The 57,671-nt window shown below is 35.9% G+C and carries 56 protein-coding genes and 1 pseudogene (1 of these 57 only partly in view); 37 read left to right on the plus strand and 20 right to left on the minus strand.

What is annotated here, in order from left to right:
• Window positions 1-256: 256 nt before the first annotated feature.
• The 10 genes from N3F66_01200 to folD all read left to right on the plus strand — a co-directional run bounded on the left by N3F66_01200 (window position 257) and on the right by folD (window position 7,088).
• Complete coding sequence (locus N3F66_01200; protein ID MCX8122764.1) at window positions 257-499, plus strand: hypothetical protein; 243 nt, start codon at window positions 257-259, stop codon at window positions 497-499.
• Between the two features lie 19 nt (window positions 500-518).
• Window positions 519-1,208 carry a 7-cyano-7-deazaguanine synthase QueC gene (gene queC / locus N3F66_01205; GenBank protein MCX8122765.1) on the plus strand — a complete coding sequence of 230 codons (690 nt, stop codon included), beginning with the start codon at window positions 519-521 and terminating at the stop codon, window positions 1,206-1,208.
• A complete protein-coding gene (locus N3F66_01210; protein MCX8122766.1) occupies window positions 1,198-1,923 on the plus strand; it encodes a ComF family protein in 726 nt (241 codons plus the stop codon). The genes queC and N3F66_01210 overlap by 11 nt, the downstream gene beginning before the upstream one ends.
• A gap of 177 nt (window positions 1,924-2,100) precedes the next feature.
• Window positions 2,101-2,427: an STAS domain-containing protein gene (locus N3F66_01215; GenBank protein MCX8122767.1), complete on the plus strand. Its 327-nt coding sequence runs from the start codon at window positions 2,101-2,103 to the stop codon at window positions 2,425-2,427.
• Between the two features lie 18 nt (window positions 2,428-2,445).
• Window positions 2,446-3,426 carry a polyprenyl synthetase family protein gene (locus N3F66_01220; GenBank protein MCX8122768.1) on the plus strand — a complete coding sequence of 327 codons (981 nt, stop codon included), beginning with the start codon at window positions 2,446-2,448 and terminating at the stop codon, window positions 3,424-3,426.
• Between the two features lie 59 nt (window positions 3,427-3,485).
• Entirely contained in the window at window positions 3,486-3,707 is a 222-nt protein-coding gene (locus tag N3F66_01225; protein ID MCX8122769.1) for a tetratricopeptide repeat protein, read from the plus strand.
• Window positions 3,708-3,818: 111 nt separating this feature from the next.
• Window positions 3,819-4,241, plus strand: a complete 423-nt coding sequence (locus N3F66_01230) for a polymer-forming cytoskeletal protein (protein ID MCX8122770.1) — start codon at window positions 3,819-3,821, stop codon at window positions 4,239-4,241.
• A 28-nt stretch (window positions 4,242-4,269) separates the two neighbouring features.
• Window positions 4,270-5,724: an RtcB family protein gene (locus N3F66_01235; GenBank protein MCX8122771.1), complete on the plus strand. Its 1,455-nt coding sequence runs from the start codon at window positions 4,270-4,272 to the stop codon at window positions 5,722-5,724.
• Entirely contained in the window at window positions 5,721-6,170 is a 450-nt protein-coding gene (locus N3F66_01240) for an archease (protein MCX8122772.1), read from the plus strand. Before N3F66_01235 ends, N3F66_01240 begins: the two co-directional genes overlap by 4 nt.
• Before the next feature lie 30 nt (window positions 6,171-6,200).
• Window positions 6,201-7,088, plus strand: a complete 888-nt coding sequence (gene folD, locus N3F66_01245; protein MCX8122773.1) for a bifunctional methylenetetrahydrofolate dehydrogenase/methenyltetrahydrofolate cyclohydrolase FolD — start codon at window positions 6,201-6,203, stop codon at window positions 7,086-7,088.
• A gap of 49 nt (window positions 7,089-7,137) precedes the next feature.
• Here folD and N3F66_01250 read toward each other — a convergent pair whose 3' ends face one another.
• The 7 genes from N3F66_01250 to N3F66_01280 form a co-directional block, all read right to left on the minus strand.
• Window positions 7,138-8,370, minus strand: coding sequence for a hypothetical protein (locus N3F66_01250; protein ID MCX8122774.1), 1,233 nt, complete (start codon window positions 8,368-8,370; stop codon window positions 7,138-7,140).
• A 22-nt stretch (window positions 8,371-8,392) separates the two neighbouring features.
• Window positions 8,393-9,223 (minus strand): 4Fe-4S dicluster domain-containing protein, encoded by an 831-nt coding sequence (locus N3F66_01255; GenBank protein MCX8122775.1) that lies wholly within the window; start codon window positions 9,221-9,223, stop codon window positions 8,393-8,395.
• A 13-nt stretch (window positions 9,224-9,236) separates the two neighbouring features.
• A complete protein-coding gene (locus N3F66_01260; GenBank protein ID MCX8122776.1) occupies window positions 9,237-11,204 on the minus strand; it encodes a molybdopterin-dependent oxidoreductase in 1,968 nt (655 codons plus the stop codon).
• 51 nt (window positions 11,205-11,255) lie between these two features.
• Entirely contained in the window at window positions 11,256-11,774 is a 519-nt protein-coding gene (locus N3F66_01265; GenBank protein MCX8122777.1) for a cytochrome c family protein, read from the minus strand.
• Between the two features lie 144 nt (window positions 11,775-11,918).
• Window positions 11,919-14,336, minus strand: coding sequence for a homocysteine S-methyltransferase family protein (locus N3F66_01270; GenBank protein ID MCX8122778.1), 2,418 nt, complete (start codon window positions 14,334-14,336; stop codon window positions 11,919-11,921).
• A gap of 117 nt (window positions 14,337-14,453) precedes the next feature.
• On the minus strand, window positions 14,454-15,194 hold the full coding sequence (locus N3F66_01275; protein ID MCX8122779.1) for a 1-acyl-sn-glycerol-3-phosphate acyltransferase: 741 nt from the start codon (window positions 15,192-15,194) through the stop codon (window positions 14,454-14,456).
• A 29-nt stretch (window positions 15,195-15,223) separates the two neighbouring features.
• Window positions 15,224-16,714 carry an amidase family protein gene (locus N3F66_01280; protein MCX8122780.1) on the minus strand — a complete coding sequence of 497 codons (1,491 nt, stop codon included), beginning with the start codon at window positions 16,712-16,714 and terminating at the stop codon, window positions 15,224-15,226.
• A gap of 256 nt (window positions 16,715-16,970) precedes the next feature.
• On the opposite strand from N3F66_01280, the gene def reads away from it, so the two are divergent.
• The 6 genes from def (at window position 16,971) to N3F66_01310 (ending at window position 22,914) form a co-directional block, all read left to right on the plus strand.
• A complete protein-coding gene (gene def, locus N3F66_01285) occupies window positions 16,971-17,486 on the plus strand; it encodes a peptide deformylase (GenBank protein ID MCX8122781.1) in 516 nt (171 codons plus the stop codon).
• Window positions 17,487-17,488: 2 nt separating this feature from the next.
• The gene (gene fmt / locus N3F66_01290) at window positions 17,489-18,421 is read left to right on the plus strand and encodes a methionyl-tRNA formyltransferase (GenBank protein ID MCX8122782.1); all 933 of its coding nucleotides are present in this window, start codon (window positions 17,489-17,491) and stop codon (window positions 18,419-18,421) included.
• Window positions 18,422-18,492: 71 nt separating this feature from the next.
• The gene (locus N3F66_01295) at window positions 18,493-18,774 is read left to right on the plus strand and encodes an HNH endonuclease (GenBank protein MCX8122783.1); all 282 of its coding nucleotides are present in this window, start codon (window positions 18,493-18,495) and stop codon (window positions 18,772-18,774) included.
• 104 nt (window positions 18,775-18,878) lie between these two features.
• Window positions 18,879-21,308, plus strand: coding sequence for a cyclic nucleotide-binding domain-containing protein (locus N3F66_01300; GenBank protein MCX8122784.1), 2,430 nt, complete (start codon window positions 18,879-18,881; stop codon window positions 21,306-21,308).
• A 5-nt stretch (window positions 21,309-21,313) separates the two neighbouring features.
• Window positions 21,314-22,129: a hypothetical protein gene (locus N3F66_01305; GenBank protein ID MCX8122785.1), complete on the plus strand. Its 816-nt coding sequence runs from the start codon at window positions 21,314-21,316 to the stop codon at window positions 22,127-22,129.
• Window positions 22,130-22,269: 140 nt separating this feature from the next.
• Window positions 22,270-22,914: a hypothetical protein gene (locus tag N3F66_01310; GenBank protein MCX8122786.1), complete on the plus strand. Its 645-nt coding sequence runs from the start codon at window positions 22,270-22,272 to the stop codon at window positions 22,912-22,914.
• Here N3F66_01310 and hisC read toward each other — a convergent pair.
• Entirely contained in the window at window positions 22,883-23,935 is a 1,053-nt protein-coding gene (gene hisC / locus N3F66_01315; protein ID MCX8122787.1) for a histidinol-phosphate transaminase, read from the minus strand. The genes N3F66_01310 and hisC overlap by 32 nt on opposite strands.
• 3 nt (window positions 23,936-23,938) lie before the next feature.
• Complete coding sequence (locus tag N3F66_01320; protein MCX8122788.1) at window positions 23,939-24,853, minus strand: dihydroorotate dehydrogenase; 915 nt, start codon at window positions 24,851-24,853, stop codon at window positions 23,939-23,941.
• Window positions 24,854-24,981: 128 nt separating this feature from the next.
• Between N3F66_01320 and N3F66_01325 the strand changes: the two genes are divergently transcribed.
• The 3 genes from N3F66_01325 to N3F66_01335 all read left to right on the plus strand — a co-directional run bounded on the left by N3F66_01325 (window position 24,982) and on the right by N3F66_01335 (window position 28,759).
• A complete protein-coding gene (locus N3F66_01325) occupies window positions 24,982-25,662 on the plus strand; it encodes an HAD family hydrolase (protein MCX8122789.1) in 681 nt (226 codons plus the stop codon).
• Window positions 25,663-25,703: 41 nt separating this feature from the next.
• A complete protein-coding gene (locus tag N3F66_01330; GenBank protein MCX8122790.1) occupies window positions 25,704-26,156 on the plus strand; it encodes a hypothetical protein in 453 nt (150 codons plus the stop codon).
• Window positions 26,157-26,233: 77 nt separating this feature from the next.
• Window positions 26,234-28,759: a SpoIIE family protein phosphatase gene (locus N3F66_01335; protein ID MCX8122791.1), complete on the plus strand. Its 2,526-nt coding sequence runs from the start codon at window positions 26,234-26,236 to the stop codon at window positions 28,757-28,759.
• Window positions 28,760-28,810: 51 nt separating this feature from the next.
• Here the strand turns inward: N3F66_01335 and N3F66_01340 are convergent, their stop codons facing one another.
• The 4 genes from N3F66_01340 to N3F66_01355 all read right to left on the minus strand — a co-directional run bounded on the left by N3F66_01340 (window position 28,811) and on the right by N3F66_01355 (window position 31,709).
• Complete coding sequence (locus N3F66_01340; protein MCX8122792.1) at window positions 28,811-30,058, minus strand: (Fe-S)-binding protein; 1,248 nt, start codon at window positions 30,056-30,058, stop codon at window positions 28,811-28,813.
• A gap of 2 nt (window positions 30,059-30,060) precedes the next feature.
• Window positions 30,061-30,783 carry a respiratory nitrate reductase subunit gamma gene (locus N3F66_01345; protein MCX8122793.1) on the minus strand — a complete coding sequence of 241 codons (723 nt, stop codon included), beginning with the start codon at window positions 30,781-30,783 and terminating at the stop codon, window positions 30,061-30,063.
• Window positions 30,784-30,806: 23 nt separating this feature from the next.
• Window positions 30,807-31,046: a sulfurtransferase TusA family protein gene (locus tag N3F66_01350; GenBank protein MCX8122794.1), complete on the minus strand. Its 240-nt coding sequence runs from the start codon at window positions 31,044-31,046 to the stop codon at window positions 30,807-30,809.
• Between the two features lie 105 nt (window positions 31,047-31,151).
• Window positions 31,152-31,709 (minus strand): DsrE/DsrF/DrsH-like family protein, encoded by a 558-nt coding sequence (locus N3F66_01355; protein MCX8122795.1) that lies wholly within the window; start codon window positions 31,707-31,709, stop codon window positions 31,152-31,154.
• 427 nt (window positions 31,710-32,136) lie between these two features.
• Here N3F66_01355 and N3F66_01360 point away from each other — a divergent pair, with 427 nt between their 5' ends.
• The 7 genes and pseudogenes from N3F66_01360 to N3F66_01390 all read left to right on the plus strand — a co-directional run bounded on the left by N3F66_01360 (window position 32,137) and on the right by N3F66_01390 (window position 38,072).
• On the plus strand, window positions 32,137-34,341 hold the full coding sequence (locus N3F66_01360) for a molybdopterin-dependent oxidoreductase (GenBank protein MCX8122796.1): 2,205 nt from the start codon (window positions 32,137-32,139) through the stop codon (window positions 34,339-34,341).
• Window positions 34,342-34,384: 43 nt separating this feature from the next.
• On the plus strand, window positions 34,385-34,936 hold the full coding sequence (locus N3F66_01365; GenBank protein ID MCX8122797.1) for a 4Fe-4S dicluster domain-containing protein: 552 nt from the start codon (window positions 34,385-34,387) through the stop codon (window positions 34,934-34,936).
• 37 nt (window positions 34,937-34,973) lie between these two features.
• The gene (nrfD, locus tag N3F66_01370; GenBank protein MCX8122798.1) at window positions 34,974-35,954 is read left to right on the plus strand and encodes a polysulfide reductase NrfD; all 981 of its coding nucleotides are present in this window, start codon (window positions 34,974-34,976) and stop codon (window positions 35,952-35,954) included.
• Between the two features lie 31 nt (window positions 35,955-35,985).
• Window positions 35,986-36,498 (plus strand): YeeE/YedE family protein, encoded by a 513-nt coding sequence (locus N3F66_01375; protein ID MCX8122799.1) that lies wholly within the window; start codon window positions 35,986-35,988, stop codon window positions 36,496-36,498.
• An 11-nt stretch (window positions 36,499-36,509) separates the two neighbouring features.
• On the plus strand, window positions 36,510-37,115 hold the full coding sequence (locus tag N3F66_01380) for a YeeE/YedE family protein (protein MCX8122800.1): 606 nt from the start codon (window positions 36,510-36,512) through the stop codon (window positions 37,113-37,115).
• A 168-nt stretch (window positions 37,116-37,283) separates the two neighbouring features.
• Window positions 37,284-37,754, plus strand: a pseudogene (locus N3F66_01385) (rhodanese-like domain-containing protein).
• 138 nt (window positions 37,755-37,892) lie between these two features.
• Window positions 37,893-38,072: a hypothetical protein gene (locus N3F66_01390; GenBank protein ID MCX8122801.1), complete on the plus strand. Its 180-nt coding sequence runs from the start codon at window positions 37,893-37,895 to the stop codon at window positions 38,070-38,072.
• Window positions 38,073-38,112: 40 nt separating this feature from the next.
• Here the strand turns inward: N3F66_01390 and N3F66_01395 are convergent, their stop codons facing one another.
• From N3F66_01395 to N3F66_01405, 3 genes are all read right to left on the minus strand, one after another.
• Complete coding sequence (locus tag N3F66_01395) at window positions 38,113-39,375, minus strand: pectinacetylesterase family protein (GenBank protein MCX8122802.1); 1,263 nt, start codon at window positions 39,373-39,375, stop codon at window positions 38,113-38,115.
• A gap of 209 nt (window positions 39,376-39,584) precedes the next feature.
• A complete protein-coding gene (locus tag N3F66_01400; protein MCX8122803.1) occupies window positions 39,585-39,812 on the minus strand; it encodes a DUF2892 domain-containing protein in 228 nt (75 codons plus the stop codon).
• Between the two features lie 86 nt (window positions 39,813-39,898).
• Entirely contained in the window at window positions 39,899-40,819 is a 921-nt protein-coding gene (locus N3F66_01405) for a metallophosphoesterase (protein ID MCX8122804.1), read from the minus strand.
• A 121-nt stretch (window positions 40,820-40,940) separates the two neighbouring features.
• On the opposite strand from N3F66_01405, the gene N3F66_01410 reads away from it, so the two are divergent.
• The 7 genes from N3F66_01410 (at window position 40,941) to nifS (ending at window position 47,905) form a co-directional block, all read left to right on the plus strand.
• On the plus strand, window positions 40,941-42,170 hold the full coding sequence (locus N3F66_01410; protein ID MCX8122805.1) for an HD domain-containing protein: 1,230 nt from the start codon (window positions 40,941-40,943) through the stop codon (window positions 42,168-42,170).
• 51 nt (window positions 42,171-42,221) lie between these two features.
• Window positions 42,222-42,590 (plus strand): response regulator, encoded by a 369-nt coding sequence (locus N3F66_01415; protein MCX8122806.1) that lies wholly within the window; start codon window positions 42,222-42,224, stop codon window positions 42,588-42,590.
• Between the two features lie 168 nt (window positions 42,591-42,758).
• The gene (locus N3F66_01420; protein MCX8122807.1) at window positions 42,759-43,790 is read left to right on the plus strand and encodes a glycosyl hydrolase family 18 protein; all 1,032 of its coding nucleotides are present in this window, start codon (window positions 42,759-42,761) and stop codon (window positions 43,788-43,790) included.
• Window positions 43,791-43,805: 15 nt separating this feature from the next.
• Complete coding sequence (locus N3F66_01425; GenBank protein ID MCX8122808.1) at window positions 43,806-44,348, plus strand: RNA methyltransferase; 543 nt, start codon at window positions 43,806-43,808, stop codon at window positions 44,346-44,348.
• Between the two features lie 2 nt (window positions 44,349-44,350).
• Window positions 44,351-45,514 carry a class I SAM-dependent rRNA methyltransferase gene (locus N3F66_01430; protein ID MCX8122809.1) on the plus strand — a complete coding sequence of 388 codons (1,164 nt, stop codon included), beginning with the start codon at window positions 44,351-44,353 and terminating at the stop codon, window positions 45,512-45,514.
• 337 nt (window positions 45,515-45,851) lie between these two features.
• Entirely contained in the window at window positions 45,852-46,694 is an 843-nt protein-coding gene (nifU, locus tag N3F66_01435) for a Fe-S cluster assembly protein NifU (protein ID MCX8122810.1), read from the plus strand.
• A complete protein-coding gene (gene nifS / locus N3F66_01440; protein ID MCX8122811.1) occupies window positions 46,694-47,905 on the plus strand; it encodes a cysteine desulfurase NifS in 1,212 nt (403 codons plus the stop codon). Before nifU ends, nifS begins: the two co-directional genes overlap by 1 nt.
• Window positions 47,906-47,925: 20 nt before the next feature.
• Here the strand turns inward: nifS and flgF are convergent, their stop codons facing one another.
• Window positions 47,926-48,762, minus strand: coding sequence for a flagellar basal-body rod protein FlgF (gene flgF, locus N3F66_01445; GenBank protein ID MCX8122812.1), 837 nt, complete (start codon window positions 48,760-48,762; stop codon window positions 47,926-47,928).
• Complete coding sequence (gene murA, locus N3F66_01450) at window positions 48,762-50,030, minus strand: UDP-N-acetylglucosamine 1-carboxyvinyltransferase (GenBank protein ID MCX8122813.1); 1,269 nt, start codon at window positions 50,028-50,030, stop codon at window positions 48,762-48,764. The genes flgF and murA overlap by 1 nt, the downstream gene beginning before the upstream one ends.
• A 115-nt stretch (window positions 50,031-50,145) precedes the next feature.
• Here murA and N3F66_01455 point away from each other — a divergent pair, with 115 nt between their 5' ends.
• Together N3F66_01455 and ald are read left to right on the plus strand one after the other, a co-directional pair.
• Complete coding sequence (locus tag N3F66_01455) at window positions 50,146-51,528, plus strand: DNA photolyase family protein (protein ID MCX8122814.1); 1,383 nt, start codon at window positions 50,146-50,148, stop codon at window positions 51,526-51,528.
• A gap of 343 nt (window positions 51,529-51,871) precedes the next feature.
• Window positions 51,872-52,978 (plus strand): alanine dehydrogenase, encoded by a 1,107-nt coding sequence (ald, locus tag N3F66_01460; GenBank protein ID MCX8122815.1) that lies wholly within the window; start codon window positions 51,872-51,874, stop codon window positions 52,976-52,978.
• 5 nt (window positions 52,979-52,983) lie between these two features.
• Here ald and N3F66_01465 read toward each other — a convergent pair whose 3' ends face one another.
• Complete coding sequence (locus tag N3F66_01465; GenBank protein MCX8122816.1) at window positions 52,984-53,553, minus strand: VOC family protein; 570 nt, start codon at window positions 53,551-53,553, stop codon at window positions 52,984-52,986.
• 208 nt (window positions 53,554-53,761) lie between these two features.
• On the opposite strand from N3F66_01465, the gene N3F66_01470 reads away from it, so the two are divergent.
• Together N3F66_01470 and N3F66_01475 are read left to right on the plus strand one after the other, a co-directional pair.
• The gene (locus N3F66_01470; GenBank protein MCX8122817.1) at window positions 53,762-54,253 is read left to right on the plus strand and encodes a hypothetical protein; all 492 of its coding nucleotides are present in this window, start codon (window positions 53,762-53,764) and stop codon (window positions 54,251-54,253) included.
• Window positions 54,254-54,428: 175 nt separating this feature from the next.
• A complete protein-coding gene (locus N3F66_01475) occupies window positions 54,429-56,000 on the plus strand; it encodes an AAA family ATPase (protein ID MCX8122818.1) in 1,572 nt (523 codons plus the stop codon).
• Window positions 56,001-56,789: 789 nt separating this feature from the next.
• Here N3F66_01475 and N3F66_01480 read toward each other — a convergent pair.
• Window positions 56,790-57,671, minus strand: the 3' portion of a protein-coding gene (locus tag N3F66_01480) for a transglycosylase SLT domain-containing protein (protein ID MCX8122819.1). It continues 279 nt past the right edge of the window; the window shows 882 of its 1,161 coding nt (coding positions 280-1,161); its start codon lies beyond the right edge, outside the window; it ends in the stop codon at window positions 56,790-56,792.

Here is a 57,671-nt window from a genome sequence, read left to right on the forward strand (position 1 = left end):
TGTGGTGCATATTTTATAGCACGATTATTCAATCTTTTATTATACAAACAATTATAAAAACAATTACATTTATAAGAACATAGTGCTGGTTTATATTAATTTTTAAAAAGCCTATAATCATTACTTCATAGATTTATGCGATAGTTACTGATGAATTATTTATATATTATTAAAATTTGCTGGATTTTTTATTGCTATTTTTGTAATATTGTATAAAATATATTTAATATCTTAACAAATCCTGGGAGGTATTTGCATGGGTTTAATAACCGATAAGATCAGAGAAAATGCTGAAAAATGCAAATCATGCGCATTTCTTAAAATAAGAAATGCAGAAATTGATAAAAACAGTGTTCTTTACGATGAGGCCATGTTGACATTAGAAGGTGTTTACAGGGCCAGCTGTACCATGTGCCCCTTTGAAAAGGACTTTGAAAAGGTTTATGGTATGAAACCTTATGAATATTTCCCAATGAGGGTAGCAAAAAAGGAAGCATAATAATTGTACTATAAACACAATGGCTTTAAATAGATGTGTAGTTTTGCTCAGCGGTGGATTAGATTCCGCAACTGCTGCTGCAGTTGCTAAGAGTAGAGGTTTTTCTCTGTATGCACTTACTTTTATATATGGACAGCGGCATGATATTGAGGTTGAGTATGCAAAAAAAATTGCAAACTTCCTCAATATTGTTAATCATGAAATTGTAGTTTTGCCTGATATTCTCTTTAAGTCTTCTTCATTGGTCAGAGCATCAGGAAAAGAAATTCTGAATAATCAAACTGATAGTATTCCAGCAACTTATGTCCCAGCCAGGAATATTGTCTTTCTTTCAATGGCATTGGCATATGCTGAGACTATTAATGCATCGCACATTTTTATTGGAGTGAATGCTGTTGATTATAGTGGCTATCCTGATTGCAGGCCTCAGTTTATACAAGCCTTTCAAAAAGTGGTTGAAATTGGCACTAAAAGTGGTGTCAATGGGAACCCAATAATAATTGAAACACCCCTAATTGGTTTGACTAAAGGCCAAATAATAAAGTTGGGTATTTCATTAGGAATGGATTACTCATTGACAACAAGCTGTTACAATCCAGCAGATAATGGCAGTCCGTGTGGTGTGTGTGATAGTTGCCGTATACGGCAAAAAGGATTTTTAGACGCAGGCATAAGCGACCCTGCCTCAAAAAGAAACTATGGCAAATAGTAAATTTATCACATTATTACATTATGCAATATTTGATACAGTGTTTCCTTCTTTTTGTGCATACTGTGGGAAGATGATATCTATTAACGATTCCGGTGTGTGCTATCAATGTTGTAGTAAGCTTGAAAAGATAATTCAAAATTATTCAGGAGAATATATCTTTTCATTGGAAGAATCAATACATGGGAAACGACAATGGTTCCTGGATAGTGGGGTTTGGTTATTTAAATATGAAGAGCCCATCCCCACACTGATTTATGATATGAAATTTAAGTATAATAAATCTATTGCCAATTTATTTGCACAATATTGTATTATGGCAATTAGTTTACAAAAATGGCAGTTTGATTATATAACTTATGTTCCTGTTTCTAATGATCGCTTATGGAAAAGAGGGTTTAATCAATCAGAACTTATAGCACAACATGTTAGTAAAGCTTGCAATAAAGATGTGTTACCGTTGTTTTATTTAAAAAATGAAAAAGCTGTACAGAAAAAGTTAAGTAGTAATGAGCGATTTATTAATACTTACAATAAATTTGGTATATACACTGGTTATGATGAAATAAAAAATAAATCATTGCTTATTGTTGATGATGTGTATACAACCGGAGCTACTATCAACGAATGTGCACGTCTTCTTAAACAGCAAGGTGTAAGAAATGTTTTTGCCTGCATTGTTGCCTATGCCATGTTACGTGAAATGGTTTGTTAATTGGATATTGTTGATTATAACCTGTAATAATTGTGATCTAGATATATATTTATATAATAGTTGTATTCAAAATGTTGTCACTGTACAATGTAAAAAAAATAAATATTGTAATTGTTTATGGTATGAATTATAATTTATGTACAATAGAATGGTAAACTATTACACAAGAGGTGAAATATGAAAATTAAAAAGGATGAAAATTTAGCCATAATTACATTAGATGGAAGGATAGATCAGGAAATGTCAGAGGATCTTGAAAATGCACTGCAAAAACTAATTGATGAAGGTTATAATAATATTTGCATGGATATGACTGATGTAAAACATATATGTAGTTCTGCTTTAGGTGTTATAGTTGCCTTTAAAAGAAAGATTAAAAATGAGGGTGATATAAAATTAGTTATAACCAATGAAAATCTGCTTAAGCTTTTTCAAACAACAATGCTTGATAAAGTCTTTGAAATATTTGAATCGCAACGTGAATGTTTGAGTGCTTTTGATTGATAAAGGAATACTACGTGTATGACACCCAGAAAAGATTTGCAATCGATACTGAAACCAATAGAACATTACCTTATAGCTGTTGATGAGGCCATTAAAAGTAAATTGCATACAGGCATTACGCTTTTAGATGAAAGCAGCATGCATACGTTTAAGAAGAGTGGAAAAAAGATTCGTGCCTCAATGATTATTTTATCAAGTGGTTTGAATAATGAAATACCTGATGATATTATTGATATTGCGTGTGCTGCTGAAATTATTCATGCTGCCTCTTTAGTACATGACGATATTATTGATAATGCAGATTTACGCAGGGGATTGCCAACTGTAGCGAAGCAATATGGACCAAAGGTTGCGGTACTAGCAGGTGATTATATGTATACTAAAGCATTAGAGATTGCTGTTGGTAATAATCGTACGGACCTTTTCCCTATTATGGTTGATGCAACAACAGAAATGGTGAAAGGTGAATTATATCAAATACAATATTCTAATATAGATAATATAACTATTGATAATTATTTCCGCATTATTGAGATGAAGACAGCCCGTTTTATGGCTGCCTGTGCAAAGTTGGGTGCACGGGTGGCAAAAATGGATGAAAAAAAGTCAGATACATTATACGATTGCGGATTACAGTTAGGATATGCTTTCCAAATAACAGATGATGCGATGGATTATCTTAACAACTCTGCTCTCACTGGTAAAGATGCTGGTAATGATTTTATAAATGGTAAAATTACTTTACCCTTATTGAGGTTATTACAAATAGCTGAAAAAAAAGAAAAAGAATTGTTGATGCGATATGCCAAACAACCTGACAAACAAAACTGGCTTTATGTGCTTGAAAAAGCAAATAAGTATAATGTGGTTGAATATTGTATACAGGTTGCATCAGAGTATGTACAAAGGGCAGTGGAGTGTCTTTCTGTATTTCCTGATAGCCAATTTAAAAATATAATGTGCGAATTAGCCTTATTCTTTATTGACAGAAGATATTAATTGATATATTATATTAAATTAGAAATATTAATTTTATTTTTATTTTATAGAGGCCTGATATGATAACAAAAGAAAAAGAAGAGGTTTTGCGTTTATACAATGCTGGATTAGAAGCTTACAAAAAGCGAAAATGGGATGAAGCAATAGAGTTTTTTGATAAAGCATTAAAAGTTGATCCTAATGATGGTCCATCAAAATTGTATCTGGAAAGATCTAAACAATATAAACTAACACCACCACCAGATGATTGGGATGGTGTATTTACAATGACAACAAAATAGAAAATAATTTGCAAATTAAGCTTGTATAATAAAATTCATTAATAAAAATTGTTAAAATAATTTTGCCCTGTCAATACAAATGATTAATTTTTCTACAAGAAGGTATGTGAAATGGCTAAAAAAGTTATTCAGATTAATAAGAATCCAGTATATGAAATTGGAATGATAGCTACTGTGTTTGGTAAGGATACAGAATTTTATGGGGACCTCACGTTTGAAAAATCATTACAGATTAATGGTTATTTTGAAGGTGAAATTGCTTCGGGTGATTTTTTGGTTATAGGTGAGAAGGCAACAGTAAAAGCTAATATTAAAGCAAACACTGTTATCATAAAAGGTACGGTCTATGGCAATATAGAAGCAAAAGATAAAATTGAAATACAAAGCGATGGTAAACTCTTTGGAAACATACGGACATCAAAACTCATTATTGCTGATGGTGTTGTGTTTGAGGGAAAATGTGAAATGATTAAAACTCCCGTACCTGTGCAGAAGCAAAAGCAAAACCAGAAAGAGCCAGTTGCTAAAGATTAATGTTTTGTAAAAATACAATAAGGCAATTATGACAAATGATATAGCAAAAAAAATTGGAAATTGTTTATACGAAATACCTAAGGATTATAAAAAAGGGATGCGTGTGCCTGCGCGTATCTATGCATCAGAAGAGTTGCTCAGCACCATGGATGCTGCTGTATTTGAGCAACTTACCAATGTTGCCATGCTTCCTGGTATACAGCGTTATGCGTTATGTATGCCTGATGGCCATTCCGGATATGGTTTTCCAATAGGCGGAGTTGCAGCAATTGATACTGAGGATGGGGTCATTTCACCAGGAGGAATTGGGTTTGATATTAATTGTGGTGTAAGGTTTTTTATTACAAACTTAACATTCCAGGAGCTATCGCCAAAGCTGAATCAGATTATGGATATACTATTTTCCCGAATACCCAGTGGAGTAGGAGGGAAAGGCATAGTATCATTAAACGATAGGCAATTTGATGAGGCAATGACCAAAGGTGCACGGTGGGCTATAGAGCATGGTTATGGTATCAGTGATGATTTAAATTTTTGTGAGGAAAATGGCTGTATTGCTAATGCTAAACCTGAAGCTGTTTCTGGTAAAGCACGTGAGCGCGGAAAAGAACAGATTGGATCCCTTGGTTCGGGGAATCATTATCTAGAGTTTCAGGTTATACGAAGTAATGATATATTTAACAAAGATATTGCTGATAAATTTGGTATCACAGGTAATGATCAAATAGCGTGCATGATACATTGCGGAAGTAGAGGATTTGGACATCAAATAGCAACTGATTATTTGGAACAGTTTATATCAGTTATGAAGCAGAAATACCATATCGATATTCCTGATCGAGAGCTTGCATGTGCGCCATTTTATTCTAAAGAGGGGCAGTCATATTTTCATGCAATGAATTGTGCAATTAACATTGCTTTTCTTAACCGCCAATTAATATTTCATATCGTGAGGGATACACTAAGTCAGGTATTTAAAAAATCTCCTGAAGAGTTGGGAATCAAATTGATATATGATGTGTGCCATAACACAGCAAAAATTGAACACTACGAAATTAACGGAAAAAATAAAAAGTTACTGGTTCATAGAAAAGGTGCAACGAGGGCATTTACTAAAGGAATGCAAGGGATTCCGGAACAATACAGGGAGATAGGGCAACCTGTCTTAGTTGGTGGAAGTATGCAATCTGCATCATATATTCTGGTTGGTGGTACTAATGCAAAAGATTCTTTTTACAGCACTGTTCATGGAAGTGGGCGGGTAATGTCACGGCAGCAGGCTAAAAAACGCTTCAAAGGAAGGGAGCTTGCTGATCAGATGGAAAAAAGTGGCATTACAATAAGAACACGCTCATTTTCAGGATTGGCTGAGGAAGCTGGTGCAGCGTATAAGGACATTGATGATGTAATTGAGGCAATTACTCAGGCCCAATTAAGTATTCCTGTTGCACGAATGATTCCAATAGGTTCTATTAAAGGATGAGTAGCGATAGTCAAGAGTATTTTGAATTTGTTGAAGATATTACATTAGCGGATATAGCAATCCACTGTAAAGCCAAAACAGTTGAAAGGATATTTGCTCTGAATGCTGAAGCGCTATTGCATGTATGTCTTGAGAACCCATCAAAATTAAAACAAAATGAGCCATACCATGTTTCAGTAAAACATACGTACCTTGATCTTTTGCTGGTTAAATTTATAAACGAATTGATATTTATTAAAGATACTAGTGGGTTGCTGCTTTATCCTGAAACTGTAAAGGTAACAAATACTGGTGATGGTATTACATGTGAGGTTGATTGTATTGGTGATTATATAATAAATGGGTATGATATTAATGTTGATCCCAAAGCAGCAACAATGCATAAAGCAAAATGTGAAAAAATAAATAATGATGAATGGGAATCATTTATAGTGATAGATGTATAATAACTTTGATTAATGTTAAGTGGGGTAAAAATGGCAATAATCATTGATGGCAAAGCGATAGCCAATGAAATTAAAGAAGAGATTAAGCAAGAAGTAGTAAAGTTAGAAAGTCAACACGGTAAAAAGCCAACCCTAGCTGTGATATTGGTGGGAAATAATCCTGCTTCACAAGTATATGTACGAATGAAAAAGAAATCATCTGAGGAAGTGGGAATCAACTCTTTGCAAATACTTTTGGATGAAAACACCACTCAAGAAGAATTGCTGACATTAATTAGTAAACTAAACAGTGATACCACTGTGAATGGTATCCTGGTCCAGTTGCCGTTGCCAGAACATATAAATGAAAATGAAATTATTAATGCAATTGATCCAATAAAGGATGTTGATGGTTTTCATCCGGTGAATGTGGGCAAACTTGTAATAGGCCAACAGGATTGTTTTATTCCCTGTACTCCTTACGGATGTCAGGAACTAATTATACGGACTATCCCAGAAATTAAAGGAAAACATGTAGTTGTTGTTGGACGCAGCAATATAGTTGGAAAGCCGCTGGCCAATTTAATGATGCAAAAAGACAGCAGAGCAAACTGTATTGTAACAATATGTCATACCGCAACACAAGATATAGGATTTTATACTAAACAGGCGGATATTCTTGTTGTAGCTGTTGGTAAAGCAAACATAATTACCAAAGATATGGTAAAAGAAGGTGCAGTAGTTATTGATGTTGGTATAAACAGAATAGATGACCCTGATAATCCGGGAAAAACAAAATTAGTTGGTGATGTAAAATTTGATGAAGTGAGTGAAGTAGCGTATGCTATAACTCCTGTTCCTGGTGGAGTAGGGCCAATGACAATAGCTATGTTGTTAAAAAATACAGTTAAAGCGTTTAAATTGCAAAACAATATATAAATAAAAAAACCCCGCAATGAGCGGGGTTTTTTAACTAATGTGTTTTTAATTAGTGAGCTACCTTTTCATGTTTTTCAGGGAATAGTGGTATATATTTAGCAAACCACATATAGATAAGAATCATGCATGCTATTGAACCTAAAAATATAAACCACTCCTGAATTGTTGGATTATATCCAAAGAAATCTTGCCATGGGAAATTTGGAACAGAAAATCCATGAAGTAGAACATCTACTTTTAACATAACTATCGCTAAAACTCCACTTATCAAACCTGTAATAAAATATTTCTCGTTTTCACGCAATTTTTTTACATTAAGTATAACAATTGCCGCAAGTGAAGCCAGCAATTCCACTGCTACTACCCACCATCCATAATATCCACCCATCAGATCAACAAATTTCCTATCAAAAAGTGGAACAAAGTGTGTTGCTAGTGTATAAAGATCATATACTCTGAAAAGGAAGTAAGCAATAAATGTTACACCAGCAATTTGTGCCAATGTCATATAAGATTCTTTGGGAACAAGTTCTTTCTTCATGACCCAGCTTGCAACTTTTGGTGCTAACATCATCAAGCATGGGCCACCAGCTATTGCAGCTACTATCGCCAAATAGAAATAATGATGTCTAAACCAATAAGGTTTGGCATATAAAACGCCCCACATTCCTCCACCAAGAGAACCCTGATGGAAAAATGAAAGGAATGTACCGATAGCAGCAAATATCCACATTAGTTTGTGTAGGTAATGGGCGGTATAATGTACAACCGGGTATCTATCAAGATATTTGTTGCTTAATATAATGGGAAACAACTCAATGCACAAAACTATGAAATAAAATGTTAAACACCACACTACTTCAGTGAGCATTGATTGTGGCATTGTATGTGGGCCCCAGTTGGGATACGCATAACCAAACCATGCTCTGAGTGGTTGGCCGATATCAAACACAAGTAGGATAAAAGTAAATAGGTAACACATGAAACCAATAAGGACAGTGGAATTTATTAATGGCTGTAACTTATCAACCCTGAAAATATAAAGCATAAATCCAGTAAAAAATGCTCCACCGCCGAGTGCAACAAAGCCTAAGTCACCAATAATCCATAAGCCCATGGCAAATCGATTATTCATATCGGTGTATCCTAAGCCCCAGAATAAGATCTGAATACCAAAGATTACAAAAAGGGCTACCAGTGCAAAGAGCACATACAGAGAAATCTGTATATTCCTTGAGTAGCTATTCCATTCATTTTTCAAAAATTCAATTACTTTGCTCACGGTTTACTCTCCTTCTACTTTTTTAGGAGTTTTTAAATCCAGATATTTTATCACGAAGCCATTGCTGGCTTGTTAAATAATAAACTTTTGGATTTGGATATTCTTTGATTTTGATCCTTTTTTCATATTCAGACGGATCTTTTGTTTTGAGTTCATCAATAGAATGCACAAGCCTAACAGCTCGGGGATCCTTCTGTACTTTTGGCTCATATACTGGCGAAGTAGGGTCATTAAGGTCGCCAAAAATTATAGCATTTGTTGGGCATGCACTGGCACATGCCGGGGTATATGTAACAGCATTGATATCAGTTATTCCTTTTGCAATAGCCTTATCACGTTCACGTTTCCAGATGTGTGAGCAAAATGTACATTTAACCATGGTACCGCGGGAAGCAATAGATACGTCAGGATTGAGGGATTCTTTAAAAGAACCTTCGTAGCGTGGTTTCCACCAGTGGAACACACGCGCTTCATACGGGCATGCTACCTGGCAGTACCTACAGCCTATGCATCGTGACCATATCTGGCTAACGACACCATCATCGCCAACATCGGTAGCAACTACCGGGCATACAGTAACACATGGTGGATGCGGATGTTTTGGATCATTTCCTGAGCACTGCTGACACATCTTTGGTATATACGCAACTTTTACATCAGGGTACTGTGCCTTTGGATCCTTATCGTTTGTTACTTCTATCAGATCAAGAAAAGTGACTCTTTTTGGCACATCAGAATCATCTTTAAAAATTGGAAGATTGTTTTCCTGAGAGCAGGCAATGTTACATGCTCCGCATCCAGTACATTTATCTAAATCTATAACCATTCCCCATCTTCTTGTCATTGTGGCCATAATTGTTCACCTCTTAACTCAGTTTTACTCGTGTTAACCACCAGTCAGAATAACCACTTAGTGGGTCTAATGCATCTGACATTATGGGTTTTGGGTTAACACCTTTTTGGCTACCATATTCAGTCAGTTCTTCATGACCTAAACCAATAGGCACCGCAACCGTATCATAGGCAACCCGTTTTGTTAGATGTACTCTAACTGTTTCAAGTTCACCACGGGAAGATTCAATATCAATTTTGGAGCCTTCGGAAATCCCTTCTTTTGATGCTGTAACTGGATTCATCCATACCCAGCTTGTGTCGCCTTTTAAGATGGTATCTGGTAATCCTTTTAATACATAAGGAAGCGCCAGACCATTCCCTTCGCCAATTGTTGGTATTTCAAAAGGTACCATTGATATGGAGTAAGAACCCGAAGCTTGTAGTAATTTTTCCAATTCTTCAAGTTTTGCAGTTATGATATCTACAGGAATTTCCAAATTAGCAACATTTTTAGCCTGAAAGCTAACAACTTTGATAGTATCAAGATAACTATTCCATGGGAATTGAGCTGATATATTAGGTACATTTTTGGCAATTGCAAGTAGTGAATCTCCTGCATGTTTTGCTTCAAATTTGGCTGATACCGCTTGCCCATTGTATGGGATTTCAAGTGAAGTGAGTGTAGGAAAGACATAGTCAGCATATAATGCAGTATCATTAAGTAAAGAAGTGAACAACACTACAGTTGAAGCTTTTTTTAGTTTATCAGAAAGACGCTGCCCATAAACACTTGAATAAACCGGATTGGCATTGTTTATCAGTACTATATCACAAGTCATATCGCTTGCAATATATTCATCAAGACCTTTGGTCTTTTTTGCAATAGCGGGTTTTGGAGGTGTTGTAAATGTAACAACCTTAACACTGTTGCCTAAACTACCAATCATACTGTTAATGGTTTGTATTATGGCAAATTCAGCAACTGAAGATGATACAACCTTTCCACCTTTACCTGCTACTGCAACCGGCCTGCGTGCATGTACTAAAGCTTTTGCAACAGACTCAATTGTTTCAAGTGATGCACCAGTAAGTTCGGATACCTTTTCGGGGGTGAATTTATTTATTAAAAGTTCAGTAAATCTTCCAAAATTTGTAGCCCCCGATCGCTTGCCATTCTTGAGCAAGTAATGTGCAACACCCATAGCAAAAATTGCTTCACTACCTGGTTTTACTGCAACCCACTGATCAGCCAATGAAGCAGTACGTGTTGCTATTGAATCAACCTGTATAAATTTAACATTCTTTTGTTTCCAGATATTTAATACACTATGCATTCTACCAGGATTACCCCAACCTTCAAAAAGGCGGGCACCAAAACTTACTACGCAATCAGCATTTTCAAAATCATAGTCGATAGCTCCTTCAGTTTTCTGGGTTGCTACTGAACAGGCATTACTCAGAGCCCAATATCCAGCTTCCTGGTATACATGAGGACTTCCTGCAAATAGTACTATTCGCTCATTTAGCATTGATGTGGCGTCAGGGAATGCTGGGTTTATTGCAACAATCTGGTCTTGCTTCTTGTTATTAATGGCATCATTTATTTTCTTTGAGATATCTGCTATAGCAGTTTCCCAGGAAACCGGCTCAAAATCAATTTTTCCTTTTTTACCGGTTCGTTTTAATGGAGTTTTAACACGTTCTGGATGGTAAAGAACCTGTAATAGAAGCTGTCCTGCAGCACACCCTTGATTAGATGTTTCAATTTTAACTGCCCTGTTTCCAATCATCCTGACATTTACAGTACATTTGTTGGGGCATTGGTCACAGATACTTGCTAAATATTTCTCTTCACCTTTAGGAGGGCGATACTGGTCTTGGGTCCATTCCACAAGCCATTGAAGGCCCATCCATGGACCAGGTGAAATAAGAGTACCAACACCAGTACCTACAACCGCGCCGCCTATCATTGTTAAAAAATCTTTTCGTTCGAGTTTCATGGATGTAATAACTCCTTGCTTGAATTTCGATTCAATATAAAAAAAGAATGATCAATCATGACATACTGCACACGCATTGCTGATTTTTAATGCAGTGTGACAGTCCATACATACTCCCATGGCCATTTTACCCTTGATTTTTTCGGTAGTTGTTGAATTGCCCTTATCACCGTGACAAGAAACACAATATGCCTTCTTTTCATTTTTCATCACTGCTATGTGACTAAAATACACCAGGTCGGGCTGCTGGGCAAAAGATTCCCAGGGTTTGTCATTATCTCCAAAGCCTGAAAAAAATACTTGTGTATTGACTTTGCTTGGATCATGACATTGCTTACACACAGCAACTGTGGGAATGCCATTGAATCTTCCATTGCTATCATAACTGTGGCATGTCTCACAGTCAGAAGCTCCATATTTAGTTGTATGGGTACGATGGTTGAATGGAAGAAGTTTTTTTGCCTGTACATTCATTGCATAGTCACAGGCCTGTTGAAAAACAATAAAAGAGATGTATGCAAATATAACAAAAGGTAAGAAAAAAAGTAAAAAAGAACGTGTCCCTTTCACAGACGTGCTCCTTAATCTTTATTGTAATGTAGATACTTGTGAAAACACTTTAAAAAGCGTGGATTTATAATAAATCCGCCATAATAACCTATGCGAATTCTTGTATATACAATCTTTATGTCAACAAAATTTATAAAAAAATATTTATTTAGAATTTCCTACAATCTCCTTTGCCACAGCAACTGCTTCTACAGCATCTTTCCCATAAAATGCGCCGATACTATCAGCATATTCTTTTGTGACAACAGCGCCACCAACCATTAGTTTACAGGGCAATTTTTGTGTTTTTATCTCTTTGGCAATGATACCCATATTGGGCATAGTTGTGGTTAGCAGTGAACTCAAACATACAACATCTGGTTTGTATTCATTGATTTTTTCAATGACTATCTCATTAGGTACATCTTTGCCAAGGTCAATCACATTAAACCCGTGATTTTCGAGCATCATTGCAACAATATTTTTACCAATATCGTGTATATCACCTTTAACCGTACAGATAATTATAGTTCCAAGCGATGATTCCTTCTTCTGCATCATAAGAGGCTTCAGAATAGTAAAGCCTTTCTTCATGGTATCGGCTGAAGCAATCATCTGTGGGAGGAAATATTCACCTTTGCTGTATAATTCACCTACTTTTTCAAGTGCAGCTATCAATGCATCATTCATTATTGTATCAGGGCTGTACTGGGTAAGTGCTTCTTTTACTGCTAGTTCTATATCATCAATATTTCCTTCTACAACAAGTGCAAAAATCCTTTCAAGTATGTTTACAACGTTAGCTTGCTGTTGGGTGTTTTGCTGAGCAGTGCCAAAGTATGCAATATAGTGTGATGCATTCTTATCTCTTCCTTCAAGAAAATCCAGTGCAAGCATTTCTTCAGTGGAAAAAGGTTTTGTAATATTGGTATCGATAGCTACGGGATTCACTATGGCAGCATACAATCCCCTTTGCAGCGCTAATTTTAAAAATGCATTGTTGATAAATTTTCTCTGTGGTAATCCAAAAGATATATTGCTTAATCCAATACTTGTTTTAATCCCCATTTGGGCAAAGTGTTCAATAACTTTTAAGGTTTCTATGGCTGCACCGCTTTCTGCGCTTTCGGCCAAAATAAGCGGGTCAATAAAAATTCGTGACAGGGCAATACCATTTTGTTGCAGTGCATCAATGAGTTTTTCGCCAATCGCAATACGTTTTTTTGCATCTTTGTGAATCCCGCTTTCATCTAAGCACATTGCTATAACAAAGCCGCCAAATTTCTTTAACAGTGGCAACATTGCCTCAAAGCTTTGTTTCTTAGCACTGATGGAATTAATAATTGGTATACCGGGGTATTGCCACAGTGCAGCTTGGGTCACCGCAGGGTTATCTGAGTCTATCATAAGAGGAATGGTCACGGTATTGGTCAGTACATTTACTGCTTTTTTCATCAGAGCAACTTCATCAATGCCGGGAACACCAACATTAATATCTAAGCAATGGGCACCTTCCTCCTGCTGCTTTTTGGATTCATTTCGTAAAAATGTAAATGTATTTTCTTTCAATTCAGTAGCAAACTGTTTACGAGCTGTTGGATTTAAACGTTCACCAATGATGAGTAATCCATTATGGGTGGTTGTATTAATATTGGTATATCTGCTGGTGATATAATAGTAGCTTTTTTTATTATTAATTTTTATAAGAATGTTTTTCACAGAAGTTGATAGTGCCTGAATATGCTGGGGCGTAGTGCCACAGCAACCACCTATAATTGAAAAGCCCATTTTAGCAAATTCAGCTGAAAGCTGAGCAAAGCGTTTGGGTGAAAGGCTATACACCGCTTTTCCATCAATTAACTCAGGCAGCCCGGCATTAGCCCATACTGAAAGGGGAACACCAAGTTCATGTAGCTGGGCGATAGCTCCTTTGAAAAGCTCAAGGAGACCATCAGGTCCCATGCTGCAATTAGCCCCCACCACATCTGCACCCATCTGTGACAGTGTGGCCAGCGCTGTAATGATATCAGTGCCGGTGACCGTTTTACCATTTGACTCAAACGTCATGCTGCAGATAACAGGAATATCCGTCACATCCTTTGCAGCAAGAAGTGCAAGGCGTGCTTCCTGTAAATCTGTCATTGTTTCAATAGCAATACAGTCAACACCACCTGCTACAAGGCCAGTAATCTGGCGTTTGAATGCACTGTATACGGTTTCAGCCGGTGTCAAGCCCATTGGTTCCACAAGAGTTCCTGTTGGGCCAACTGATCCTGCAACAAATGCCTTGTCCCCAGCAACTTCTTTTGCAATTTTTGCTGCAGCTTTGTTAATCTCTTCGCATTGGCTGTCTAAACCTGCTTCGTGCAATTTTAACGCATTTCCACCAAATGTATTGGTTTCAATTATATCAGCACCGGCTTCAATATACTTTTTATGTATCAATGCTATTACATCTGGGCGTTCAAGGTTAAGTAATTCAAGGTTACCCTTGTATTCGGGCAATGCATTAAACAACATAGTGCCCATCGCACCATCCATAACAAGTGGATAGGGCTTCAATAAGCGTTTTTGAAAGTTCACTGCTATGTACCATCCTTTAGGTATATATGGGTTGTAAAAAATAACCCCTTGCTTCAAGGGGTTATTAATATGAACTATCGCACAATAAAAAAATAAAACAAAATTTACAACACATTTTTATGAAGTAAGCTTACTCTGAATTACTGATCTGACTTTTTCCATAAGTTCTTCTTTGTTTTCCTGAGAATAGCCGGTAACATCAATTGGAGGGTGAATTATGAGGTCGATAGTACCCGGGCGAATGGCCATGCTCCCTTTTGGAAGTATAGCCCGCGAGCCTATACCAGTGATAGGCAGAATTGGAACACGTGATTCTATGGCAATGACAAACCCCCCTTTTTTGAAAGGAAGAAGCTTGCCGTCGGGGCTACGAGTGCCTTCAGGGAAAAATACCACAGACGCACCATTGCGTATTTTTTCGCCAGCAGCTTTGAGGCTTTCGCGCGCCTGCTGTGAATCACCACGATCTATATAGATGTGTCCCATACGTTCACATCCCAAACCAAAGATGGGAATTTTTCGCAACTCCATTTTCATAACCCAGCGCAGTTGTAGCGGTATATAGCCAATAGCAGCCCACACATCATAGTGACTTTGATGGTTCATCATTACAATGTAGGGTTGCCCTTTTTGTATATACTCCTTATTGTGGACGCGCACACGTACTCCTGAAAGGAAAAGATTAAGGCGCGACCAGAATACACCAATATAATGAATAGTATTACCTGTTGGGTCAAAGAATGAAAGTAGTATAGTGATAATACCCAAAATGGTGGTATCTGCAATAACCAAAAGGTAAAACACTGGTCTGTAAATAAAGAATAATATTTCAATCAAGGCATTTATAGCTTTATTCATTATCTACAACCTCCTCAGAAATTTAAAACTTATAAAGAAATTTCTGGCCGTCTATTAAACCATGGTTTTGCTTTTTCCAGTTGTGCTGCTAATCTAAGCAACAAGTCCTCTCTACCAAATGCTGCCATGAACTGTACACCGTATGGCAATCCATCAGGCCCCCAGTGCAGAGGCACTGACATTGCTGGAATACCCGTTAAATTTGCAAGTTGCGTGAATGGAACCTGTGACAGGCTCTGCACTGCAAGCTGGTCAACAATACCTGATGCCTTTAATACTCCTCCAAGGCCTAAAATGTTCATAATCTTGGATGCAAAAAGTTCAATTGGTTTAGGAGCAAGTGATCCAACAGGTGCAGGGGGCTGTGCCGTTGTTGGTGTCATGTACACATCGTACTTTAAAAAGAATTGACCCATTGCACGTGCTGCTATGTTCCATTGGCGCAGTGCCATTACAAAATCACCAGCGCTATACGTTCTTCCTAATAGGCCTAATGTCCAGGTTATTACTTCTACATCGCTTAATTTTGGTTTACGTTTTAATTTTATTCCAATGGTTTCTATATCTGCTGCAACTTCGCCAAAGTAGAGCATAAGGTAGCTTTTTGCAAGTGCCAAGCCATCAATGTTGGGTTTATCAATTTCAACGTGATGCCCAAGCGTTTCGCAAAGCTTTGCAGCTTCTAATGCAGCATTTTTACATTCAGGGTGGACTTTGGTACCTATTGGCGATTCAGTTGAAATTGCTATTTTAAGTTTTCCCGGTGATTTTTGTATTTCCCGGGTATAGGGCATTTTTGGCCTTTCAATGACATACGGTGCACCGGGGTCAGAGCCTTGCAGAATATCAAGGATTGCAGCACTATCACGCACCGAACGGGTAAGCACATGTTCAACCGCAGCCCCCTGCCAAACCTGGCCATATTCAGGGCCTGCTGGTACACGCCCTCTAGATGGTTTAAGGCCAAACAATCCACAGTATGCCGATGGTATGCGTATGGAACCGCCACCATCTCCGCCGCCTGCAATTGGCACCATACCGCTTGCAACAGCAGCAGCAGAACCACCGCTTGATCCACCCGGTGTCAAAGCTGTATTCCATGGATTGCGTGTGGCCCCAAAGATCTGAGGCTCAGTATAAGCAACCAGCCCAAATTCAGGTGTATTCGTTTTGCCTAAGATGGCAAGCCCAGCTTTTTTGTAGCGTGCTGCCACCTCACTGTCAAAGTCGGGGATATAGTTCATATATGCTCTGCACCCACTTGTCATTCTTACACCCTTGAGTGTTGTTAACAAATCCTTAACCAAAAAAGGCACACCATAGAATGGTCCCTTTGGCAAATCTTTGATGATTGCATCCACATTATCATATAGAGGCGTAATTACTGCATTGATAGAAGGATTAATTTTTTCAATGCGCTGAATAGCCTCTGTGATCACTTCTTTGGGTAATACTTTCTTCTTTTTTATGAGTTCTGCTAAACCAGTAGCATCATATCTATCGTATTCTTTGAATGTCATTAACTACCTCCAATTATTGGATAACCATCCAATGTATAATAAAAAAATAATGAAATTCTAAAATTTCATTTTGTTATTACCAATGGTAAACAAAATAAATGATGTTGTCAATAAGTAATTTAAAGTAAAAAATGAAAATTAACTATTATTTAAATTTAGAGATGCATTATGATCAACTTTTCAAAATCATATATTGACATTAAAAATTAAATGTGGTATATTATTACAATTATTATACTAAACATGTGAGATAGTTATGGTAACAGGCACACAGCATACATTAGTCTATTATGGTAATCAGACCTTGCGGACGCCAGCTCAAGAAGTGAATCAAATAACCCAGATGGTTCGCGATCTTGTTGATGAGATGTTTGATATAATGCATAGGGAGCAGGGCATTGGATTAGCTGCGCCTCAAATTGATGTACCATTACAGCTTATAGTAATTGATATACGTTCAAGTAAAGGGCCGATGATGGCACTTGTCAATCCCAGGATAACATCATTTTCAGATGAAAAAGATGGTTATGAAGAAGGCTGCCTTTCACTCCCTGGTATTACTGCAGAGGTTATACGCCCTGTTTCAATTCAGGTTGAAGGTATTGCAATTAACGAAAAGCCAGTTAAGTTTGAAGCTACAGGTCTTCTGGCACGTGTACTGCAGCATGAGATAGACCACTTAAACGGAAAACTATTTATAGATTATTTAGAGGATTATAAACGTAAAGAATTAAGTTGGCAGTTGAAAAAGATAAAAAAACTTAACAGGTAATAATGAAAATTGGCTTTTTTGGAACTCCTGAAATAGCTGCGTTTTGTTTTGAGCATCTTATAAAGTATTATGAGATAGCATTTGCTGTTACATCGCCTGATAAACCAAAAGGCCGTGGAAAACACATGACACCACCTCCCGTAAAAGAAAAAGCAATTGCTCATGGCATACCGTGTTTTCAGCCTGTGACATTAAAAGATGAAACACTCAGAGAAACATTATTGCAGTTTAATTGTGAGATATTTGTTGTGGTTGCATACGGAAAGCTTATTCCGCAATCAATCTTTTCTATTCCACCGCATGGTACAATAAATCTACATCCATCGCTATTACCAAAATATCGTGGTGCAGCACCAGTTGAGTGGGCACTGTATAACGGTGAACAGCAGACAGGGGTAACGGTGCAGCTTATTAACCAAGAGCTTGATGCTGGCGACATTGTGCTTCAATCACCAGTAACTATCGCCCCCGATGATACTGCGCAGGATGTGTACGATAAAATTTTGCCGATTGGGGTTGATTTGCTCATAAAAGCTATCAATGGGTTGCATGATGGTACAATTACGCCAGTGCCTCAGGATCATTCACAGGCTACTTACTGTGGTAAAATTACCAGTGAAACAGCACATATTAACTGGAATATGTCAGCAAGGTCTATTCATAACCTTGTGCGTGCATTTAATCCCAAACCGGTTGCATGGACAACATTTCGCGGCAAAATTATTAAAATATGGAAAACGGCAGTTGGCGATAGCTCATATAATTATCCCACTGCACAGCCGGGTACTTTGATACATCAGGCAAAGCGACTATTTGTATGCACTGGCGATGGAACTTTGGAGGTGCTCATTTTGCAGCCTGAGACAAAAAAGCCGATGGATGCAGCTGCGTTTTTAAATGGCTATCGATTACAGGAGAAGGATGCATTTATTTAAAACGTATGGGTGACAGGCCAAAAAAATTTAAACCTAAAGATCACCATTTTGCCGATTCTGTTTTTTCTGACATGGAAACTCACATAAAGCGTGAAAAACAAAAAGCACGTCAGTTGCGACATTCATCATGGTGGAAAAACAAGATAGCTACAGGCATATGTTATTATTGTGGAAGGAAATTTAAGCCATCAGAACTTACGATGGATCATGTAATACCATTGTCACGTGGTGGACATTCAGAAAAAATAAATATAGTAGCCTGCTGTAAAGAATGTAACACAAAGAAAAAATCACTGCTGCCTGTTGAATGGGAAGAATATATTCAAAATTTAAAAAAAATTGGTTTGCCGTAAAATTGTTATTGCTCTTTTTGCAATAGTCTCCTACAATAATGCAAAAATTAATTAAATTAAATAGCATAAATAGTAAAAATAACATCTTTTGAGTAAAAATAATTATGGAAAATAATGGCACTGAGAAGATCAGGAAGGGCGAGATTTTAATCTTACAGGGAGAAGAACCTCGATTTATATATTATTTGCAAAGTGGTACAGTTGAAATTTTATCTGCACCTGCCGAATATGAGGGACTTGACAGTAAGATTGTTGTTGATAAAAGTAAGCGTGTTGGAATAATAAATGAAAAAAATGTTATTGCTGGATTAAGCCTTTTATTTACAGAACCATATAAAAAGACAATACGGGCTATAGAAGACTGTGTGGTAAAAAAGTATCCTTTGCGTGAAGGTGGTTTTAGGCAGATAGTTATTGATGATCCATCATTTGCTGCGTTGTTACTCACTCATGTATTAAAAAGACTGGAATTGTCATTAAATGATGTAAAGAAATATACATTGTTGTATCAAAATCTGTGCAGGGTGAATGATAACTTTTCCCTTGTTGCAGGCGAAGTTTCAGATAATTTGCCTGACAATTTGTCGCAAAGGGCAGGTGATTTGTACAGAATTTACACGCAAAATGGCGGTGATTTCCCATCACGAATAGATGCAAAGTTTATTGTCCAGGATAACTCCAATCTGCTTAAAAAAAAATATATGTTTCCCGGATTGCCAGTTGAAAGCCTTATTGATATTAAGCAATGTAATTTTTTAAAGAAAATAGTTGGGTTGGATAATCAATTGCTTATACCCATATTCAAAAGTGATCCCAATATACCAATTTACATATTCAATTGTGCCTCAGAGAATCTTGTAAAACTTTTAGACAGGATTGAGTCCGTTCACACAGAAATTGATGCTGAGCTAGAATACCTTTTTGGAGATAATGGTTTTATTGCATATTTAATTGATAAACAAACCATAAAAACATGGGTAGCTTCGGGCAGGGTAAGTGATGATTTTCTCAAAGGGTTTGTATCAATTGCCAATAAAATACATGAATACTACAGAGAGCTATCTGGTGAGTTGCTATCTGAAAAATACAGCAGCTTCAAAAAGCTGAGTAATTTTATACAGACAATCAAAGAACAGCCAAAAGTTGCTGAAGAGATACAAAGACCATCTCGAATCCCTCAGAATCTAAGTCAGATGTATAAGAATTCTATTTATCAGATATTTGAATTTGGATTAATAGAAAAAGAAAATCAGAAAAACCTGTTGAAATTATTATCAGATTTTAAAAAGATGAAAGACCCTCTTTCGTCAGAGCCTGATGCGCGCAAACTCAGAAGGCAAATCGCACGGTTTTATTATGACATATATGCTAAGGTTTTTGTCCGCAGCCAATCAGAGAAAGTTGTCCCGCAACCAGTTAAGCTCATGCTGCGGTTTGGTTTTTTAGATGAAACCATGATTGAGCAGGAACAATTGGCTGAATTACACGAAATCTCTATGCGCAGGATTGAGCAAACTGATATACCAATATTATATGAAGAGGAATTTTTAACTAAAATTTTTAATGGAGAAGAAAATCCAAGTATTAATGAAATGGGATTATCATACGAAGCTTATCTGCGTGAAGAGCAAAAGCATATTAAAGGCAGCAATGCAAAGGATGAAGGAGATAATGTACAAAAAGTAATTTATGAAATAAACCACAGAATAGCTACTGCTTCTTCAGTATGTTCGGGTTCAACAGCCACATCATTTCCAATTCTTACATCCATGAATATGCGTGGTAGCATATCACATTACTATATATCCAAAAAGAAATTGGAATCAATTGTTAATACATTACGGGATATTGATTATTCGGTTTTCTATCGTGAAACAGCAGTAATGATAGGTAACACCAAAGAACTTATTAAGGAAGAAGTGGTGCCGTATTTCATTCTGTTGCCAACGTTTGGTACAAAAACTATGCTATGGCAGGAACTTGATGGAACTAACCGCAGAACAAGAGGCAGAATTGTTGTTCCAATATTATTCATGGGTGATATGATGCCTACCATGGCTCATACTTTTGCCACATTTAGATGGGAGCTTAATCGTACTATTATGGGAGGAATGTGGGCTGACCCAATAGAGGGAGGATTAACGGGAGCATATTTTGATTATATTAATACCTTTAAAAAGAATCCAAAACTTTCGCTAGAAGCAAAACAGAAAGTAATAGAGCGTTTCAAAAGCATCCGAAATAACCGTGATAGATTTGCCGATGATTACATACAGTGGGTTCTTTATGAAAAAGATGGCATTATGAAATTAAATAATGTTGTCCGTGATATGTTCTATAGGCATATCCCATTTAAAAAAGAGCTTCGTGACAGGCTAGAGAATATGCCTGCCTATACAGAAATAGCCAACAGGTTTAGAAATGTATTTACTCGCGAAGTTGGCAATTACGAAAGAAAATTTAAAAAGTACCAGCGTGAAGATGGCACGTTACCTGAGGCTTTGCAGAAGTTTATGGAGTTTTTGTATAAGTAACAGTTATGAACTCTCACCGAATAACAGGAATAATCAGGCATTATACACGTAAAGCACGTGACCAGATTTACAATGCTGGGCTTGCAATATTTAAGGCAGCAGGCATTGAGCAATATCTAGATGATATTGGTGCATGTGTTGATGAGTTGATTAAAAATGCTGTCAAAGCAAATTATAAACACCTTTTAATTGTTGAAGCTCTCCAACGGCAGTTCCAATTGCAATATAAGGATAAAACTCAAACTCAGGTGCAGGAATATATAAAAGATATTCTCAAGGACAAAATACAGTTTGACACTTTGGCATCAATTGTTTTGAAAAAACAAAACATTGCTCAAAAGGTTCGAGAAGCATTAAATCAGGAAGGAGCTTTCCTAATAATTAAAAATAAAGCCTACAGTGAAAATAGACAACTTAACAAAGAGGAATTAGAAACAATAAATAAACTAAAACTTTTTGTAACTTTGCAACAGCAATTAAAGCAGTACAATATCCGTATAATATTGAAGATTGAATTGCGTGATAATTATATTTATATTGAAATAACCAATACTGCTCCAATTCTTTCACATGATTTACAGAGGATTTATACAAAACGTGAAGAATACCGTAAGTACAGGGAAGAAGGAAGAGAATATGAATTTTTTATTAATAATATTGATACAAGCGATTCTGGATTTGGGTTAGGGTATGCAAAGATTGACAGCTATTTATATAATCTTGGCATTGACCCGGATAAAGCTGTTACTGTCATTTCTATCAATAATACAACAGCTATGCTTGCAATTCCTGTTGAAGTTTTAAGAAATAAGCAACATTAAAGTATATAATAAATATAGTTGTTTGTGGCAGTGATTTAGAGCTGTATGAACGTGTTGCAAATTATGTTTAATATTATATTAACGTTTTGGTATACTTAAAGCAAGTTTTGCATAATAATATCTATGTTTAGAGGATGAACATGCAACAATTTACAGGTATTATATTATTTTTATGCATGATAACTGCGTGTGCATCAGCTGATGAAAGGATATCAAATAATAATAAAAATATAAGTGGGGATAGCTCTATAAAACAGCAAACAGTTAATAGTGATTACGCTGTACCCGAATATCAGTACACAACGCAGGAAGGCATTAAACTCAATGCAACATATAACACAAAACTCAATGACTTGGGTGCAGAGATAAAAAAAATTGAACCATTGATGCCAAGGAATAGAACATTTGGCTTTTACTATGATAATAAAACAAAAGAAAAAAATAAATTGTATTTAGGATTTGACTGTGATGTGCAGGGCGCTATTACTGGTGCTGATTCATACCCTATGCGTGCATGGAATATAATTTTTAAAAACTTAAATCCTGTTTTAACAAAGTCTCGCATACTTCATCAGATATTACAGGACCAGGATGTTAAAGGCCTTGTTATAAGTTTTTACTGGTTATACGAAGGATCTGAAGGAATTATTATCTGGTTGGAAAAAAAAGATATTGAGCAATATATGCAGAACAAAATAATTTACCCTGAACTTATTGCACGAAGCACTACCACAAGGCCTGATGGTAAAATAATCAATTTGGTATTATTTCAGAAAGCACCTTGATAAGTTTTTTAATTTCCATCATAGTCCCAACAGTAATGCGGATATATTCCGACTGAATAGGACCTGGGAAATAGCGTACCAATATCTTTTTTTCCTTAAGCTTTTCATACAGAGTGCTGGCATCGATGTTAGGATGCCGTGTGAACACAAAGTTGGCTTTTGAAGGAACATTTACAAAACCTAATGATTCTAATGATTCTTCTAAATATTCCTTATTATTGCGTACCATAGATATATTATATTTAAATCCCTTGTCATCAAGTAATGCTGCATATGCACCCGCCTGCGCAATCCTATCAACATTGTATGAATCTTTAAGCTTTATTAAACCGTGGATGATATCTTTATGAGCTATCGCCAACCCTACCCGTAAACCTGCAAGGGAATATGATTTTGAAAATGAGCGGGTTATTATTATGTTATCGTATTCTTTGATAAGTGGCAGAGCAGTTTCATTATAAAAGTCAACATATGCTTCGTCAACAACCAGCAAACCTTTGAATTTGCTGCAAAACTTTTTAATCTGGTCAATGGGAACACCTTTGCCTGTAGGATTGTTGGGGTTGGCTATAATAACCAGATTGTATTTCTTTTTTAAGAATTCATCAAAAGGAATATCAAAATTTGTATCTAGAGTAATTTTATCGTATGCAATTCCATTTGCTTCGGCCATTGTGTAATAAAGCGCATACGAAGGGTAGGGGAATGCTGCAAGGCCATCAGGTTCAATGAATCCTCTGAAAAGAAGAGTAAATATTTCATCAGAGCCATTAGCAACAAATACATTATCGGCTGCTATTGCATTTTTTTTTGCAAACAGCTCACGTACCATCTGAGCATTTGGATTTGGGTAACGCCTGAGATCACCGTTACATGCTTTCTGCAAAGCATCAAGCACAGCTTGTGATGGAGGGAACGGATTTTCATTAGTATTGAGTTTAATATATTCATTCAGATTATCAGGCTGCTCGCCAGGTATATATTCGGTCATTGTCTGCAAGCGTTTATTCCAGTATTTCATCGGTTACTCCTTTCTGTGTGCAATGCCAATCAGATTGTTTATGTCACTGATAGAATGCTGTTGTAAATATTCTTTAAGCTTTTTTAAAATAATTGCTGATGTGTCAGGATTAACCAAGTTTGCGGTGCCTATCTGTATAGCTTTTGCTCCGGCCATTAAAAATTCTAATGCATCCTCCAAAGTAAATATACCACCAATGCCAATGACTGGTATATCAACACGTTGAACAATCTGATATACCATTCTAAGAGCAATAGGTTTAATAGCGGGACCACTTAATCCAGCAAATGTATTTGCAAAATATGGCTTGCCTGTTGTAGTATCTATCTTCATCCCCACAAAGGTATTAACTGCTGAAACAGCATCTGCACCAATATCTTTTGCTGCTTTGGCAAATTGTGTAATGTCAGTAACATTAGGGGATAGTTTTACAATTAATATTCCGCGTGTTACTGTGCGTACTTTTTCAAGCAAATGCGAGAATATCGATATATCCTGACCAAATGCAATACCACCTTCTTTGACATTGGGGCAGGATACATTTAGCTCTATTGCAGCAATGCCATCTGTATGTGATAGTATTTTTGCAAGTTCTACATTTTCATCAATTGAATGACCGGCAATATTAGGAATAACAGTTGCATTGGCTTTGAGTAAATATGGTAGTTTGTGCGATAGGAATGCTTCTATTCCAACATTTTCTAATCCAATGGAGTTAAGCATTCCAGATGGTGTTTCTGCAATACGTGGCCCGGGATTACCAGCACGTGGTTTCAGTGATAACCCTTTTGTGAAAATTGCACCTAATGCTCCGATATCAACAAATTGTGAAAGCTCCTGGCCATAGCCAGCGGTACCGGATGCAACAGTGATGGGATTTTTTAAATGTAATGTGCCAATTGATACAGAAAGATTCACGGTTGTTCCCGCTTAATATTTATAAAATGCAATTGTGAAGTATAATTTTAGCTCAAATGAGTCAAGAAAATAAAATTTTGATAGAAAATTTTATTGAAAAAGGTATCTGTTAAAAAATAGTTGCAACTATGATATACATTGCATTTGACATTGATGGGACTTTGTATGATTGTTCTCCTGTTGTTGGAAAGGCGTTTGAGCAGGGCATAGATGAATTTTTACTGCAATATCCTCAGTGTAACCTTCACAAACCAACAACTGATGCCATAATGAAGCTTGTTGGTATTCCAGTTGATGAAATTTTTGCTACACTCTTTCCAACCCTTTCACAAGAGCTATCGCAAAAACTTAATGATTATTGTACTGCTAAACTTTCAAATCTTGTTTTGGAAAAGAAAGGAACCATTTTGCCTGGAGTTGTTGAAACAATACCGGTTTTGTACAGTAAGGGATATGGCCTTTTAACAGCATCAAATGGCAGAAAAGAATATGTTGAGGCTGTGCTTAAAGCCTATGGATTATCGCATTACTTTACAACTATTATGGCACTTGAGGATAACAATCTGATTGACAAAACACAATTATTAGGATATTACAAAAAAACATTACCACACTACAAAATGTTGATCATGGTTGGCGACAGAGCAAATGATATGCTGGCAGCAGCGAACAACAATATTCCATTTATTGCCTGTGCCTTTGGTCACAATGATAAAGAAATTTCTCATTGTAGGTGGATTGCATACACCTTTTATGAAATCCCAGGTATTGTCGATACTATAGTAAAAGAAGTATTAAAAAAGAAGTAGTAATAGTAAAATAGAAACAATTGAATACTTTGGAGGATACGATGTATTTAGAAACTACCACCTGTATTTCTTTACAACATCTTGAGTTGTTGCAATTCTATTCTCAAAAATGCAATATACCTATTAGGACATTAATATCGTCGCTTATTAATTATGCTGTGAATTCTGAAAAATGTCAGATCCAGAGATTTAAAAGGCTGTCTTACAGAAAGAGGAATAATGAATGGGTGAGGTTTCATCTATATTTATTTGAAGATGAGTATGAGTTTTTTATGGATGTTAAGAAGATCTGGAAGATGTCTTTGGCAAAAATTATAGAATATTGTATTGATAACGTTTTTTTTGATGTGATAGCTTTGCTTTTGAAAGAAGATGATACCGATAACTATCGATATAGAAATTATACTTTTGGATTTTTTAAAGAAGAAGGAGTATTTTGTTGCCATTTTTATTGGGGATTACACCCGGATTTAATACGAAAAGCCCTCACCTGATAAAAATACAATTGACTATATTGGTATTCGGAACATAAACTGTCTTTACTATACATTGCGATTGCTGAGGTTTGTATATGCATGATATTATATTTGCTCTCAACATATTTATGCTTCCTCCGTTAATTACTCTGATTACTAGCGTGATAGTTGCAAGCATAGCAGTATTTAAGGGTAAGCGTAAAAAAGAGAATATACTATTTGCATTATTTTGTTTATGGTATGCACTACTCACACCAAATTTTTTGGGTCATTTTGTTATTAAAGATGTCAATTTTATTTTAAAAATGGAACGGACTATCCATACATTGTACGTTTTTATCCCTTTTATTGGGGTATTATTTTATCATACTTCCTTAAATATTAAACGACCGTATCTTGAAATTATAACGTTTGCAATAAGTACTGTATTTGCATTTTTAGTTCATACTCCTTATTATATTACTGATCTTTTAACCTACCCATGGGGGCATATTGCAAAAGGAGGTATCGTTTTTCAGATCTTTGGGGTATATGCATTTTCAGTACTTATATACGGTATAGTTATAAGCGTTATTAAATTACGGCAGGAAAGAAATGAGTTAGTTCGTTTAAAGATTAAATATATTATTTTAGCATTAAATTTAATAGGCATTTTTACTGTTTTCAATGTACCAGCCATGCTTGGGTATAATTTTTATCCACTTAGCAATTTGATGTTTATTCCTCTTATATTTTTAGGATATGGTGTCCTCAGATATAGATTGATGGATATTCGGAGTGTATTACATATTACTTTTATTTGGTTTTGTATTTCATCTGTTATTCTTATACCAAATATAATAATTTATAATATAATATACCCTTTCTTCAAAACATTTGATAAATCGGTGCTGTTTTTTTTATTAATAATATGGTTTGCAGTTAACTATTTTTATTTTATTAAAGTTCAACCCCTTATAGACCAGATTTTTAATCGAAGAAAATATAATCTAAAAAAGGTTGAGTCGCAATTTATTAACGATATTGCATTATTAAAAGATCTGCATCTTTTATTGAATGAACTATCGTATATATTAAAACGTACATTGCTAATTAGAAACGTTGAAATTTTTATTAAAGCTGAAGATAAGGAAAATGAATTGTACAACCTCAATGGCGATACCATTATACTGGATAAACAAATCCAGGATTATTTTACTAAAAATCCTGGTGTGATTGAAAAAAAATTAATTGAGAATAAACAACAACATGAACAAGTTGCAAAAATGTTGTTGCCGCTTTTTGAACAATTATCTGCAGAATATATTATACCACTGGAACATAATGAATTTATAGGTATTATTGCTTTGTCTGAACGCTCAAATTTAAAGGCATTATCCAATAATGAAATTGAATTTTTACAAAATATTAAATCAGCTTCTTCCATAGCAATTGCTAACTCTCTTATGTATCATAGCTTGAACAACTTAAAAAATAACTTAGAAGCATTGGTAATGCAAAGAACCGAGCAACTCCAGAAAAAAAATGAGCAGATGGAATTTGAACTAAAATTGGCAAAGACAGTGCAAAAAACACTTTTGCCATCTGTACTTCCTGCTAATAATCAATTATATGCAGCGGTATATTTCAGGCCATATATGGAAGTAAGTGGTGATTTTTTCTTGCTGGAACAAATAGATGAATCTCATTACATGATTGGAGTTGTTGATGTTTCTGGTCATGGAATTCCATCTGCACTACTTACTTCAATGATTAAAACTGAGATTGAAAATCTTTCAAGATTATACAGATCAACTTCTGTTATTTGCTCACAATTGAATAAAAAGCTCACCCCAATATTGCAGGAAAGTGGATTTTATTTTACACTTTTTCTGGGTATCATTGATTTTGTCAATATGGAGTTATTGTATACCAATTGTGGCCATACTGATATTTATGTAATAACTTCAAATGACACAGTATATCCTTTATCAACTGATTCCGTGTTTATTGGGGCTGATGAGCATATTCATTATCCAGAATGCTTATTTGAACTTAATACTAAAGACCGCATTGTTCTGTATACTGACGGGATTACGGAGGCAAAAGCTAAAAGTGGCCACCTGTATGGAAATGAGCGTTTTACAAACATTCTTGTCGCATCGCATGATTTTGCACCTCAGGATCAAATTGATATAGTTATTAAAGATCTTGAAAATTTCATTCAATCCGAGGAAGGTACAATTCGCGATGATGTAACGTTTTGTATTATTGAAATAGGTGAACCGATTACTGTTGAAAAATATCTTAAAAAGGCTATAACACTGTATAAAAAGAAAAATTATAATGAAGCCCTGTCCATTTTGAATTCAATAACAACAGTACCGCTATCTGCTTCCTATAATTATTTGAAAGCAAAACTGTTAATGAAAAATAAGCATTATGAGGAAGCAAAAAAGGCAATACTTTTGGCTCTGAAAGATAAACCCGATCATAAAGAATTTAATTATCTTTATGGACAGATATGCTTTGCATTGAAAGATTATCAGGCTGCACTGGATACCTTTGCTGATTTATCAATGATGCAGCCCTATAAGAAGAGCAAAGAGTTTATAGAAATAATTCAAAAGAAAGGACAATAACTCAATATTACTACAGTAGGGGGGAAAATACTTTTCACTGATGTATAACCATTACACAATCAAATTTTCCCCTACTAATTTTGTAAACGATTCAATTGTTACATTCATTCCATAACCTGTACATATTGTAGATAGTTGAAGATGACAATTTTCACAGGCAGTAATAACCATTTCTGCTCCTGATTTTTCAATTTGCTCTTTCTTTGGTTTGCCACTTTTGATTCTGAATTCCTCATTATCAAGGGCAACCAGTCCACCACCTCCTCCACAGCACCAATTATATTCGCGTGTTGGGTTCATCTCGCGGTAATCTTTTGCTAGCATCTTCACTATTTCACGAGGTTGATCGTATATTCCACCATTGCGTCCTAACTGACATGGATCATGCCATGTCACTGGTTTGCTGATTACATCTTCTTTTACTTTTATTTTGCCCTCTTTTATATAACGGTAAATTACTTCCACAATGCTTGAAACTTTAAATGGCAATGGTCCCATTAAAAACTTAGGTATTCTGTATGCGGTGCCACATTCAACAATAACTATCTCCTTAACTCCTAATTCCTTTGCTTCATTGATAACTCTATTGGCAATAAAATTTGCTTTTTCACTGTCACCTACAAAAAAACCAAAGTTAACTGCTTCAAAGTAGCTTAATGTCCAGTCCTCTTTGGCAGCATTAAATATTGCAGCAGGATACACAATTGAGTGGGCACCTGAAAGCCCTACATAAAGAATATTTGCACCTTTCTTTTCCATTGGAATAAGGCCTTCGCTAATTGGTGCTTTAATCAGTTTTTGCACTTCTTTTTCAAGGTCTTTGATAACACTCTTGTAACCCTCCTTGAACATATCAACGCTTTTACCTTTTTCTACAGCACCATCTGCAAGCATAACCAACTCTTCAGGTGCATTGCCATAGGCTACCAACAATTCTTTTGCAATTCCTAAGATATATGGCATGTCAATACCAAATGGGCAGAATACTGTACAGCGCCTGCAACCAGTACATGAAAATGCAGCTTCTTTAAGCTCTTCCATAAGGTTTTCATCAAATTCTTTTGCATCACCCCACCAGGGCAAAAATTTTCCAGTAGGTCTGAAGTATTTTCTGAATACCTTTCGTACTACTTCAGCCCTCCCTACAGGGGAATATTCTTTTTTAGGAATGCCCTGATATACGTGGCATGTATCATAACATAGGCCGCAGCGAGTGCAGAGATCTAAATAATACAACATGGGCCTGTTCAACTTCTTTTCAATAACCTGTGTAAGTTCTTGTACTTTTTCCTTATCCATGGCTACTTCCTTTTACGATAATGTGCTAGAAATGTAAATACCGAATGTACCATTTTGCTGAATGGAAACATCATGAGGAAAATATTTGCAAAAAGTACATGAAGAACCAAAATAGTAAAGTGCGATAGCTCTGTAATCTTGTACGATAGCTCCGGTTTCAGCATTATCATGCTTTGCAGCCATTGCCGGTAATCGTTCACATCAACCTTAAGTACTGCACCCCAATCGCTATATCGTTCAGCCAGATGAAGTATTGATCCAAACAATATACAGAAGAAAAGTACGAGCAGTATCACGAAATCTTCAGGAATAGAGATTTCACGATAAGGAGTTCCAAACCTCCTGAAAAGAAAATATAATGTTGTAATCATAAGAACTATGCCGACAACACCGCCCCCTAAAAATATTTTATGTGGAATTATTTGAATAAAGGCAAAGTCACCTATAAGTTCCAGATGCCCTAAAAATAATAACAAAAAGAAAAAATGAAATAGTATTATAACAAACCAAAATGATTTTTGCTTATTATAAGCGTTAGGAACTATGAGTGCTTCGTATAATAATCCAAATACCTTTGAACCTTTTTTAGGAAAAATAGCTCCTGTACCAGGGGGCGCAGGAGCTTTGAATATAACATACAGTTTATATAAAAGCCCTAAAATCAAGGTTGCAAAGGCAATATATACCATCGGCACTAAAATAAAATATGATATATAGCCCAGCATTGTTTACCTCTTTTAGATGTTATTTATTTAAGCTTTTTAATATAGAACTTTGTTACGTTGCCATCCTTAACTGTATCAAGAATTTCATTTCCACTTGTTTTGGCCCATGCAGGAAAGTCAGCCAGTGCTCCAGGGTCAGTAGTTTCTGCCATAAGAATTTGGCCTACCTGCATTTTTTTAATTTGCTGTGAAACTTTAACAACTGGTAAAGGGCATGCCAACCCTTTTAAATCCATTGTTACATCTGGTTTAATGTCGCTCATTGCTACACTCCTTAATTTAAAAAAATATTAATATTCCATTATCATATATTATTTTAAATTATATATTGCACACGTGTGAAATACAAGAAGAAAACCACAAATAAATTATATGAATAACTGAATCTTACTGTCTGAAGCTTCCTGTAAAAATGTTGCAACACCAACTGATTTAATATCAGGATAGTCAATCATCTCCTCCATTTTAAGGCCCATCAAATCCATTGACATTTCGCATACATAAATTTTTACACCCAGTTCTGCAGCAAGTGCTATCATCCCATCAAGGTTCTGAATATTCTTTTTTTTCATTATATGTTTCATCATTGCTGTTCCCAAACCACCCATATTCATTTTTGAAAGTTTTACCCGTGAAGCACCTTTTGGGAGCATAAAGCTGAACATTTTGCCAAAGAAGTTTTTCCCTTTACCTTTTTTCTTCTTATCTCGTAATGCAGGTGTTGCCCAGAACGTGAAAAACATAACAGCTTCCATGCCCATTGCAACAGACCCTGTTGCAATAATAAATGCGGCTAAAAGTTTGTCTAAATCACCACTGAAAACAACCATTGCAATCTTATCTTTTCGACCATCTTGAATCTCTTTGATCTGGTTCTGAATGGATTCTAGCATTTTAATAACAGGTTTACTTTTTACAATAACCATGGTGGCACCCTCATGTATAAAATTATATATCTATTAAAGAATATAATAAATTAATACAACACTAAAACTATTATATACCACTTTCAAAAAATAATTACAATAAAATAGAATATTTGTTAAAATAATAAACTATTTGAATTGTTAAGTCAAACTATTTATATATTTTTTTTATTAATAATCCCCCATAGAAATTTTTTTATATTCAATATGTATTGTGAGCATGACTGGTGGAGGACCGATAAAGTATAACTTCTTTAACAAAATATATAAACAAAAAAATAGTATATGCAATAATAAAAAAATGTTAAAAAATATATAAAAAATTTAAAAAAAATAAATTGACAGGCTATAATAGAAATAAATATAATTCTAAAATAGTAAAATTATAAATGTAGATGTAATACTATCTTCTGCAGGAGAATGTGTAATGTTAGGAAAAATTAGTAGAAGAGAATTTATTAAGATAGCAGGGGCTGGGGTTGGCACTCTGGCGGTTGGCGGAGGCCTTTATAAATTAGTACAAGATGTAATTACGGATAAAAATGCCAATGGACCAGTAGTAAAAACACCTACATATTGTGAAATGTGTACCTACCAGTGCGCAGGATGGGTTTATAAAAAAGGTGACATGCCATGGAAAATAGTAGGCAATGAGCTTGATGAGCATTGTTATGGCAGAATGTGCACAAAAGGGTTATCAGGTCTTGGTGCTTATTTAGATCCCAACAGGCTAAGAACACCTCTAATTAGGAAGAAAGAAAGAGGAAAACAGGTTTTCAAAGAAGCAACATGGGATGAAGCTTTTACCTATATTGCTGATAAAATGGAATACTTAAAGCAAAAGTACGGTCCTGAGAGCGTTGCATTGTTCAGTCATGGTTCTGGTGGTCATTGGTTTAAAATGCTTTTAAAAGCTTATGGTACAAATAGTTTTGCTGCTCCATCCTATGCCAACTGTCGTGGTCCTCGCGAAGAAGGATATGTGCTTACGTATGGTGAACCAATTGATACCCCTGAGCGCACAGATATGAAAAACACGAAATGCTTGGTTCTTATTGGTTCACACATTGGTGAAAATACTCATAGCCAGCAGGTCATTGAATTTTCTCAGGCAGTGGCCAATGGAGCAAGTATCATTGTAGTTGATCCACGGTTTTCAGTTGCAGCTAGTAAGGCAAAATACTGGTTACCAATTAAACCAGGTACTGATATTGCACTATTATTGGCGTGGATACATGTATTGATCTATGATGAATTATTTGATAAGCAATATGTATACAATAATACTTCTGGATTTGAGCAATTAAAGCAATCGGTAAAAAATACCACACCTGAATGGGCGTACCCTATTACATCAATTCAGCCTGAATTGATACGTGAAACAGCAAAAGAAATGGCAAAATACTCCCCTGCAACGATTGTTCATCCGGGAAGGCATAATGTATGGTATGGTGATGATACGCAAAGAGTAAGAGCAGGAGCAATATTGAATGCTCTACTTGGTAGTTGGGGCAGGAAAGGCGGATTTTTCTATCCAGAAAAAGTAGATTTGCCTGAATATCCAACTCCTCCGTTCCCTCATCCTAAGAAATCATTTAAAGATGCTGTGAATAATAAATATGAACTGGCTAATTTGATTGTTTCATCAGGTATTTGTGATGCAACCATTCATAATGTGATGAATGGGAGCTCATTTTATGAAGGTTGGTTCATATATGGTTCAAATCTATTGAAAGCCCTACCACAACAGGAAAAAACCATTAAAGCATTGCAGGATCTTGAATTGGTTGTAGTTGTGGATATTTTACCAACAGAAATAACTGGTTGGGCAGATGTTGTACTTCCTGATACTACGTATTTAGAGCGATATGATGACATAAGAACCTCACAGGGCAGAACACCTCAAATAGCTTTGCGTATGCCTGCATTTAATCCAAGGTATAATTCAAAGCCAGCATGGTGGATTGCCAAAAACCTTGCCGAAAAGATGGGTCTGGGGGATTATTTCCCGTGGAAAACAATTGAAGAGTATCTTGATTATAAATTAAAAGCTGTTGGAACCTCACTTGATGAAATGAAACAGGTTGGCGTTAAAAATTTCGATCGACAAACACCACTGTATATAACAGGTGCACAATTACCACGATTAGATACCCCCAGTGGTAAAATTGAATTGTATTCATCAACATTGGCAAGTTATGGATTTGACCCAATTCCCGTTTATACAAAACATGAAGAGCCACCTAAAGGATATTACAGGTTACTGTATGGACGTTCTCCTTTCCACTCATTTGCACGGACTATAAATAATCCTGTTCTAACGCAATTGCAGGATGAAAATACAGTATGGGTACATCCTACTGTTGCTTTGGATTGGAATTTGAAGAATGATCAGTATGTAAGATTGGAAAATCAGGATGGTGTTGTAAGTAATAAGATTAGGGTTAAGGTAACAGAAAGGATACGACCTGATTGTGTGTACATGGTTCATGGATTTGGGAGTAAGCAGAAGCAGTTGAAGCGTGCGTATAAAAAAGGTGCTGATGACCAGCAACTCATAACAAAAGTAAGTGTTGATCCTATTATGGGTGGTCAGGCAATGCATGGTAATTTTGTTACCTTTAAAGTTTAGTGTAATTACGAAAGCACATATCAAATGATGTAAAGAGGTCAACATGGCAAATAAGACTAAAAAGTATGTAATGGTTATAGATACGCGTTTATGTGTTGGTTGTGGAGCATGTGTAGCAGCATGTAAAATGGAAAATCAGGTTCCTGAAGGCTTGCATAGGGATTGGATTGTGGAACAGGTAACTGGAACTTATCCTAATCTTTCTATGGAAATTCGTTCAGAACGTTGTAATCACTGTTCCAATGCTCCATGTATTACTTCATGTCCAACAGGTGCAAGTCATCGTAAAGAAGGAACAAATATTGTTGTAGTAACAGCTAATAAATGCACTGGTTGCAAAGCATGTATGGCTTCATGCCCATACAATGCTCGCTTTGTAATGCCAGATGGGTATGTAAGTAAATGTACTTTCTGTGAACATAGATTAGAAGAGGGTTTAGAACCCGCTTGTGCTTCAGCGTGTCCAACACATGCCATTACGTTTGGCAATTTGAATGACACAATGAACAAGGTTTCAAAATTATTAAAAACCAGAAAGTATAAAACCATTATTCCCGAGGCCGGGACTGATCCAAATATATTCTATTTATTATAACAAATAATGAAATTAAAAGAATAGCATGAGGTTGCTTATGAATGAAATAGTACTAACAACAAAAAAAGCGATTGAGGCAGGCCATTCAATGAGTATTTGGAAATGGGAAGTGCCAATGTATCTTTTCCTTGGTGGCCTCACAGCAGGAATTCTCCTTATTGCTGCTTTTATGATTTTGAAAGATAAACCAAAGAAATATCCATTTTCAACTAATAAATTAATTTTGCTGGCACCAATTATTTTAAGTGTTGGTATGTTATTTCTTTTCTTAGATCTTGACCATAAGTTGTATGTATGGCGATTTTATACTGCATTCCGAATCACATCGGTTATGTCATGGGGTGCATGGATATTGATGCTTGTATATCCTTTAAGTATTGGGTTAATATTGGCAACTGTCAAGAAAGGTTATGCTGAGTATTACGATAGATTTAATAAATGGCTGAAGAATTCCAAATACAATAAACTATCGCCAATTATTGATAAATTAATTGTCCTTGCTGAAAAGTACAAAAAGCCTCTGGCTATAGCAACAATACCAGTAGGTATTTTACTTGGTATATATACAGGAATTTTATTAAGTGCGTTTTCAGCACGGCCATTCTGGAATTCAGAACTTCTTGGATTTTTATTTTTAGTTTCGGGATTATCTACTGGAGCTGCACTGGTTATTTTACTAGCAAAAGATCATGAGGAAAGGAAATTCATCACAAAACTTGATATTGGGTTTATTGCAGTAGAGGCAATATTACTTGTACTGTATATTTTTGGTATGCTGTCTTCGTCTTTACAGCATATTGATGCAATAAAGTTAATTTTGGGTGGCGAATTGACGCCTATATTTTGGTCTTTTGTGTTTGTTATAGGAATGCTGATTCCTTTAACACTTGAGCTTCTTGAACTGAAAGGTAAGCCTATACCTTCATCCATTGCTGCATCATTGGTGCTTGCTGGTGGGTTGGCTTTACGATTTATTTTTGTTGCAGCTGGCCAGATTACAAACTGGCTACCATATTAAATTATTTATGATTTTAAGGGGGAATTATTGTATGGAAAAGAAACCTTATGCATCACCGTACATCGCTGGAGTAGGGTTGGGTTTAGTGTTATTAGCAGCCTTTTTCTTTACAGGCCATGGCCTAGGAGCTTCAGGTGCAATTACTCGGACTATAGTTGCTGTTGAAAAAGTTATTTCCCAGGAACATGTTGATGCTAATCCATATCATGCTGAGTATGGTGGTGGCAATACAAATCCGCTCAATAATTGGCTGGTATTTCAGTTATTGGGTGTAATAGTTGGTGGTATGCTTTCTGGAATTCTTGCAGGAAGATTTAGAAAAGAAATTAACCATGGCCCGCAAATTACGCCTAAACAGAGATGGGTATATGCAGTAATTGGTGGCGCTCTTTTTGGTTTTGGTGCAAAATTTGCACGAGGATGTACCAGTGGCTTTATTTTAACTGGTGGGGCTGGTATGGCGCTTGGCGCATGGGTAGGCATGATGGTGATGTTTGCAGTTGCATATATTACTGCATATTTTGTTAGAAAACTTTGGATATAAGAGGTGGTTATATGTTTGCACCATTATCAGTATATTTTAACTGGAGCAATGGTATAGATTTACTAGTATCTTTTATCATCGGTATTGGGTTTGGTTTTGCATTGGAACAGGGTGGATTTGGTAATTCAAGGAAGCTGGCAATGCAGTTTTATTTTAGGGATTTGACAGTATTAAAAGTCATGTTTTCTGCTATGGTTACAGCAATGGCAGGAATAGTGTTTTTTACTGCATTTGGTTGGCTTGATACCAATAGTATGTTCGTTCCTCAAACATATATCTGGGCCCAGATATTAGGCTGTGCCATAATGGGTGTGGGTTTTGCTATTGGTGGCTATTGCCCGGGAACTAGTTTTGTTGGTCTTTCCACTCTTAAGATAGATGCGCTTTTCTTTATTATTGGTCTTTTTATAGGTGTGTTTATTTTTGGTGAACTATTCCCCATTTTAGAAGAATTGTACCATGGCAAATATAGTGGGAATATGGGAAGAATAACTCTGTATGAATTTTTAGGTGTACGGCCTGGTGTTATTGCCGCAATAATTTTAATCATGGCTATTGGCGCCTTTTGGGGGGCCGAAAAGCTTGAAGAAAAATTTGGTAACCAGATTATACAGTAAGGAGTGTACTTTATGAAACTGGAAAACAAGCAAATAGCTGTCTATACGGCTATTATTTTGGCGATAATTATGCTTTTTTTACCTGGCCAGGACCCTACCAAGGTACATATTGATTTACAGGCTATGGCCCAGATGATAGGGAATAAGGAAGACCATGTTACGCCAGGTGAATTATCACAGTGGATAATAGCAGGCAATAATGACTTTCAACTGATAGATATACGAACTAAAGAAGAATATGAAAAAGGGCATATTGAAGGAGCGATAAACATCCCGCTTCAAAATCTATTAAATAGAAATGTAATAATGGATGAGCTCAATCATGATAAAAAGATTGTGCTCTATTCCAATGGAAGCTCACATGCATCTCAGGCATGGGTAGTATTAAAGGGGTTAGGCTTTGACTGTTATATCCTTGAAGGCGGATATAATGGCTGGAATGCTGTTGTACTTAATCCTACAGCTGGGTCAAATGCAACTGATGATGAAGTGTTGCTGTATGCTAAACAGAAAGCTGTTGCAGACTATTTTGGCGGAAGCAGTATTCAGCAGCAAAAACCAGCTGCAAGCGCAGCACCTGCTCCTGTAGTACCACAAAAACCTCAAGGTGGCAAAAAGAAGAAAATGCAGGGATGTTAATAAACTAAATACTATAGTGAATGTATTATAAAAGGGCTGCATCAATCAGCCCTTTTGTTTTTATAATGTTGTTGCATAATTACAATTATTGTTATATACCATTGTAAAGATCAAAAATTAGATAAGAGTTGTTAGTATATGGTAAGTGATAATTATACAACCACAGGTGAGGAAAGAATTTTTAAAAACCAAAAGGAAGCCCTTTTTGCCCTACAGATGTACATGAACCGCTTTATATGGATATCTACAAATGAGATAGTTTCTGGTGTAAGCTCATGCTACTATAATGACTTAAAAAGTGATAAGAAGAATCAATAATGTATTAATCCATATCAATGTTAGTATAATTGTTTTTTTATTAGTTACAAGAAATAGATCCTGGTTGCTGGCAATCTGAACATTCAATCGTAACAAAAGTATCACCTCCTTCAACAATACTGCCAAGCCAGTCTACAAACCTAACACCATTTACTGTGAGAGTATACACTTCATTAGTCATGAGTATAGTATGGACATCACCGGGTGCAATATAGTAGCTGTAATTTTTTGGATTGTGAGTAATATTTGAGTATGTAGTTTCTAATATATCGAGCATGTTTGTATGCCACTGACACCATACACTATCGACAGGATTATACCAGTTTTTATAATCATCACCAGGATTTTCTATATTTAACATAACATTATAGAAGAAAACCTGATTTTCATCCCATGCGGCTGTATATTGAGCAAAGCGATAGTTACTGTAAAAATTTGCAATTGTTGAATAAAGATCTGCAATTGTTAAATTGTCGATATTGTACCCACTGAATTGATTAAAAGATCCAATATCAGGTAATGATGCTCCCCATAGAGTATCAATATTCTGTTTGAATTCATCAGTGATTACACCATTGCCTGCATCACCCAACAGGTGCACTTGGGAATCCTGAAATTCTTCTGCAATATAGGGTAAATTAAAAATTGCCCCATACGAACCTGCACTTATCCCGGTTACAAAAATGACATCAGGGTCAGGATTTTTAAAATGATTTCTTAACCATTCTAATACTAGTTGAAAGTTAACATGGCCACGGTGGCGTATTGTTGCACTTGGTGAGCCATCTTTAGTATACTCTGTATCCTGTTTTCCCCAGTGTAGATCACCAGTACAATAAGGTATATACACAAAATTCCAGTCTTTAAAAGGATTTTCTGCATTGGTAAAATCGAATATGCCACTGTAGCCCATTGACTTTGCCTGTCCATTGCTAATTAAATCAAGGATATTAGCATCGTCATAGTACATAAGTTCTTCTGAATAAGTGGGTTTTGCTACGCAGTTGTTGTAGTGCCAGCAAGCACCACCACCTTGGAAATATATAACAAGTTTATTAACAGTACCGTAACGTACAAAAAATAAAAATTTAGAGTTTGCTGCTGCAGGATGATTTGAGCAGGATGGTGATAAGTTATTATATACAAATTGTGAATACACGCCATCGTCAGCTGTTTCCCAATCAATCTGCTGCCAGTAATTTATCAAAGTATCTGAATTACTATCAGAACCTGACTCCCCACAATGTATGAGGAAAACAATAGTGCTGAATATAACAAGTACAAGCATATGCTTATATTTCATGAGCAAACCTCCGATATATATTTCTTGTTTTTAAAGTATAAAAAAAATAATAAAAAGGCAATCAAAGCTTGCTGTAAAAGCCAGAATTACTAAGCCATTGAAGGTAAATACATTTTATGGGATATTTTCATTTTGTTCAGTTATTTGAATACGTAAAAAAGGCAGGAATATTTCCTGCCTTTTTTAAAGAACATATATAGATGTAAATGTTATTCAACTTCCGAAGCACATGATTCCTTGCAGGTGCTTATCTTTAAAAGGTCGTATGCCCAGCAATAACCACTGTATGCAGAGTATAATACAGCCAATCCCAGAGCTAAAAGAATAATAGTTCCTATAGCACCCGGTTTTAATATAATTATATTAAGTAAAAATGAAACCCCAATTAAAACTCTGATATACCTGTCAGCTGGACCAACATTCTTTTTCATATTCATATATCACCTCTGTATAGCAAAATTATAATATAAGGAATTATCTCAAAGTAAATGTTTTTACAGAATAAAAATATGGCAAGTATTTTTTATAATTTATTGTTTAAATTTTCTTGTAACATCGATGGAACACAGCCATTGCAGGTAAAGGGATGGCGCAGTGTAATATTAATGTCATAAGAACTTTTAAATGCCTCTGATTCATGGTCACGTAATCTAATTAGTACTTTATCAGAACCCTCCTGGAAGAAGAATATACGTGATTCCACATTGGTTGTTGGATCTTTTCTAATGCCGCACACATTGATAAAGAGTATATTTCCAAATTCAGGGGCTATGCGGCTGTTTTGTCTAAGCCATGCTGGCATATGAATATGCCCGCTTACCCATATATCTACATGATATTTTTTTAAAACTTTCTCAAAACGCCATGAATCCAATATCATGTGTTTTTTTGAAAAAGATCCAAGCAATTTACTGTTTTGTAATGGAGCGTGGGTTATGGTAATAATAATTTTATCTTGATTGGATATCACAATATTTTTCCACCAGTTAAATGTTTCGTTGGAAAGGTATGTGGGTGGTCTTCCCCGTTCATTTGACATAAATATAAAAAGGACATTCCCAAAACTAACAGTGTATTTCAATGGTTTCCCTATATATTTTTGATATCCTGACATGTTTTTCCATTCATGGTTACCTGCAATTTCATACCAGTATTGAATATTTGCAAGTTTTCTAACTTCAAGAAACCATTCAAAATCTTCATCAGAAGTTTTATGCTGTACAATATCTCCTGCTATAATGGCTATCATGGGGTATGGATGTATATTTTTCAAATCTTCAATTGCTCTTTTATAGTGCCATCTGTCTGCTTTATGTACGGGCTGTATATCAGAATGTACCCAGATAGAATATGTTGGAACGCCGGGAATATGGTGTTTACAACATGCCGGTAATGTAAATGTGAAAAATAATAAGAGAATTATAATGGTATGGTATTTTTTCATTGGATTTTTACTATGAGCTATCGCACAAAACCTTTATTGATTTTGAAAAAAATATTGCAACAAATACAATATTGTATCATAATAAACATTAAATCAAGTTAATTTTGAAAGCAAGAGAGTTATGGATAAAGATAATATCACAATAGATACTTCCCGGTTTCAGGAGATATCAATATCATATTTAAAAAAATTGAGCGGCGATAAATTGCTTACTTTTGATGTTCTTGATCAAAATGGCAATACAGTTTTTTCTGCAGGTCAGGCACTGGATGATGAAGTGCTAAAAAAGAAGTCCGAAGAAGGTGTAAAGTTTTTTATTCCACGAGTTACTGAAACTATTGGTGTATATGATCGTGAAATTATCGACATGAAGAAACTGAAGGCTATTGCAGATGATACTGCTACCATGTATGTTGACATTCGAAAGACTGGAAGGATGTCGTATGAGCAATTTTTACAGTCACACAACCAGCTGGCAGCTGTAGTTGATAGCCTGAGAGCTGAAGATAAAACAGGTGGGGTATTGTCGCTTCTAAAAGAGATTAAAGAATTTGATTTTATCACCTATACGCATTCAGTTAATGTTGGTATTTTGGCTATGATTTTGGTATATAAGGAGTTGTCAACAGGCGATAAGGTTAAATTGGCAGCTTTGGCCGGATACCTTCACGATATTGGCAAATTGAGAGTTGATCAGTCAATAATCCAAAAACCCGGTTTGTTGTCATATGATGAATTTAAAAAAGTTCTTGAGCATACTCGTGAAGGGTACAGAATACTTGACAGTGTAACAGACTCCTCGGGGCGTAAAGTTGTTCCCAATATTATAAAATACGTTGCATTGTTTCATCACCGTAAGTTGCAAAGCCCAGGCTATCCATTCCGTGATGATGAAAAGGACAAAACGCGGGAGACTCAGTACAATGAACTGCCTGATCTTGCACGAATCATGGGCATTTGCGATATGTATGATGCACTAACGAGCGCTACCCCGTTTAGAATGCCTATGTCAGTGGAAAAGGCGTTGCGCTATATTCTCAACCTTTCTAATTATCTCTATTCTACTGATGATGTGCACCGTTTTATTAAAGTTTTGGGATTATCGCTTAACAAGGGTAATCCTTTTTTGCGTGTAGGTGATTTTATAATGCTTGAATCTGAAAAAGTTAGCCTGGATACACGAAAAAAGATAAGGGTATATGAGATAGCGCGTATTGAAGACATATCACGTGTTAATTTTATGAATCCTAAAGTGATGATCTTTTATGATGTGGTGAAGAATAAAAAGCTTAATAATATAACTGTAGATCTGCGATATGAGACCAGCCGTAGAATCTGTGCGTGTGTTTGAAAGCACACGTATTCGCGAAATGTTGTTGCGACAGCTCAAATAGGTGACACTATGAATCCAATATTACTTGTGTTTGATAATGATAGGTTTGCTCAGTTCCTGCAGTTTGTACTCACTACTGCGGGTTTTTCAATTGAACGCTGCAATGACCCTTTAGCACTGTTTGAAAAGGTAAAAGAAACAAATCCTCGGCTTATAGTAATGGATATCTTTTTAAAGCATATAGACGGCCTTTATTTGCTGGAACGTTTGTATGCTGTCAAGGAATATGCACAAATTCCAGTCCTTATTGTATCTTCCCGCAATGAGCCTCTTGCTGTTTTTGATGCACTTGAACGCGGTGCTGCCGATTATTTAGCTGCTCCCATAAACGAAGACATGCTGATTGAAAAAGTTAAAAAATTATTGAAAGTGGGCTGATACAACACTGTTGTAGTATAGTGATTGCATCCGACAAATATTATAGTTGTACATGAGCAGAATATTCTCACAAATTGTGCTGTGGCTTGAAAGAGGCCATTAATGATAACATTAATGAAAATTAAGAAACAGTTGAGTATACCATTTCATTATCTGAGGTGTTTAATTATGAAGAAATTATTTATTTTGCTAATAATTCTTTTTTCAGGATGTTCCTCATTTACTAGCCAGTATCAGCAAAATAAATCTCAATATAATAATATTCAGTCAGGTGAAACTACCGTCAATGTCTATCAGATTGCAGACAGTCTTGAATTCAACGAAGTGTGGGCATATCTCATGAAAGGCGAAGAAGACAGAATGATGGGTAGTGAACCAATCACTGACCTTTGTTATTTCAGTGCAAAAGTAAGTGGTAGGGGCCAGATAATTGGTGATTATGCGCCACCGTCAATTACATTTAATAAAAAAATACGGCATCATATCGTAATAGCAGTTATTGATAATTTTGCACTGTTGCATTTTATACTTAATCCTGATTTACCGGTGCGTAAAAATTTTATTCAAGATGTATGCAGAATAGCTTCAAAATTTGATGGAGTGCAAATTGATTTTGAATCAGTTGCCTCTTCAGATGCTGCCTGGTTCTTCAGTTTTTTAACTGAACTGCGAGCTGCCCTTGATAAAAGCAAAATGCTATCTGTGGCACTACCTGCGCGAAGAACGCGAATAGCCGATGCGTATGACTACCCTTCAATTGCTGCTATTGTTGATAGGGTTATTGTTATGGCATATGACCAGCACTGGTCAGGAAGCACCCCGGGACCAGTTGCAAGCCTGTCATGGTGTAGGGAAGTTGCTGATTTTGCAAAAAGTTTTATTCCAAAAGAAAAGCTAATTATGGGCTTGCCATTATATGGCCGATCATGGCAGGACAAAAATTTTAACAAGTCGGTTCATTATAGGCATGTTGAGGAGATGATAAAAACATCAAATATACAACCAAAATATGATCCCGAAAATGGTGCCTATTTTGAATATGAAGAAACAGTAAAGGTTAGAGTATATTATACGGATCAACGAGCAATTTATGATCGCCTTAAACTTTATTCATCGATGGCTGTTGAAAATGTTGCATTCTGGCGAATAGGTCAGGGGCCAAGCGGTATGTGGCAGGGTATAAGTGCCAAAAGCCTGTAAATGTACACATAAAAGATGAAAAAATTACAATATGAAGACTTAAAACTCAAACGCCCCAATTTGCAACAGTTATTTAGATTGCCACGATTCCCTGTAGTAACTGTCCTTGAAAATATTCGTAGTTTGTATAATGTTGGTTCTATGTTCAGAAGTGCCGATGCAGCACGCATAGCATATATGTATTTATGTGGATATACACCACATCCTCCACGAAAAGAAATTGAAAAGACTGCTCTTGGCAGCACCGAAAGCGTCCCATGGGAGCATTCAATAAAACCTGTGTCAGTTATTACAATGTTGAAAAATCAAGGCTTTGTCATTGCAGCACTTGAACATACTACAACCAGCATTTCATATTTTGAATATGCATATAATTATCCTCTATGTATAGTTGTTGGTAATGAGGTTGATGGCATCAGCAGTGAAATTCTTTCATTATGTGATGTTGCTCTTGAAATTCCAATGTTTGGGATTAAGCACTCTCTCAATGTAGCGGTTGCGTATGGTATTGTTGTGCATCATGCAGTTATGGTATATCAATCACGATATATGAAATAATTATGAATAGAGTAATCTTAAAAAAAGGCAAAGAAAAATCAGTACTTCAAAAGCATCCATGGATTTTTTCTGGGGCGATAGCTCATGCAGAAGCCCTTGATGGTAAGGTAGCTTGTGTGTGTGCATCAGATGGAACAGTGCTTGCGTGGGGATACTATAACAGCCGCTGTGACATAGCTGTACGAATATTGAGCTTTGAAAGTACAATGCCGGATAATGATCTTATTATAAAAAGAATCACACAAGCACTTGTTGCACGAAAAATTGCTGGAATACCACAATGTACAAATGCCTATCGCATTATTCACTCAGAAGGTGATTTTTTGCCAGGACTTATAGTTGATTGGTATAATGGACACTGTGTAATGCAGATTTTGACGTTGGGGATGGATCAATTAAAAGGAGCTATCGCCCAAATACTTATAGATATGCTAAAGCCAGTAAGTATTTATGAACGCAGTGACCATGAGGGAAGAAAAATTGAAGGTTTGCATACTGTTAATCAGCAGGTGTACGGTGTAACGCCTGAATTGATTGAAATAAATGAAAATGGAATGAGATTTTATGTTGATGTACGGCGTGGACAGAAAACAGGATTTTTTTGTGATCAGCGTGATAACAGGAAAATTGTAAAAGTGTTAGCAGAGGCAAAAGATGTGTTAAATTTGTTCTCATATTCAGGAGGTTTTTCAGTTGCAGCTCTGTCAGGAGGTGCAGGGCATGCAGTATCAATTGATAGCTCTCAGGATGCTCTTGATTTAGCAGTAACAAACTGTACATTAAATGAATTGCATGCTAGGCACACAGTTGTAAAAGCAAATGTATTTGATTATATCAATGAACAGAATATTTCACAAAATTTTATAATATGTGATCCGCCCGCTCTTGCAAAAAATAAAGCAGGAGTAAAAAATGCCTTGCGTGGCTACAAAGAGCTAAACCTTAAAATAATTAAGAAGGCTCCACATAATTCATTGTTGCTTACCTGTTCTTGTTCAAGGTTTATTGATAGCAAGCTTTTTCAGCAAGTAGTATTTGGTGCAGCAATGGATGCAGGTCGTGATGTACAAATACTTTCTAAATTTTCACAGCCTGCAGATCATCCGGTGTCACTATATTGTCCCGAAACAGAGTATTTAAAAGCTTTGCTGTTATATATACATTAGAAATAATATTTAATATTCTTAAAAAGAGTAAATTTCTACAAGAGTTGTTTATGCACTCTTCGGTGGACAATAATAAATAAAGGAAAGTTTAATAGAGTGTTTGCTCTACATTTAGATTATATTTAATCTTTCAAATGTGATCTCTTCAAGAAGATTTGGTTCATAGCAATTAAAATCTTTTTAAAAAAATCATTATTGTTAACAAAATATATTGACAGAGCGATAATATACTACTATAATGGTAGTAATTACTGCATATTTGTGCTTTGAAAAATGAATTGATTTTTGGAGGTTGTGGCAATTGTAGTAATTTTAAAAGCACTGAAGGAGATTTTTTATGTGGGAATATACAGAAAAGGTAAAGGAATTATATAAAAATCCAAAGAATGTTGGCGAAATACCTGATGCTGATGTTGTTGTTGAGGTTGGCAGCATTGTGTGTGGTGATGCTCTTACGCTTTACCTTAAGCTTGATGGTGACAAAATTGTTGATGCAAAGTTCAAAACATTTGGATGTGGAAGTGCAATTGCCTCCTCATCGGCATTGACCGAGATGATTAAAGGGAAGACTGTTGATGAAGCTGCAAAGATTACCAATAAAGATATAGTTGAATTTTTGGGTGGACTCCCCGACCAGAAGATGCACTGTTCGGTAATGGGGCAGGAGGCACTTGAAAAAGCCATAAAGAAAATCAAGGGCCAAAAAATAGAAGATGAACACGAAGATGAAGGTGCCATTGTGTGTCAGTGTTTTGGTGTTTCGGAAAATTTAATACGCCGTGTTATTAATGAAAATAATCTTACCACTGTTGAAGAAGTGACCAATTATACAAAAGCAGGTGGTGCGTGTGGTTCGTGCATTCCAAAAATAGAAGATATTATAAAAGAAGAGCTAGACAAAGTAAAAGAAAAACCCCGTGTAGATATTAATATAAAACCAATGTCTAATTTAAAGAGGATGCAGCTTGTAGAAGAAACAATACAGAATGTCATTCGCCCGGTACTTTTGCGTGATGGTGGTGATATTGAACTTATTGATATTGATGGAAAGAAAGTATACGTAGCATTACGTGGTCACTGTGCACACTGTGTTATTTCTGATGTTACCATGAAAAACCTTGTACTGGAAAAATTGCGTGAGTATGTAGAAAACGATATTGAAGTAATAGAGGTGAAATAATGCAAAATAGCATAATATATCTTGATAACAATGCAACAACAATGGTGGCACCAGAGGTTATGGAAGCCATGATGCCATTTTTTATGGAACGATATGGCAATCCATCAAGTATGCATGATTTTGGTGGTGATGTTGCACATGATGTAGAGCGTGCTCGCCATAGTGTAGCACGGATGCTTGGCGCTGATTATGATTATGAGATAGTTTTTACCAGTGGTGCCACTGAAAGCGATAACATGGCAATACTGGGGACATTGCAGTATTACCGTGATAAAAAACATATAGTAACAACAAAAGTGGAACATCCTGCGGTGCTTAATCTATGCCGCCAGCTTGAACGTGAAGGATATTCTGTTACCTATGTTCCTGTTGACAGGGAAGGTAATCTGGATCTTGATTTTTTATTTGATGCAGTGACAAATGATACGGCAATAGTTTCGGTGATGTATGCTAATAATGAAACAGGTGTTATATTCCCTGTTGAAGAGATTGGTGCATTTTGCAAAAAGCGTGGTGTGCCATTTCATGTTGATGCAGTGCAGGCAATTGGGAAAATACCGGTTGATGTAAATAAAATTCAATGCGACTTGCTTGCAATTTCCGGTCATAAGTTTCATGCACCAAAGGGGATTGGTGTATTGTATGTGCGAAGAGGCACACGAATGAGACCGTTATTATACGGTGGACATCAAGAAAAAGCCAGAAGGCCTGGCACGCATAATGTACCAGGGATAATTGGAATAGGGAAAGCCTCTGAGCTTGTCATAGAGCATCTTGCTAAACCTGAAGAAGTAGCTCGTGTAAAAAAACTACGTGACCGTCTTGAAAATGGATTGCTGTCTCAATGTTCAAATGCTCATCTTAATGGAAACAAGGTTAAAAGGGTAGATAATACTACTAATATAGGATTTGAATATATTGAAGGTGAGGCAATTCTACTGTATCTTAATGAAAAGGGGATAGCAGCATCATCTGGTTCGGCATGTTCTTCGGGTTCACTGGAGCCTTCACATGTCCTTAGGGCAATGGGAGTGCCGTTTACATCAGCACATGGTTCAATTCGCTTTAGTTTAAGCCGTTACACCACTGAAGAAGAAATTGATTATACGTTGCAGGTGATGCCAGAGGTAGTAAATAGATTGCTTGAAATTTCGCCATACTGGGATGCAAAAAATAAAAAAGGCAAACCCATTACTGAGCTTGCCCGCTAATTGTTATGTAAAAAAATGATCTATCGTGCAACTTCATTAATTAAACGCCCTAATTCCTGGTCATGGGTTAACATTGCTTTTTGATTGGCTTCATAGCTTCGCTGTACTTCAATCATGTCAACCATCTCGCGGACAACATTTACATTTGATTTCTCAAGGAATCCCTGTACAACCTTGTATTCTTCAGCTGGTAACGCAGGACCAGAGTATTCCGTTTCACGGTATAACGATTCGCCTTCTTTCTTCAATTCGCGGATGTTTTCAAAATCAACTATCTTAAGTTTGTCAATTACCACTGGTTGTTCCCAGTTATTTTGCGTCATACCAACTAAGTCAGTTGGTTCCAATGAAAGTGCGGCGTTGACAAGGATTTCGCCACGTTCGTTAATTATGAAATTGTTCTTCTGCAGCTTGATTATACCATTTTCACCAAGTACCGGAAGGCCATTATGCGTTACCAGAATACCATCTTTATTAAGTGTAAATGCGCCATTACGTGTATACCGTTCACCACGCTCTGTCATCACGGCAAAGAAACCTTTCCCATCAAGAGCTACATCAAAGGGATTTTCGGTTCGCATCAATGAGCCCTGTTCATATACTGTATATACTTCGTTTACTTCAACCCCTGTGCCTAATTTGCCAACAAATGGCATTGTGTCATAAGAACCTGCAGGTGTAATTCCTAAACCGTCATCGTTGAGCCTTCGGATAATCATATCCGGAAAAGCTTTAAACAGGGTTAAATCTTTTTTGTATGCAGTTTTATCAACATTAGCTAAATTATTGGCAATAACATCTAACCGTGCTTCTTGTGCTATCATGCCACTTGCGCCGGTATACAATCCTCGTACCATTATGGTTTTCCTCCTTTTACTCTTTGTATATCGGCACCTAAGCTCTGTAACTTTTGCTCAAAATTTTCATATCCTCTATCGGTATGGTATATGCGTCGTATTTCGGTTTTACCTTTTGCAGCTAGTGCAGCAAGTACAAGCGAAGCTCCAGCACGCAGGTCGGACATAAGAACAGGTGCAGCTTGCAATTGTCTTCCTCCTTTTACAATGGCAACATTTCCTTCTACTTCGATGTCGGCGCCCATTCGGCGTAATTCGCCTACGTGGGTGTACCTATTTTCAAAAATTGTCTCAACAACTACGCTTAATCCGGGTAATGTACACATAAGTGACATTATTGGTGCCTGAAGGTCGGTTGGGAAACCAGGATATGGCAGTGTCCTGATCATGCTGCCCTTTAAATTTTTGGAAGGTTCTATTGTAACGGAGCTATCGCTGCCTGAAATAACAAAACCCATTTCTGATAGTACATTGATACAAGCCTGAAAGTGTTCGGGAATTACATTATTGATAGTCACATTGCCACGTGTTATGGCTCCTGCAATTAAAAATGTTCCCGCTTCAATACGGTCAGGTATGATGGAATAAGTTACTGGTTTAAGCTTTTTTACACCTTTAATGATTATGCGCTCGGTTCCAATGCCTTCAATCTTTGCACCCATTTTTATAAGAAAATTGCCAAGGTCAACAACATCGGGCTCCATTGCACAATTTTCAAGTATTGTCTCACCATCAGCAAGTACAGCAGCCATCATAATGTTAGCTGTAGCGCCAACCGAGACCTTGCGCATAATAAAACGATTGCCCTTTAATTTTTGTGCCCGTGCTTTGATATAGCCATGTTCAATGGTGATGGTGCTGCCCAGTGCTTCAAAGCCTGAAAGATGAATGTCAACTGGACGTTCACCAATAGCGCAACCACCAGGAAGTGAAACATCGGCTTCGCCGCAGCGAGCCAGAAGCGGTCCCATTACATAAATGGAAGCGCGCATTGTCTTCACAAGGTCATACGGTACTTCTGCATTCTTTAATGAATTGACATGAATCTTTAATGTATTTTTTTCAGTATCAAATTCATATTCAGCACCAAGGCATTCAATTACCTTAAGGATAGTCTGAATATCCTTTAGGTTTGGGATATTGTGCAATACTGTTGTGCCCTCGGCAAGCAAACTTGCTACAATAATAGGGAGTGCTGCATTTTTGGCACCGGAGATAGTTACTGAGCCATTTAGCCTTTTACCGCCTTTAATTATATACGTATCCACAGTTTTTCCTCACATAATGATTGATTTAATTGTGAGCAGTAGTAATAATGATGTAAATTGTCAATTCAATTAAATGATTTTATTACATACTTTTCCAAGGTATTAATGAAAGCTCATGGGGAAAAAATATAATATATCGCTTCATATATTCAGGAGAGATCTGAGATTAGAAGATAACACAGCCCTGATACGTGCGTTAGAATTGTCAAACCAGGTTATCCCCTGTTTTATTTTGGATGAGAGACAAATCTACAATAACCCTTATAGGGGAGATTTTGCAATACAGTTTATGGTACAATCTTTGAAGGAATTAAACGATGATCTCAATAAAAAGGGGAGCAGGTTGTATCTGTTTAAAGGTATTGCAGAAAACGTTGTAGAAATGTTGCTACAAGAACAGAAAATCGATGCTGTATTTTTCAACCGTGACTATACTCCATTCAGTACTATGCGAGATGGAAAAATAAAAGAGATATGCGCAAAGTATGCTGTGGATTGTAACATTTATGCTGATGCACTGATGAATGAACCTGAAATGGTAGTCAAGCTAGATGGCATGCCATATATCATTTTTACTCAATACCTTAAAAAAGCCAGAATGTTTCAGGTTAATCAGCCCCATAAAAATAAATATAGTAATTATTATAATGCAAAAATAACACTAGAAAAGCATCATGATATTTTAAATACAATTATTGTTAATAAAAATCCACATACATTTTTAAAAGGTGGTAAGAAGGAAGCATTACAGCTATTATCAAAAATTGCTGATTTACAAAATTATAGTGAAACACGAAATTTCCCTGCTTTACAGGGAACAAGTTTATTATCCGCGCATATTAAGTTTGGGACTGTTTCAATACGCCAGGTATATCATGCAGCAAATAAATTTTTACGACAACCAGATTCATTTATTACTGAATTGTACTGGCATGATTTCTTTACATCAATTGCGTATCACTTCCCTCATGTATTTGGTGGAGCATTTCATAAAAAATACAATGCCCTGCAATGGTCAAATGATAAAGAAAAGTTTGAGCTATGGGCACATGGACTTACAGGATTCCCAATTGTTGATGCAGGTATGCGACAGCTCAACACAACAGGCTTTATGCATAACAGGGTACGCATGATTGCAGCAAGCTTTTTGGTAAAGGACCTGCATATTGACTGGCGGTGGGGCGAGCAATATTTTGCAACAAAACTTATCGATTATGATCCTTGTATTAATAATGGAAATTGGCAATGGGCTGCATCAACAGGGTGTGATGCACAGCCTTTTTTTAGAATTTTCAATCCATGGCTTCAGCAAAAAAAGTATGATCCTGAATGTAAATATATAAAACGGTGGATTCCGGAATTACAATCACTTCCTGCAAAAGTTATACATAAATGGTATGAGGCAGATATTAACTGTGATTACCCTAAGCCAGTGGTTGACCATGTTAAGGAAGCTCATATCGCAAAGCGAATGTATAGAAAAGTAAATGCAAAGTGATAGCCAGTATATTTTAAATATATATTTTGATTATTTTTTGTATAAAAAGCTATTGGGACAAAACATGATATATATCCGTTACAAAACATACACTATAATCAGTGAAATAGTTCAATTTAGATACCTATTGTATTGCCAAAATTATTTATTTTGCATAATTTGAAAAAAAATACTTGCAATATTTTGGGAAGATGGTTAGTGTAGTAAAAAATGAGTGATAACTCACTCATTTTAAATAAATATGAAAATATTAGTATATGTCGTTTAACCATAGTTGGATAAGTACATGGTGAAGAGTAGAAATAATTTGAAATATTTGTACATTATATCTTAAGGGGGTATTATGAAAATTGGTGTGCCAAAAGAAATAAAAGTTAAAGAAAACAGAGTAGCTCTGACACCATCTGGGGTTAATGCTCTGGTAGCTCATGGTCATTCCGTATTTGTAGAATCCCATGCAGGTGAAGGTTCTGGTTTTACGGATGAGGAATATATCAAAGCGGGTGCAAAGATCATTAAAGATGCAAATGATGTGTGGGCTGAAGCTGATATGATAATAAAGGTGAAAGAGCCATTAGGACCAGAATTTGATAGAATGAAAGAAGGGCAAATAATCTTTACATATCTTCATCTGGCCGCAGATGAGGCATTGACGGTTGAATTATTGAATAAAAAAATTATTGGTGTTGCATACGAAACAATACAATTAGATGATGGTAGTCTTCCTCTTTTAGCGCCTATGAGTGAGGTTGCAGGCAGGCTTTCAATACAGATGGGCTGTATGTGTCTTGAGGCAAAAAATGGTGGTGCAGGTATATTGCTTTCCGGGGTTGCAGGTGTTCCACCAGCAAAAGTTACTATAATAGGTGCAGGGATTGCCGGGACCAATGCGTGCCATTTAGCTGTGGGAGTTGGTGCTGAAGTTGCTATCCTTGATATCAATGCACAGCGTTTGAGGTATATGCAGGATATTTTTAAGGGAAGAGTAATAACTGTAATGTCAAACAAAGCAAATATTTGGGATTTTGTAACAAAGGCAGATCTGGTAATAGGTTCAGTGCTGATACCTGGCGCCAAAGCTCCAAAATTAATTACACGTGATATGCTTAAAGCTATGAGAAAAGGTTCTGCATTTGTTGATATAGCAATTGATCAAGGAGGATGTGCTGAAACAAGCAAACCTACAACACATGACGATCCTATTTACATTGAAGAAGGGGTGGTCCATTACTGTGTTGCTAATATGCCAGGTGCGGTTCCACGAACTTCAACGTATGCATTAACTAATGTAACGCTATCGTATATCATTGAACTTGCTGATAAAGGACTTGAGAAAGCTATGCGTGAGAACAAGGCACTCCATAAGGGCCTCAATGTGTATAAGGGAAAACTCACATACGACCATGTTGCTGAAGCATTTAATATGCCATATGAGAAAATTGAATTTTAATTGTATTAAATCTTTGATAATAAACTCGTTGCTAAATTTTTTGCTTGCTCTTTTGTAAGTTGTATTGTTGCCGTACCTCCACCCGGATGTGGCAGTGTCAATAAAATATTTCCTCCTATCACCTCGATTGTAAACTGCCCATCCGGCATCTTTACTTTTGGCGATAGCCAGTCATCCGCATTGAATTCTGCAATTTGTATAAGCACACCAAATGCATGTTTTGGATGAATAAAAATCTCTTTCCATACACCACCTGGATATTCGTTGTACCCAAAGTAAGGGATACCCATTTCCTCTAATTTTGCTATGGCTTTTTTTAAATCATACGTTTGTAATGTTATATGATGTACACCGCTTCCACGTGATTGCATAAATCCATCTAAAAAGCTTCCTTTGTCAGTTGGTGATATCAGCTCAATACGGCTCATATCTCCTAATGAAAATATCTGCCAGTAAAACTTTGTTCTATCATCCTTTGCCCCCACACCCGCGATGGCACCAAGTCTTTCAAAAAAGTTTTTAGCTTTCTCAAAATCTGGAACTGCAATTGATACATGGTCAATACGGGCAATCATAACACACCTCGTTATTATTATTTTTACGATGATAATGAGGTATATAGTAAAAATTTCAAATTATTTTTTAAATCGATAGCTTGGAATTAATGTTTTAATATAAAAAAAAGTTGAAAAATACAAACGTGATATTGAATATTAGTAGAATACATAAAGTTTTGTGTTGGTAAAAACAATAATTCAAATTGTAAGACTTTGGAGGGAAATTATGCATTTTGAAACAACCACCTGTGTTTCATTAAAGAATATTGCTTTATTGGATGTATATGCAAAAAAACTTAATATGCCCCTGAGATCATTGATAGTGTATTTGTTAATGTTTGCTGCCAAAAATGAAAGGAAAAAAGCAATAGCATTTAAACGAATATCTTACCGAAAACGGAATACAGAGCAGCCTTGGCGTAGATTACATCTTGTGCTTTATCAATCTGAATATGAGTTTATACTTGATGTAAAGAAGTTATGGAAGATGTCGTTGGCGCTTTGCATTGAGTTTTGCATTGAAAATGTTTTGTTTGAATTTATTGATTACTATATTGAGTGTACAAAAAGAAAAGATACCGATAACTATCTTAATTATTACCAGAATAGATCCTATACTTTTGATTTTTACCAAGAAAAAGGCATACATTGCTGCAAATTTTATTGGGGACCGCCACCACAATTGCTAAACAGCAAATTAACATTAGAATTAGCTTAATATCATATACAAAATTTACTTACTTTTAGATGGCGTGTTAACTAATCTTAAAACATAAATGTTTGACATTTATAACATATATCACTACATCAGTAACGAGCTTTTATCTATAACAATGATTTGATACGATATAGTTTATGTGCTTGCAAAAAATAGTTATACACACGAGGAATCTATGAATGAAATAATATCATTTCTTTCAAATCCCAAATCGTACAATCATTCTGTTGATACGGTTAATGTTGTACAGACACATATTTCGTATGTGTTTATTGCAAAGCCGTACGTTTACAAGCTAAAGAAGCCTGTAGATTTTGGCTTTTTAAATTTTGTGTCATTTGAAGATAGGAAATTTTATACATTTGAAGAATACAGACTCAATTCTCGTATCAGCCCTGAAATATATCTTGGCGTAGTTGCGATTGTCAAAGATGGCGATTCACTCAGGTTGGTGGAGGAAGGTAACTTTGATGAACGCAGCGTTGTTGCATATTGCGTCAAGATGAAATATATTGATGATATATATTCGCTGAAACATATAATCAGGCACAAGCTCGATACCAATTTGCTATCGCTCATAGCCCAAAAGATTTACGCTTTTCATAAAAGTGCGGATAATACAGAAGGCTTACAGGGCTTTGGCGGCATCAAAGAGATAAGCAAAAACTCACTGGAAAATTTTGACCAGATTGAAAAATATATAGGGGCGATAGTTACTGCGGATGATTATGACTTCATGCGAAACTGGACCGAGAATTTCATAACACAGCACACAGCGGTATTTGAAAACCGCAACGCTGGGGGGTTTGTGCGCGATTGTCACGGTGACCTCCACTGTGAACATATTTACTATAAAGATGGTGCAATAATCATTCTTGACTGCATTGAATTCAATAAGCGATTTAGATATATAGATACAATTTCGGATATTGCATTTCTACTCATGGATTTAGATATCAACGGAAAAAAAGAAGAATCAAATCGACTGTGCGCACAGTACATTCAGCTTTCAGGAGATTATGATGGTGTGCTGCTTTTGCCCTTTTACAAGGCATATCGTGCAATGGTACGGGCAAAAATAAATAGCTTTCAATCAGACAATGAAGGAATAACTCAAAAAGAAAGAGATGGTTTTGTGCAAAAGGCTTCGCAATATTTTCAGCTTGCAAAGCAATATATGCAACAGCGTAGTAATGGTATTGTTTATACAGTATTTGGCAACATTGGTAGCGGTAAAAGCACTATAGCCATGGAATTGGCTGCACTTACAGGAGGTGTAGTTATTAATTCTGATGCGGTGCGAAAGAAATTAGCTGGCCTTGATATTTTTGATAATGCAAAAGCAAAAGTTGGAGAAGGTATTTACAATCCAGAAATGACTGAACGAGTTTATTTAACAATGAAACAAAAAGCCTTGGCGATAGCTCAGAAAGGAAACCCCGTGATCCTTGATGGTACTTTTTACAGTAAAAAGCTGCGAAATGATTTTTATCAGTTTTTCCAGGATAAGGGGATTGCTATGCATTTTATTTTTGCAGATTGCTCCCAAGATGAACTTATAAGAAGAATTGAGAAAAGGCAAAAGGATGCATCAATTTCAGATGCAACTGTAGAAACATTTATGCAGTTAAAGGATAGGTTTGAAAATCCTGATGAAGATGAACCAGAAGTTTATAAAATTAATACAGAAACAGGTATAGATGATATATATCATCAATTGAAGAATCTCTTTTTTATAGAAAATTGATGAGTAATATGGGTTTGATTGTTAATGTTATATTAATATTTCATTGTTACATGTTGATACTACAAATTTTGACAAGTTAAATACTTTATTAAAAGAAGTAAAACTTGGTCAAACTAATATTATTATAGACAATTGGGGTGAACAAAACGAGTTAGTTCCGCAATACTATATGTTGCTTTAATTATTTTATAAAGAAAGCATTCATGAATTTCTCATCCATTACGAAATGCGTTTTGGGTTATTATGATCATTAAAAGAATTAAAGGAATTTGACCAAATATATAGCCGAATTATAAGATTCTTTGAAATATTTTTCTGATAAAAAGCTTACATATATCTATTGGAATAATATAATAATAAAAAAATTTCAGATACTGGTACTTTCATTATACAAAAAATACAGGAATATCGCATGAATTTGTAAATGATGATGAGATATATTCAAATGAGAAATTCTTGAACAAATATATTGATTTAATGATACAGCACTATCCTGCCAATAAATATGGTTATGCTAATAAAAAATTTATGTATTGTAGAAATTAAGAAATATGATAAAATTCTAGAATATTATTTTAAGGCATATGAAATTGATAGGGAAGATCTTTTAGAGTTTTCAATATTGGATTGATAGTTCGACAATAATAATTATTAATTAATCATAATGTAAAGACAATTTTTTAAAAAAATTATTACAATCGGTGGAAATAAATATTATATTAACAAAGTATAAGTGTAGTATTGAAGTATTTAGCAAACAAAGTTAGTGGTGATGATATTGTTTAATAATTAGTTAATTGGAATATATAAAATTTCTCCTGGGTGAATAAAATCTGGTTGGGTGATATTGTTAATCGTAATAATAGTTGTTGGACTTGCTCTGTAGCGCTTTGCAATTTTTGATAAGGTTTCCCCTGATTTCACTTTATGTGTCTTAATAGATGTAAATTTGAGTGTGTAAATTTGGTCTTTATATTCTTCTATTTTTTCCTTACTGCCTTTTGGCAAAAGAAGAATATAATTTCGCTCTTTAGGTGGGGTTATTTCTCTTTTGAGTTGAGGATTGTATAGCTTTATAACTTCAGAAGGTATATTGCATTTTTCCGTGAGTAGATTGATTCTTACAGGGTAGCGCAACTGCACCATTTCAATTTCATACTCAATATCAGGTTTCAGTAAATCCTGTTCTATTGAAAACAGTTCAGGATATTTGTAAATAAGCACTAACGCTGCATAACGGTATACATATTCAGCTGTTTCTTTTCGTAGCACTCCTGCTTCAATGAGGTCATAAAAGTGGTGATAGCCATTTGCTCTCATTGTACGGGATAGATATCCACAGCCGCCATTATATGCAAGAAGAGCAAGTTCCCATGAGTTGAATGTGTTATATAAATGGTTAAGATGTCGTAGTGCGGCATTTGTTGATTTTACTATATCACGGCGTTCATCAACAAATTCATTAATTTGCAAACCCAGAACCTTTGCTGTAGAAGGCACAAATTGCCATATTCCCACTGCATTACTTTTAGAGACAGCATAGGGATTAAATGCACTTTCAAGCAATGGAAGTAATGCTATATCTTCAGGGATGCCATCATATTGTTGCATTTGTTCCTTAATTAAAGGCATATAAAGGTGGGAACGTTTTATGGCATTTATAGTATATTC

Source organism: Spirochaetota bacterium, from assembly GCA_026414805.1.
Classification (GTDB): domain Bacteria; phylum Spirochaetota; class UBA4802; order UBA4802; family UB4802; genus UBA4802.

What these genes read in the sequence shown, in the direction of transcription:
- N3F66_01220 (MCX8122768.1), top strand. Translation starts at nt 2,446, where the DNA reads ATGACACCCAGAAAAGATTTGCAATCGATACTGAAACCAATAGAACAT.
- N3F66_01380 (MCX8122800.1), top strand. Translation starts at nt 36,510, where the DNA reads ATGTTTGCACCATTATCAGTATATTTTAACTGGAGCAATGGTATAGAT.
- nifU (MCX8122810.1), top strand. Translation starts at nt 45,852, where the DNA reads ATGTGGGAATATACAGAAAAGGTAAAGGAATTATATAAAAATCCAAAG.
- N3F66_01295 (MCX8122783.1), top strand. Translation starts at nt 18,493, where the DNA reads ATGGAAACTCACATAAAGCGTGAAAAACAAAAAGCACGTCAGTTGCGA.
- N3F66_01405 (MCX8122804.1), bottom strand. Translation starts at nt 40,819, where the DNA reads ATGAAAAAATACCATACCATTATAATTCTCTTATTATTTTTCACATTT.
- N3F66_01305 (MCX8122785.1), top strand. Translation starts at nt 21,314, where the DNA reads ATGAACTCTCACCGAATAACAGGAATAATCAGGCATTATACACGTAAA.
- N3F66_01340 (MCX8122792.1), bottom strand. Translation starts at nt 30,058, where the DNA reads ATGGATAAGGAAAAAGTACAAGAACTTACACAGGTTATTGAAAAGAAG.
- N3F66_01300 (MCX8122784.1), top strand. Translation starts at nt 18,879, where the DNA reads ATGGAAAATAATGGCACTGAGAAGATCAGGAAGGGCGAGATTTTAATC.
- ald (MCX8122815.1), top strand. Translation starts at nt 51,872, where the DNA reads ATGAAAATTGGTGTGCCAAAAGAAATAAAAGTTAAAGAAAACAGAGTA.
- N3F66_01410 (MCX8122805.1), top strand. Translation starts at nt 40,941, where the DNA reads ATGGATAAAGATAATATCACAATAGATACTTCCCGGTTTCAGGAGATA.
- fmt (MCX8122782.1), top strand. Translation starts at nt 17,489, where the DNA reads ATGAAAATTGGCTTTTTTGGAACTCCTGAAATAGCTGCGTTTTGTTTT.
- N3F66_01210 (MCX8122766.1), top strand. Translation starts at nt 1,198, where the DNA reads ATGGCAAATAGTAAATTTATCACATTATTACATTATGCAATATTTGAT.
- N3F66_01400 (MCX8122803.1), bottom strand. Translation starts at nt 39,812, where the DNA reads ATGAATATGAAAAAGAATGTTGGTCCAGCTGACAGGTATATCAGAGTT.
- N3F66_01375 (MCX8122799.1), top strand. Translation starts at nt 35,986, where the DNA reads ATGGAAAAGAAACCTTATGCATCACCGTACATCGCTGGAGTAGGGTTG.
- N3F66_01200 (MCX8122764.1), top strand. Translation starts at nt 257, where the DNA reads ATGGGTTTAATAACCGATAAGATCAGAGAAAATGCTGAAAAATGCAAA.
- N3F66_01215 (MCX8122767.1), top strand. Translation starts at nt 2,101, where the DNA reads ATGAAAATTAAAAAGGATGAAAATTTAGCCATAATTACATTAGATGGA.
- N3F66_01365 (MCX8122797.1), top strand. Translation starts at nt 34,385, where the DNA reads ATGGCAAATAAGACTAAAAAGTATGTAATGGTTATAGATACGCGTTTA.
- N3F66_01455 (MCX8122814.1), top strand. Translation starts at nt 50,146, where the DNA reads ATGGGGAAAAAATATAATATATCGCTTCATATATTCAGGAGAGATCTG.
- N3F66_01240 (MCX8122772.1), top strand. Translation starts at nt 5,721, where the DNA reads ATGAGTAGCGATAGTCAAGAGTATTTTGAATTTGTTGAAGATATTACA.
- N3F66_01255 (MCX8122775.1), bottom strand. Translation starts at nt 9,223, where the DNA reads ATGGCCACAATGACAAGAAGATGGGGAATGGTTATAGATTTAGATAAA.
- flgF (MCX8122812.1), bottom strand. Translation starts at nt 48,762, where the DNA reads ATGGTACGAGGATTGTATACCGGCGCAAGTGGCATGATAGCACAAGAA.
- folD (MCX8122773.1), top strand. Translation starts at nt 6,201, where the DNA reads ATGGCAATAATCATTGATGGCAAAGCGATAGCCAATGAAATTAAAGAA.
- def (MCX8122781.1), top strand. Translation starts at nt 16,971, where the DNA reads ATGGTAACAGGCACACAGCATACATTAGTCTATTATGGTAATCAGACC.
- nifS (MCX8122811.1), top strand. Translation starts at nt 46,694, where the DNA reads ATGCAAAATAGCATAATATATCTTGATAACAATGCAACAACAATGGTG.
- N3F66_01235 (MCX8122771.1), top strand. Translation starts at nt 4,270, where the DNA reads ATGACAAATGATATAGCAAAAAAAATTGGAAATTGTTTATACGAAATA.
- N3F66_01395 (MCX8122802.1), bottom strand. Translation starts at nt 39,375, where the DNA reads ATGAAATATAAGCATATGCTTGTACTTGTTATATTCAGCACTATTGTT.
- N3F66_01425 (MCX8122808.1), top strand. Translation starts at nt 43,806, where the DNA reads ATGAAAAAATTACAATATGAAGACTTAAAACTCAAACGCCCCAATTTG.
- N3F66_01420 (MCX8122807.1), top strand. Translation starts at nt 42,759, where the DNA reads ATGAAGAAATTATTTATTTTGCTAATAATTCTTTTTTCAGGATGTTCC.
- hisC (MCX8122787.1), bottom strand. Translation starts at nt 23,935, where the DNA reads ATGAAATACTGGAATAAACGCTTGCAGACAATGACCGAATATATACCT.
- N3F66_01330 (MCX8122790.1), top strand. Translation starts at nt 25,704, where the DNA reads ATGTATTTAGAAACTACCACCTGTATTTCTTTACAACATCTTGAGTTG.
- N3F66_01225 (MCX8122769.1), top strand. Translation starts at nt 3,486, where the DNA reads ATGATAACAAAAGAAAAAGAAGAGGTTTTGCGTTTATACAATGCTGGA.
- N3F66_01230 (MCX8122770.1), top strand. Translation starts at nt 3,819, where the DNA reads ATGGCTAAAAAAGTTATTCAGATTAATAAGAATCCAGTATATGAAATT.
- N3F66_01355 (MCX8122795.1), bottom strand. Translation starts at nt 31,709, where the DNA reads ATGGTTATTGTAAAAAGTAAACCTGTTATTAAAATGCTAGAATCCATT.
- N3F66_01475 (MCX8122818.1), top strand. Translation starts at nt 54,429, where the DNA reads ATGAATGAAATAATATCATTTCTTTCAAATCCCAAATCGTACAATCAT.
- N3F66_01360 (MCX8122796.1), top strand. Translation starts at nt 32,137, where the DNA reads ATGTTAGGAAAAATTAGTAGAAGAGAATTTATTAAGATAGCAGGGGCT.
- N3F66_01335 (MCX8122791.1), top strand. Translation starts at nt 26,234, where the DNA reads ATGCATGATATTATATTTGCTCTCAACATATTTATGCTTCCTCCGTTA.
- N3F66_01325 (MCX8122789.1), top strand. Translation starts at nt 24,982, where the DNA reads ATGATATACATTGCATTTGACATTGATGGGACTTTGTATGATTGTTCT.
- N3F66_01275 (MCX8122779.1), bottom strand. Translation starts at nt 15,194, where the DNA reads ATGAATAAAGCTATAAATGCCTTGATTGAAATATTATTCTTTATTTAC.
- N3F66_01280 (MCX8122780.1), bottom strand. Translation starts at nt 16,714, where the DNA reads ATGACATTCAAAGAATACGATAGATATGATGCTACTGGTTTAGCAGAA.
- N3F66_01470 (MCX8122817.1), top strand. Translation starts at nt 53,762, where the DNA reads ATGCATTTTGAAACAACCACCTGTGTTTCATTAAAGAATATTGCTTTA.
- N3F66_01345 (MCX8122793.1), bottom strand. Translation starts at nt 30,783, where the DNA reads ATGCTGGGCTATATATCATATTTTATTTTAGTGCCGATGGTATATATT.
- N3F66_01465 (MCX8122816.1), bottom strand. Translation starts at nt 53,553, where the DNA reads ATGATTGCCCGTATTGACCATGTATCAATTGCAGTTCCAGATTTTGAG.
- N3F66_01350 (MCX8122794.1), bottom strand. Translation starts at nt 31,046, where the DNA reads ATGAGCGACATTAAACCAGATGTAACAATGGATTTAAAAGGGTTGGCA.
- N3F66_01430 (MCX8122809.1), top strand. Translation starts at nt 44,351, where the DNA reads ATGAATAGAGTAATCTTAAAAAAAGGCAAAGAAAAATCAGTACTTCAA.
- N3F66_01390 (MCX8122801.1), top strand. Translation starts at nt 37,893, where the DNA reads ATGGTAAGTGATAATTATACAACCACAGGTGAGGAAAGAATTTTTAAA.
- nrfD (MCX8122798.1), top strand. Translation starts at nt 34,974, where the DNA reads ATGAATGAAATAGTACTAACAACAAAAAAAGCGATTGAGGCAGGCCAT.
- queC (MCX8122765.1), top strand. Translation starts at nt 519, where the DNA reads ATGGCTTTAAATAGATGTGTAGTTTTGCTCAGCGGTGGATTAGATTCC.
- N3F66_01260 (MCX8122776.1), bottom strand. Translation starts at nt 11,204, where the DNA reads ATGAAACTCGAACGAAAAGATTTTTTAACAATGATAGGCGGCGCGGTT.
- N3F66_01415 (MCX8122806.1), top strand. Translation starts at nt 42,222, where the DNA reads ATGAATCCAATATTACTTGTGTTTGATAATGATAGGTTTGCTCAGTTC.
- N3F66_01310 (MCX8122786.1), top strand. Translation starts at nt 22,270, where the DNA reads ATGCAACAATTTACAGGTATTATATTATTTTTATGCATGATAACTGCG.